The sequence below is a fragment of the Runella sp. R0.1_18 genome (assembly GCF_057652155.1).
The window spans coordinates 287,842-338,325 of record NZ_JBYFCK010000007.1 but is presented as its reverse complement, the minus strand read 5'-3'; the positions used below and the strand labels follow the sequence as shown (position 1 = coordinate 338,325).

The 50,484-nt window shown below is 44.2% G+C and carries 56 protein-coding genes (1 of these 56 only partly in view); 42 read left to right on the top strand and 14 right to left on the bottom strand.

The features are described from left to right. Positions 1 to 145: 145 nt before the first annotated feature. The 10 genes from AC23P2_RS15400 (at position 146) to AC23P2_RS15355 (ending at position 7,534) form a co-directional block, all read left to right on the top strand. Entirely contained in the window at positions 146 to 451 is a 306-nt protein-coding gene (locus AC23P2_RS15400) for a 4Fe-4S dicluster domain-containing protein (protein ID WP_487774032.1), read from the top strand. Positions 452 to 745: 294 nt separating this feature from the next. Then, positions 746 to 1,768, top strand: coding sequence for a serine hydrolase domain-containing protein (locus tag AC23P2_RS15395; protein WP_487774031.1), 1,023 nt, complete (start codon positions 746 to 748; stop codon positions 1,766 to 1,768). A 201-nt stretch (positions 1,769 to 1,969) separates the two neighbouring features. Next, the gene (locus tag AC23P2_RS15390) at positions 1,970 to 2,590 is read left to right on the top strand and encodes a hypothetical protein (RefSeq protein WP_487774030.1); all 621 of its coding nucleotides are present in this window, start codon (positions 1,970 to 1,972) and stop codon (positions 2,588 to 2,590) included. A gap of 14 nt (positions 2,591 to 2,604) precedes the next feature. Next, a complete protein-coding gene (locus tag AC23P2_RS15385) occupies positions 2,605 to 3,519 on the top strand; it encodes an NAD(P)-dependent alcohol dehydrogenase (protein WP_487774029.1) in 915 nt (304 codons plus the stop codon). 106 nt (positions 3,520 to 3,625) lie between these two features. Then, positions 3,626 to 3,985 (top strand): iron chaperone, encoded by a 360-nt coding sequence (locus tag AC23P2_RS15380; RefSeq protein ID WP_487774028.1) that lies wholly within the window; start codon positions 3,626 to 3,628, stop codon positions 3,983 to 3,985. 24 nt (positions 3,986 to 4,009) lie between these two features. After that, positions 4,010 to 4,474, top strand: a complete 465-nt coding sequence (locus tag AC23P2_RS15375; protein ID WP_487774027.1) for a DUF1003 domain-containing protein — start codon at positions 4,010 to 4,012, stop codon at positions 4,472 to 4,474. A 142-nt stretch (positions 4,475 to 4,616) separates the two neighbouring features. Continuing rightward, positions 4,617 to 5,093, top strand: coding sequence for a hypothetical protein (locus AC23P2_RS15370; protein ID WP_487774026.1), 477 nt, complete (start codon positions 4,617 to 4,619; stop codon positions 5,091 to 5,093). Between the two features lie 290 nt (positions 5,094 to 5,383). Continuing rightward, positions 5,384 to 6,172, top strand: a complete 789-nt coding sequence (gene bla / locus AC23P2_RS15365; RefSeq protein ID WP_487774025.1) for a subclass B1 metallo-beta-lactamase — start codon at positions 5,384 to 5,386, stop codon at positions 6,170 to 6,172. A 323-nt stretch (positions 6,173 to 6,495) separates the two neighbouring features. Further along, a complete protein-coding gene (gene arr / locus AC23P2_RS15360) occupies positions 6,496 to 6,936 on the top strand; it encodes an NAD(+)--rifampin ADP-ribosyltransferase (RefSeq protein ID WP_487774036.1) in 441 nt (146 codons plus the stop codon). A 277-nt stretch (positions 6,937 to 7,213) separates the two neighbouring features. Further along, positions 7,214 to 7,534: an ArsR/SmtB family transcription factor gene (locus tag AC23P2_RS15355; RefSeq protein WP_183973548.1), complete on the top strand. Its 321-nt coding sequence runs from the start codon at positions 7,214 to 7,216 to the stop codon at positions 7,532 to 7,534. Positions 7,535 to 7,546: 12 nt separating this feature from the next. On the opposite strand, the gene AC23P2_RS15350 is transcribed toward AC23P2_RS15355, so the two are convergent. After that, on the bottom strand, positions 7,547 to 8,296 hold the full coding sequence (locus AC23P2_RS15350) for a DeoR/GlpR family DNA-binding transcription regulator (protein ID WP_487774024.1): 750 nt from the start codon (positions 8,294 to 8,296) through the stop codon (positions 7,547 to 7,549). 128 nt (positions 8,297 to 8,424) lie between these two features. After that, entirely contained in the window at positions 8,425 to 9,606 is a 1,182-nt protein-coding gene (locus AC23P2_RS15345; RefSeq protein WP_487774023.1) for an MFS transporter, read from the bottom strand. Positions 9,607 to 9,693: 87 nt separating this feature from the next. On the opposite strand from AC23P2_RS15345, the gene AC23P2_RS15340 reads away from it, so the two are divergent. Continuing rightward, on the top strand, positions 9,694 to 10,083 hold the full coding sequence (locus AC23P2_RS15340) for a VOC family protein (RefSeq protein ID WP_487774022.1): 390 nt from the start codon (positions 9,694 to 9,696) through the stop codon (positions 10,081 to 10,083). Positions 10,084 to 10,150: 67 nt separating this feature from the next. Further along, complete coding sequence (locus AC23P2_RS15335; protein WP_487774021.1) at positions 10,151 to 10,360, top strand: putative signal transducing protein; 210 nt, start codon at positions 10,151 to 10,153, stop codon at positions 10,358 to 10,360. Between the two features lie 18 nt (positions 10,361 to 10,378). Here the strand turns inward: AC23P2_RS15335 and AC23P2_RS15330 are convergent, their stop codons facing one another. Continuing rightward, a complete protein-coding gene (locus tag AC23P2_RS15330) occupies positions 10,379 to 10,720 on the bottom strand; it encodes a winged helix-turn-helix transcriptional regulator (protein ID WP_028525304.1) in 342 nt (113 codons plus the stop codon). An 86-nt stretch (positions 10,721 to 10,806) separates the two neighbouring features. Between AC23P2_RS15330 and AC23P2_RS15325 the strand changes: the two genes are divergently transcribed. The 9 genes from AC23P2_RS15325 (at position 10,807) to AC23P2_RS15285 (ending at position 18,129) form a co-directional block, all read left to right on the top strand. Next, positions 10,807 to 11,190, top strand: a complete 384-nt coding sequence (locus tag AC23P2_RS15325; protein ID WP_487774020.1) for a DoxX family protein — start codon at positions 10,807 to 10,809, stop codon at positions 11,188 to 11,190. A gap of 21 nt (positions 11,191 to 11,211) precedes the next feature. Beyond that, a complete protein-coding gene (locus AC23P2_RS15320) occupies positions 11,212 to 12,039 on the top strand; it encodes a pirin family protein (RefSeq protein ID WP_487774019.1) in 828 nt (275 codons plus the stop codon). Further along, a complete protein-coding gene (locus tag AC23P2_RS15315) occupies positions 12,029 to 12,544 on the top strand; it encodes a DUF4269 domain-containing protein (RefSeq protein ID WP_487774018.1) in 516 nt (171 codons plus the stop codon). The genes AC23P2_RS15320 and AC23P2_RS15315 overlap by 11 nt, the downstream gene beginning before the upstream one ends. A 96-nt stretch (positions 12,545 to 12,640) precedes the next feature. Beyond that, on the top strand, positions 12,641 to 14,068 hold the full coding sequence (locus AC23P2_RS15310) for a chloride channel protein (protein WP_487774017.1): 1,428 nt from the start codon (positions 12,641 to 12,643) through the stop codon (positions 14,066 to 14,068). Between the two features lie 12 nt (positions 14,069 to 14,080). Further along, positions 14,081 to 14,641, top strand: a complete 561-nt coding sequence (locus AC23P2_RS15305) for a hypothetical protein (RefSeq protein ID WP_487774016.1) — start codon at positions 14,081 to 14,083, stop codon at positions 14,639 to 14,641. A 171-nt stretch (positions 14,642 to 14,812) separates the two neighbouring features. After that, entirely contained in the window at positions 14,813 to 16,408 is a 1,596-nt protein-coding gene (locus tag AC23P2_RS15300; RefSeq protein WP_487774015.1) for an ABC-F family ATP-binding cassette domain-containing protein, read from the top strand. A 122-nt stretch (positions 16,409 to 16,530) separates the two neighbouring features. Further along, complete coding sequence (locus tag AC23P2_RS15295) at positions 16,531 to 17,091, top strand: DUF1572 family protein (protein ID WP_487774014.1); 561 nt, start codon at positions 16,531 to 16,533, stop codon at positions 17,089 to 17,091. A gap of 28 nt (positions 17,092 to 17,119) precedes the next feature. After that, positions 17,120 to 17,497, top strand: coding sequence for a nuclear transport factor 2 family protein (locus AC23P2_RS15290; protein ID WP_487774013.1), 378 nt, complete (start codon positions 17,120 to 17,122; stop codon positions 17,495 to 17,497). Between the two features lie 83 nt (positions 17,498 to 17,580). Beyond that, complete coding sequence (locus tag AC23P2_RS15285; RefSeq protein WP_487774012.1) at positions 17,581 to 18,129, top strand: C40 family peptidase; 549 nt, start codon at positions 17,581 to 17,583, stop codon at positions 18,127 to 18,129. On the opposite strand, the gene AC23P2_RS15280 is transcribed toward AC23P2_RS15285, so the two are convergent. Continuing rightward, on the bottom strand, positions 18,126 to 19,352 hold the full coding sequence (locus tag AC23P2_RS15280; RefSeq protein ID WP_487774011.1) for a BaiN/RdsA family NAD(P)/FAD-dependent oxidoreductase: 1,227 nt from the start codon (positions 19,350 to 19,352) through the stop codon (positions 18,126 to 18,128). The two genes, AC23P2_RS15285 and AC23P2_RS15280, sit on opposite strands and share 4 nt — an antisense overlap. 129 nt (positions 19,353 to 19,481) lie before the next feature. Here AC23P2_RS15280 and AC23P2_RS15275 point away from each other — a divergent pair, with 129 nt between their 5' ends. Next, positions 19,482 to 20,528 carry a DNA/RNA non-specific endonuclease gene (locus AC23P2_RS15275; protein ID WP_487774010.1) on the top strand — a complete coding sequence of 349 codons (1,047 nt, stop codon included), beginning with the start codon at positions 19,482 to 19,484 and terminating at the stop codon, positions 20,526 to 20,528. On the opposite strand, the gene AC23P2_RS15270 is transcribed toward AC23P2_RS15275, so the two are convergent. From AC23P2_RS15270 to AC23P2_RS15260, 3 genes are read right to left on the bottom strand one after another with little or no spacing between them, the layout of a single operon-like run. Next, entirely contained in the window at positions 20,518 to 21,246 is a 729-nt protein-coding gene (locus tag AC23P2_RS15270) for a carbon-nitrogen hydrolase family protein (RefSeq protein ID WP_487774009.1), read from the bottom strand. The two genes, AC23P2_RS15275 and AC23P2_RS15270, sit on opposite strands and share 11 nt — an antisense overlap. 11 nt (positions 21,247 to 21,257) lie before the next feature. Beyond that, positions 21,258 to 22,052, bottom strand: coding sequence for an N-acetylmuramoyl-L-alanine amidase-like domain-containing protein (locus tag AC23P2_RS15265; RefSeq protein WP_487774008.1), 795 nt, complete (start codon positions 22,050 to 22,052; stop codon positions 21,258 to 21,260). 54 nt (positions 22,053 to 22,106) lie between these two features. Beyond that, positions 22,107 to 22,526 (bottom strand): OsmC family protein, encoded by a 420-nt coding sequence (locus AC23P2_RS15260; RefSeq protein WP_487774007.1) that lies wholly within the window; start codon positions 22,524 to 22,526, stop codon positions 22,107 to 22,109. A gap of 187 nt (positions 22,527 to 22,713) precedes the next feature. Here AC23P2_RS15260 and AC23P2_RS15255 point away from each other — a divergent pair, with 187 nt between their 5' ends. From AC23P2_RS15255 to AC23P2_RS15230, 6 genes are read left to right on the top strand one after another with little or no spacing between them, the layout of a single operon-like run. Further along, positions 22,714 to 23,475, top strand: coding sequence for a hypothetical protein (locus AC23P2_RS15255; protein WP_487774006.1), 762 nt, complete (start codon positions 22,714 to 22,716; stop codon positions 23,473 to 23,475). Further along, complete coding sequence (locus AC23P2_RS15250; RefSeq protein WP_487774005.1) at positions 23,472 to 24,518, top strand: SGNH/GDSL hydrolase family protein; 1,047 nt, start codon at positions 23,472 to 23,474, stop codon at positions 24,516 to 24,518. The genes AC23P2_RS15255 and AC23P2_RS15250 overlap by 4 nt, the downstream gene beginning before the upstream one ends. Then, positions 24,515 to 25,393 (top strand): lipoyl synthase, encoded by an 879-nt coding sequence (gene lipA / locus AC23P2_RS15245; RefSeq protein ID WP_487774004.1) that lies wholly within the window; start codon positions 24,515 to 24,517, stop codon positions 25,391 to 25,393. Before AC23P2_RS15250 ends, lipA begins: the two co-directional genes overlap by 4 nt. 30 nt (positions 25,394 to 25,423) lie before the next feature. Beyond that, positions 25,424 to 25,687 carry a hypothetical protein gene (locus AC23P2_RS15240; RefSeq protein ID WP_487774003.1) on the top strand — a complete coding sequence of 88 codons (264 nt, stop codon included), beginning with the start codon at positions 25,424 to 25,426 and terminating at the stop codon, positions 25,685 to 25,687. Next, on the top strand, positions 25,684 to 25,944 hold the full coding sequence (locus tag AC23P2_RS15235) for a Txe/YoeB family addiction module toxin (protein WP_487774002.1): 261 nt from the start codon (positions 25,684 to 25,686) through the stop codon (positions 25,942 to 25,944). Before AC23P2_RS15240 ends, AC23P2_RS15235 begins: the two co-directional genes overlap by 4 nt. A gap of 6 nt (positions 25,945 to 25,950) precedes the next feature. Continuing rightward, on the top strand, positions 25,951 to 27,108 hold the full coding sequence (locus tag AC23P2_RS15230; RefSeq protein WP_487774001.1) for a lycopene cyclase family protein: 1,158 nt from the start codon (positions 25,951 to 25,953) through the stop codon (positions 27,106 to 27,108). Here the strand turns inward: AC23P2_RS15230 and AC23P2_RS15225 are convergent. The 3 genes from AC23P2_RS15225 to AC23P2_RS15215 all read right to left on the bottom strand — a co-directional run bounded on the left by AC23P2_RS15225 (position 27,105) and on the right by AC23P2_RS15215 (position 29,847). Beyond that, positions 27,105 to 27,818 (bottom strand): glucosamine-6-phosphate deaminase, encoded by a 714-nt coding sequence (locus tag AC23P2_RS15225; RefSeq protein ID WP_487774000.1) that lies wholly within the window; start codon positions 27,816 to 27,818, stop codon positions 27,105 to 27,107. The two genes, AC23P2_RS15230 and AC23P2_RS15225, sit on opposite strands and share 4 nt — an antisense overlap. Then, on the bottom strand, positions 27,799 to 28,527 hold the full coding sequence (locus AC23P2_RS15220) for a hypothetical protein (protein ID WP_487773999.1): 729 nt from the start codon (positions 28,525 to 28,527) through the stop codon (positions 27,799 to 27,801). The genes AC23P2_RS15225 and AC23P2_RS15220 overlap by 20 nt, the downstream gene beginning before the upstream one ends. Positions 28,528 to 28,695: 168 nt before the next feature. Beyond that, complete coding sequence (locus AC23P2_RS15215) at positions 28,696 to 29,847, bottom strand: acyltransferase family protein (protein ID WP_487773998.1); 1,152 nt, start codon at positions 29,845 to 29,847, stop codon at positions 28,696 to 28,698. Positions 29,848 to 30,044: 197 nt separating this feature from the next. On the opposite strand from AC23P2_RS15215, the gene AC23P2_RS15210 reads away from it, so the two are divergent. The 3 genes from AC23P2_RS15210 (at position 30,045) to AC23P2_RS15200 (ending at position 33,311) form a co-directional block, all read left to right on the top strand. Beyond that, a complete protein-coding gene (locus tag AC23P2_RS15210; protein WP_487773997.1) occupies positions 30,045 to 32,534 on the top strand; it encodes a heavy metal translocating P-type ATPase in 2,490 nt (829 codons plus the stop codon). A 163-nt stretch (positions 32,535 to 32,697) separates the two neighbouring features. Then, entirely contained in the window at positions 32,698 to 32,913 is a 216-nt protein-coding gene (locus tag AC23P2_RS15205; protein WP_487773996.1) for a hypothetical protein, read from the top strand. Beyond that, a complete protein-coding gene (locus AC23P2_RS15200) occupies positions 32,910 to 33,311 on the top strand; it encodes a PIN domain-containing protein (protein ID WP_487773995.1) in 402 nt (133 codons plus the stop codon). The genes AC23P2_RS15205 and AC23P2_RS15200 overlap by 4 nt, the downstream gene beginning before the upstream one ends. 20 nt (positions 33,312 to 33,331) lie before the next feature. On the opposite strand, the gene AC23P2_RS15195 is transcribed toward AC23P2_RS15200, so the two are convergent. Then, positions 33,332 to 34,096 (bottom strand): hypothetical protein, encoded by a 765-nt coding sequence (locus AC23P2_RS15195; RefSeq protein ID WP_487773994.1) that lies wholly within the window; start codon positions 34,094 to 34,096, stop codon positions 33,332 to 33,334. A 172-nt stretch (positions 34,097 to 34,268) separates the two neighbouring features. Here AC23P2_RS15195 and ccoS point away from each other — a divergent pair, with 172 nt between their 5' ends. The 6 genes from ccoS (at position 34,269) to AC23P2_RS15165 (ending at position 40,497) form a co-directional block, all read left to right on the top strand. Continuing rightward, the gene (ccoS, locus tag AC23P2_RS15190; protein WP_084332276.1) at positions 34,269 to 34,415 is read left to right on the top strand and encodes a cbb3-type cytochrome oxidase assembly protein CcoS; all 147 of its coding nucleotides are present in this window, start codon (positions 34,269 to 34,271) and stop codon (positions 34,413 to 34,415) included. A gap of 36 nt (positions 34,416 to 34,451) precedes the next feature. Next, on the top strand, positions 34,452 to 36,596 hold the full coding sequence (ccoN, locus tag AC23P2_RS15185; protein ID WP_487773993.1) for a cytochrome-c oxidase, cbb3-type subunit I: 2,145 nt from the start codon (positions 34,452 to 34,454) through the stop codon (positions 36,594 to 36,596). A 5-nt stretch (positions 36,597 to 36,601) separates the two neighbouring features. Beyond that, positions 36,602 to 37,663 (top strand): cbb3-type cytochrome c oxidase N-terminal domain-containing protein, encoded by a 1,062-nt coding sequence (locus AC23P2_RS15180; RefSeq protein WP_487773992.1) that lies wholly within the window; start codon positions 36,602 to 36,604, stop codon positions 37,661 to 37,663. Between the two features lie 148 nt (positions 37,664 to 37,811). Continuing rightward, positions 37,812 to 39,224 carry a cytochrome c oxidase accessory protein CcoG gene (gene ccoG, locus AC23P2_RS15175; protein ID WP_487773991.1) on the top strand — a complete coding sequence of 471 codons (1,413 nt, stop codon included), beginning with the start codon at positions 37,812 to 37,814 and terminating at the stop codon, positions 39,222 to 39,224. An 11-nt stretch (positions 39,225 to 39,235) separates the two neighbouring features. Then, positions 39,236 to 39,670 carry a FixH family protein gene (locus tag AC23P2_RS15170; RefSeq protein WP_487773990.1) on the top strand — a complete coding sequence of 145 codons (435 nt, stop codon included), beginning with the start codon at positions 39,236 to 39,238 and terminating at the stop codon, positions 39,668 to 39,670. A 128-nt stretch (positions 39,671 to 39,798) separates the two neighbouring features. After that, a complete protein-coding gene (locus AC23P2_RS15165) occupies positions 39,799 to 40,497 on the top strand; it encodes a sulfite exporter TauE/SafE family protein (protein WP_487773989.1) in 699 nt (232 codons plus the stop codon). Positions 40,498 to 40,519: 22 nt separating this feature from the next. On the opposite strand, the gene AC23P2_RS15160 is transcribed toward AC23P2_RS15165, so the two are convergent. Both AC23P2_RS15160 and AC23P2_RS15155 read right to left on the bottom strand, forming a co-directional pair. Then, a complete protein-coding gene (locus AC23P2_RS15160) occupies positions 40,520 to 40,891 on the bottom strand; it encodes a helix-turn-helix domain-containing protein (RefSeq protein WP_487773988.1) in 372 nt (123 codons plus the stop codon). Then, positions 40,884 to 41,375 carry a hypothetical protein gene (locus AC23P2_RS15155; protein WP_487773987.1) on the bottom strand — a complete coding sequence of 164 codons (492 nt, stop codon included), beginning with the start codon at positions 41,373 to 41,375 and terminating at the stop codon, positions 40,884 to 40,886. The genes AC23P2_RS15160 and AC23P2_RS15155 overlap by 8 nt, the downstream gene beginning before the upstream one ends. Before the next feature lie 329 nt (positions 41,376 to 41,704). Between AC23P2_RS15155 and hemN the strand changes: the two genes are divergently transcribed. Genes hemN through AC23P2_RS15140 form a run of 3 tightly spaced genes read left to right on the top strand, consistent with a single transcriptional unit; the run spans position 41,705 to position 45,410 of the window. Continuing rightward, a complete protein-coding gene (gene hemN / locus AC23P2_RS15150) occupies positions 41,705 to 43,066 on the top strand; it encodes an oxygen-independent coproporphyrinogen III oxidase (protein ID WP_487773986.1) in 1,362 nt (453 codons plus the stop codon). A gap of 39 nt (positions 43,067 to 43,105) precedes the next feature. After that, entirely contained in the window at positions 43,106 to 44,347 is a 1,242-nt protein-coding gene (locus AC23P2_RS15145) for a PAS domain-containing sensor histidine kinase (protein WP_487773985.1), read from the top strand. Positions 44,348 to 44,351: 4 nt separating this feature from the next. Beyond that, positions 44,352 to 45,410 carry a response regulator gene (locus AC23P2_RS15140; RefSeq protein WP_028525340.1) on the top strand — a complete coding sequence of 353 codons (1,059 nt, stop codon included), beginning with the start codon at positions 44,352 to 44,354 and terminating at the stop codon, positions 45,408 to 45,410. A gap of 108 nt (positions 45,411 to 45,518) precedes the next feature. On the opposite strand, the gene AC23P2_RS15135 is transcribed toward AC23P2_RS15140, so the two are convergent. Then, positions 45,519 to 47,432 (bottom strand): ABC-F family ATP-binding cassette domain-containing protein, encoded by a 1,914-nt coding sequence (locus AC23P2_RS15135; protein ID WP_487773984.1) that lies wholly within the window; start codon positions 47,430 to 47,432, stop codon positions 45,519 to 45,521. A gap of 65 nt (positions 47,433 to 47,497) precedes the next feature. Here AC23P2_RS15135 and AC23P2_RS15130 point away from each other — a divergent pair, with 65 nt between their 5' ends. Further along, positions 47,498 to 49,696 (top strand): PQQ-dependent sugar dehydrogenase, encoded by a 2,199-nt coding sequence (locus AC23P2_RS15130; protein WP_487773983.1) that lies wholly within the window; start codon positions 47,498 to 47,500, stop codon positions 49,694 to 49,696. A 32-nt stretch (positions 49,697 to 49,728) separates the two neighbouring features. After that, positions 49,729 to 50,484: the 5' portion of a GNAT family N-acetyltransferase gene (locus AC23P2_RS15125; protein ID WP_487773982.1), read on the top strand. Its footprint extends 261 nt past the window's final position; 756 of the gene's 1,017 nt are visible here — the first part of the coding sequence; its start codon is at positions 49,729 to 49,731; its stop codon lies off the right edge, out of view.

The following is a 50,484-nucleotide window of genomic DNA, read 5'->3' as shown; positions in this document are numbered from 1 at the left end:
CCTTCAAGTCCGATATTTCTTTAATCAACTCTTCCATAATCTCATCTATGCAAATAGCGTACCTAAACAGTTACAAAAAGAAAATGATAGCTTTTGGTTGAAAGACCCTACGGGAAATTTGATTTGTTTAAAATCTGTATAGAATATGGCAAAAAAAGAACCAAAAGACCATTGTAAAGACGAGTTAGGAAAGGTGTATCCTATTGTAAATTTTAATAACTGTGGTGGCAAAGAAGACTGCGTTGTTGTTTGTCCTTACAATGTTTTTGAAATGCGACCAATAACCGCAGAAGATAAAGCAAAACTGAATTTCAAAGGAAAACTCAAAACCTTTTTCTTCAAACAAAAGGCTTATGTTATCAATCCCGACCAATGTCATTCGTGTGGGCTTTGTGTACAGGTTTGCCCAGAAAAGGCGATTAAATTGTCGAAGTATTTAAAAGCAGACTAACAAAAACTGCCACCAATAACTAAGCATTCGTGGTGCCGTAGCCCAAGCCATGAAGTCCCGAAAGCTTTAGCAATTGAACAATACTCGGACGAACAGCCTTTTTTTCAACAAGGTTTTTACGAAATTGGAGCTGAACATTGATGATTTTAAGTCCTCGCCTTGGGCAACATCTGAACCATTACCTGCTATTTTAAACTAAAATTCAAAATGTTGATATTAAGCTCATTTCGAGGCATGAAGCAAACAGTATTGATATTCTTTCTTTTGTTCCTATCGTACTCAACATATGCACAAATGAAAGCTATTCCAAATATTCCTGCTGTTCGTCCAGAGGAGGCTGGTTTCAACAAAGATTCAATTGCTGCACTTACTGATACCATTGCCAAATTTAAGCAAAGAGATTACCGAGGACTGATTGTGATTAAGGACAATAAAATTGTATTGGAAAATTACTACAATACATTTTGGCGTAATCACATACACGATATTCGGTCTGCGGGTAAAAGTATTACAGCTTTGCTATTGGGGGTAGCCATCAAAGATGGTTTGGTGAAAAATTTAGAGCAAGATGTGTACTCTTTCTTTCCAAAGAAAAAATACCCTTCTATTCACGATGATTATAAAAAAGTTAAACTGATTCATCTTTTGAATATGGCTTCTGGTTTAGATGCCGACTCCGACAATCCTAAAACAATGGGCAGCGAGGGAAAATGGATTGCAAAGGACGAATGGTTAAGCTACCTGTTGAGCGTTCCGCTATCAAGCGAGCCAGGAAAAAAATGGGTCTATGCAGATATCAATGCCGTTTTGATTGGAGCTATCATTGAAGAAAAATCTGGGATGAGCCTAAAAGACTATGCCAAACAAAAAGTTTTTAACCCTTTAGGAATCAAAGAGTTTTACTGGTACACAAATGCTGCTAATCAAACTGGTGCTGCTGGTAATCTTTATATTTCTACACTGGACTTTGCAAAATTGGGTCTATTGGTTGCAAACAAAGGAAAATGGGGAGATAAACAGTTAACCGATACCGATTATATGAATAGGTTATTGGGCGAAAATTCCCCTGCAATAGGCGATTACAATCCTTTGGCTGACGGATATGGGATGCTTTGGTACAGAACAAAAAGAAAATTTGGCAACAGCGAAATAAGCTACCTATGGGCATCAGGAAACGGTGGAAATCATTTAGTGGTTGTTCCTGAAAAAAACATGGTCATTGCTATGACCTCTGGTGCATACGGAAATTGGTATCCCCATACAAGAGCCTATTTTATTCTTGGTAAAATATTTCAAGCGTTGAAGGATGAGCGATAAAAATAACAGGTAATAACCAACATCTGCCACAGCATCAATTAATGCGCTATTTAGGCATCAAACCCCAATCTTTGAACAGGTTAAGGGGAAGAATTGTAGAGAAAAGCAAAAGCTAGGATTCCTTTCTTAACTTAAGTGAACGAGGTCAGCCGTTTCCCCAATCTACCTTTGCAGCATCGTTTAACATTAATGAAAACAGATATGCAAAAGAAGATTTTATGGATTGGACTTACCTTCGTGTTGGCAATCAGTTTACCGATGAGTGCACAAGATGTAAAAAAAGACAGCACTTATAAAAAATGGTGGGTTGGCAGTACTTTGTGGCTATTGGGCAATTTTGATAAAACAAATAACCCTGAGTATATTCAATTGAATGTTGGGTATAGAATAACACCCAAAGATATTATTTCCTTTAGATTTAAACGCTCCATTTATTCCTGGCCAATAGGTATCCCTTTTAATTCATCATCATTTGATGCCCCAGGAGAAAACTACCCTGGACATGCTCGCATACTGGCACCTACCATAGGCTATCAGCGGTTTTGGTGGAAAGGAGCTTATGTATCTGTTCAAGCATTAAATGCTTTTGAAAAATATATGGATAAGAATGGGAAAAAAATTGGAAATGGATACACGTTATATGTGGATTCTTATTTGGGCTACCAGTTTAAGTTTTTTAAAAACCGCTTCTTTTTTGAACCAGCTATCGGAATTAGCTATTGGCCAATACGAACCAATGTTCCAGCATCTTTTAAGGCAGTAGAACAAAAATGGAATAACTACTTTATTCAACCTGGGTTTGATTTTGGTTTTAATTTTTAACGTTAAAAGTACCAATGAAAGCTATAATCTGCCCCCAATATGGCCCTGCTGAGGTTTTGCAACTTGAGGAAGTTGCAAAACCAATACCTAAAAGCAGTCAAATTCTTGTCAAAATAGTCGCTACTACGGTCAACTCTGGTGATGCTAGGGTGAGAAGCCTTCATGTAAAGGGATTTATGAAGGTCATCATGCGACTGGTTCTTGGTGTTTCAAAACCAAGACAGCCTATTTTAGGAACTACTTTTTCGGGCATTGTTGAAACGGTTGGAGACAATGTTTCTAAATTTAAAGTTGGTGATAAAGTATTCGGGATGACAGGGTTTAAATTTGGGACTCATGCAGAATATATAGCCGTTAATCAGCATAGCCATGTGCTTAAAATGCCTAAAAATGCCACCTACGAAGAAGCCGCAGCCATCATTTTTGGTGGACATACAGCCATTTATTTTTTAGAAAAAGCAAAAATTGCCGAAAAGCCAAGCAAAAAAATATTGATTATCGGTGCAACAGGTTCGGTAGGAACAGCAGCCATCCAGATAGCAAAACATTATCATGCTGACATAACAGCCGTTTGCAGTTCCAACGGGCAAAAACTTGTTGACGAACTAGGCGTTACCAGCATCATTTTATACGACAAAGAAGACTTTACTCATCGAGCCGAAAAGTTTGATATAATTTTTGATGCAGTTGGGGCATTCAGTCGAAAAAAATGTGCCGCACTCTTGAACGAAAACGGAATTTATAAAAGTGTAAATGAATATGCTTCAGAAACAATACAACAATTGGAGCTATTAAAAGAGCTATTTGAAAAAGGAGCATTTAAGGCAACAATTGACAAGACTTTTAAAATGAGTGAAATAGTAGAAGCACATAGGTATGTTGACGAAGGACGAAAAAAGGGGAATGTCGTACTAAAAATAGGTGGATGAAAAGTTACTCTGAAAGCAGGTTTTGACCTGCTTTTTTGCTTTTGTAGTTGTTTTGATATAGCTTTCTCACTTCGACGGTACAACCCAGCAAACAATCATACATAAGATGAACGAAATCGAAACATACATTCAGCAGTTTCCTGACCATGTGCAGGAAATCTTGAGAAACATCAGAAAGTTGATAAAGGACAATGCACCCGAAGCAGAGGAATCGTTTGCGTACGGAATGCCTGCTTACAAGACACACAAAAAACCACTGGTTTATTTTGCGGCATTTAAAAACCATATCGGATTTTATGCAACACCATCGGGACACGACGAATTTCAAGCCGAACTTTCAAAATATAAACAAGGAAAAGGTTCGGTGCAATTTCCGCTTGACCAACCCATGCCCTACCAACTAATGGAAAGGATTATAAAATTCAGAGTAAGCGAAAACAGCGCCCGAAACGCTTCAAAAATGTAGTCCGACACTTACCATGATTTGCGCATGAAACATCAAGATATTCAATCCGTTAAGGAAATCAAGAACAACTACCGCCCTATTTACAACGTCAATGCTAGGCATAAAGAAAAACTTTCTACCCTCGACAAAGCTGCTTTGTGGATCACTGACCATGTCGGCAGTATGGGTTTTTTCCTCATAATCTTCTGCTGGACAGCCCTGTGGCTTGGCTGGAACACCCTCGCTCCCAGCCCCTTACGATTCGACCCGTACCCAGCTTTTGTTTTATGGTTGTTTATTTCTAACATGGTTCAAATTTTTCTTATGCCCCTCATTATGGTGGGGCAAAACTTGCAGTCGAAGCATTCTGAACTTAGGGCGGAACAAGATTTTTCCATCAATAAAAAAGCAGAAAGTGAAATTGAGGCGATTCTGAAACATTTGGAAAATCAAAATGACCTTATTCTTCAAATTTTGAACAGGCTTGAGGCATTCGAAACAAAAAAATGATCGCATGAAGAAACACTTGGTTTTGCTGTGCCTTGTCCTCTCGGTAGGCTTCATTTGCATGGGTGCTTATCTTTATCCTGGTGGGTCTCTGCACAACAAAAACTCAGTCGGATTTGACTGGACTCAAAATTTCATCAGCAATTTGTTTCAACCCAAAGCCATCAACGGCCTTAAAAACCCGTCGAGAATTTGGGCGACCATTGGCATGGCTTTCAATTCTTTAGGCTATGGCCTATTTTTTATCAATATGGCCAAAAAGATGTCCAACAAGCACGCCTCTTTGGTTCTAACATTAGTAGGCTTTAGTGATATCCTCTTCAACTTTCTCATTGCCACCCCGTTGCACGACATCATGACAATCCTCTCTAGCACATCATCTTTGCTGGGGCTGTTTTACATAACCGTTTTTACCCTGAAAACAAAACTGCATTTCTTCAAAATCGGCTGCCTGCTTTGCATGGGTATCTTTTATTATACCTTGTTTCTTTACGGATTTGGCGATTGGGGTTTATTAGCAATTATGCAGAAAGTAACCTTAATTTGCTCCATGCTACTCGTTTTGGGGTTTGAGTATTTCACTAACAAAGAGGACTTTAGACCAAATATAGAAATGAAGTAACAGGGCAAAAAAGCATCCAATAAAAAGTTACTATTTATTGCTCCAGAGGAACTCAATCTTAGTACAGTGTTAAGTAAATAGCTTTATTTTTTACCCGCAGAAAGCCGCAGAATTATAAAGGCTGATTTTCGCTGAAAAAGGACTTTATATTGTCATTAATCTGCGTCAATCAGCGGGTAATAGTTAAAGAAACTTAGCTTACAGTGTCCTTAGTAGAAATTTTTAAAATACGTTGAGCCTGATGAACTAGGCATAAAAACTATAAACCACACAAACTGAACACAGCACCAATGAAAAGCCTATTCAAGCCATTGTTATTTTTGCTCTTTGCCTGCTCATTTTTTTACGTCAACGCTCAAAAACGCACTCATTTCAAAGCCAAAGTAGTTTACAAATCTAAAGAGCTCGTCGTCACCCAGATTGCCACTAACTCTTTTGAACATACGTCCTTCAAACAAACCACTGATTTTGGGTACGTTCCTTGCAATGGCCTCCTTGTCCGCGATGGAAACGAAACGATTATTTTTGACACGCCCACCAACGATAAAAGCGCCGAATTACTAATCAAGTGGGTCAAAGAAACGCTTCAGTGCAGCATCAAAGCCATCATTCCAACGCACTTCCACGACGATTGTTTGGGTGGGCTACAGGCTTTTCACGATAACGCCATTCCTTCCTACGCTTATTTCAGGACCATCGAGTTTGCCCAAAAGAACAAGTATGTTGTCCCCCAAAATAGCTTCCGTGACTCCCTAGTTTTGAAAGTGGGCAACGAAACGATTGTCGCCAAATCGTTCGGAGAAGGCCATACCAGAGACAACGTCGTTGGGTATTTTCCCAAAGAAAATATCCTATTTGGAGGGTGTTTGCTCAAAGAAATGGGAGCTAGCAAAGGCTATTTGGGCGACGCCAACGTGGCTGAGTGGTCGAATACCGTCGAAAGAATCAAAAGTCAGTACCCCAACCTGCAAGTGGTAGTGCCTGGACACGGAAAATACGGCGACAAAAAACTGCTTGATTACACCATCGGCCTCTTCAAAACCGAGATGTTTGGTGAGCAGCTTTTTAAGAAAAACTAACCCTTCCCAAAAATCATAAAATGGAATTTTCACCTTTCAACAACATTGTTAAACGCTGCCTTCAAGGAATGGAAATGGAGGCCAAGGGCAGCCCCGAAGAAGCCAACAAACTATTTCGACAAGGGTGGGAAGAAGCCGCCAATGAGTTTGAAAAGTTTCTTGCTGCCTATTACGTAGCTCGACATCAACCTACCGTTTCCGACCACCTACACTGGCTAACCATTGCGTTAGAACATGCCTTAAAGGCCGATAATGAAGCCACTAAAAGCGCACTCCCCACTTTGTATTCTCAAATTGCTGCGTACTATGACGACTTGGGAGATGTGGAAAACGCCAAAAAAAATCACGAGCTAAGTGCTTTATACGGAACAGCTCCTTCCGACAGAGGCCCTTTTTACCATGGTACAAAAGCTGATTTACAACTGGGTGATATGTTGGTCGCAGGTGGGGTTTCAAACTACCAATCTGAACTGGTAATGAATCATATTTATTTCACGGCGCTGGTCAGTGGTGCAGGTCTTGCGGCAGCATTGGCCAAAGGCGATGGCCCCGAACGCGTCTATATCATTGAGCCTACGGGTAGTTTTGAGCATGACCCGAACCTCACTGATAAAAAATTTCCAGGCAATCTAACTCGTTCTTATCGCTCACAAGCACCTTTAAAAATTGTGGGAGAAGTAACCAAATGGGGCAAACAAACGCCGCAGGCGATTCAAACCTTTCGTGAAAAATTGGACAACAACAAAGGTAAAATCATTAATTAAAACGAATAAACTGTAAACAACTGTACTCGATTATTCTTATATCCATAAAAATCGTGTCGAATCAGTGTCATCAGTGTGCTAAAATCGTCGATAATAGAACACTGATTGCACTGATTTAACGGGTTCACACGGATAAAAGATAGATAAAATAGAAACCTTCGGGTACAGTAACTGAAACCCTTAAACAAGAAAACCAAAAAAATTTACAACAAGAGTTTGCGAAGCCAAAAAGTTGCCCACATATTTGCAACCAGTTAGTTTCACAAAAATAACGATTATGAGAAGAGACGTGTTTCAGGCCATTGCTGACCCTACCAGACGGGCGATTATTGCGTTGATTGCGTTGCAGTCGATGACTCCCAATTCGATTGCCGAACATTTTGACACTACACGTCAGGCAGTTTCAAAGCATTTACGCATCCTGACTGAGTGCGAACTGGTGAAGCAAGAACACAAAGGACGCGAGATTTACTATACGCTTGAGCTAGAACGAATGAAAGAAATCGACAAATGGCTTGAACAGTTTAGGGAGATTTGGGAAACGCGTTTCAGCCAGCTTGATACGTTATTACAAACCATACAAAACCAACAAACGTAAGCAGCTTGCTGATTACAAAATCTCAATATCAAATTTTCGGTAGTTATCGAGCACAGGGTCGTTGCTCGGTAAATCAGTGATAAGCGTGTCGATGGTGGAAAGTTCACATACCTTAAAAAAATCGACGGTTTCGAGCTTTTCTTTGTTGCTCAACACAATCGTCTTGCGGGCTGATGCCATCAGGATTTTCTTTACTTCTCCCTCGTCTTGGATAGAGGCGGTGATTCCGATTTGACTGTCTATCGAACACGCTCCCATAAAATACACATCGGCTTGGTACTTTTGGGCTTCGAGGCAAGTTTGAACCCCCACGTTGGTTTGCGTACTTCGGTTATAATTTCCCCCCAACACAATCACCTCTAGCCCATGGTGCGCCGACAACAGCGGAAGTAACGCTATGTTATTGGTTATCAAGCGAAAACTGGCTTCAATCGGAATACTTGAAACAAACGCCAGCATGGTCGTACCTCCGTCTATAAACACGGTTTTGGCACCCAAAAGCTGTTGTTGGGCTTTGAGCGCAATTACTTTTTTAGCGTCGGGAAACATATCCGCGCGGTCTTGAAACGAAAGCGGACTCGCTGAGGGGCTAATGGCTCCGCCTCTTACTTTCACTAGCAATCCACTCTTTGCAAGTACTTCAATATCCCGACGGACGGTATCTTCTGAGACGTTCAAACTCAGCGCTAACGCTTCAAACGAAGCTTTATTGGTCGCTTTTATGACTTTCAAAATATGGTCAAAACGCTCCTCTTTTAACATTTTTTTGAGGTTTTTTATGGTAAAGTAGTGCCAAGGGTTGCTCGCAACCCTTGGCACGAAAAATCGGGTTGTGAGCAACCCTCAGCACAGGAAAAATCGGGTTGTGAGCAACCCTCCACACGGCACGGCTACTTCCTGCCATACGCTACGCCTACTAGCAGCAGCAAAAAGCCCGTAAAGCCGAATGCTATCGACAAGGAAGTTTGTTGGGCGATGAACCCTAGAATGGCTGGGCCTGCCAATTGACCAGCGTAACCCATGCTCGTAATGGCCGCAAGAGCAACCGAACTTGGTACATTTTTGAGTCGCCCTCCTTCGCTGAAAAACACAGGGACGATATTTGCCGCGCCGATTCCTACCAAAACAAAGCCTACAAAAGCACCAATAAGCCAAGGAGTTCCGACAATGAGGGCAAAACCTACAACACCTACAAACGCCCCTCCCGACACCACCGTTTTGGTATCAAGTTTTGAAACTACTTTGTCGCCCACCAAACGCATGACCGCCATGGCAACCGAAAATGCCGCGTAGCCCACCCCCGACAATGCCTCCTCTACCCCTCGGTTGTCGCGGAGAAAAATGGCGCTCCAGTCGAGCATGGCTCCTTCGGCCAAAAACACCGCAAAACACATTGCTCCCAAGAAAAGCACTTGGGCATTGAGCCACGATGCACCTCCCGAACTTTCTTCGCTTTTTTCAGGCGCAAATCGACGGTTTACTTTCACTTCGGTAGCGGCATCCATCAAAAAACGAAACTGCGTAAGCACAATCAACATCATTAATCCTGATACAGAAATGGCCGCCATCAACGGCGTTATACCCAACTTTATCAATAAACCAATGGCCAGCGGCCCTACCAGCCCCCCAACGCTAAAAAAGCCGTGGATGGACGACATGATTGGTTTTTCCGATAAATTCTGAATCTGAACCCCGTGTGCATTCATGGCGACGTCGATGCTACCAAGACCTGCGCCAAACACGAAAAGCATGGCCGCCATGGCCACCGAAGAATCCATAAGCAACAGTAGCGGCAACGCCACCGACATCACGATGGCAGAAGCAATCATCGTCTTTAGGGAGCCTATTTTGGAAATCAGCCAACCCGAAATCGGCATGAGGATAATTGCCCCTGCGCCCAAAAACAACAGCAAAACACCCATCCTGCCGTCGTCGAGGCCAAGTCGGTCTTTGGTATAAGGAACCATCGGCGCCCAACTCGAAATCCCAATACCGCACACCAAAAAAATGGCTTTGAGGGCAAATCGTGCTTTTTTCAAATCTAAGTCGATGGCGTCGTCGCGGAAATTCATACTTGTACGAGATATTTTGGTAGAAAACTTTAATTATTTTGCAATTATAAGCAAATTTGCAAAATATTGCAAAAAAAAACAAACACTATGAAAATCGAACATATTGCCATTTGGGTACAAAACCTCGAACAAATGAGGGCTTTTTACGAAACTTATTTTGGTGCCATTTCTAGCACCAAATACCACAATCCAACCAAAAACTTTCAATCATATTTTTTGTCTTTCGAACAAGGAGCACGCCTCGAATTAATGCACAAACCTGAAATAAACAATATATCCCAAACAGTTGAAAATCAACGATTAGGAATCATACATTTGGCTATTTCGGTCGGAAGTAAAGAGCAAGTGGACAAGTTAACTACAAAGCTACAAAAAAATGAATTTCAGGTAGTTGGAGAACCAAGAATGACTGGAGATGGTTATTATGAAAGCGTGATTTTAGATCCAGAAAACAATCTTATTGAAATTACTGAATAGGGATAAAAAGTAGTTATTCGACATATACCCCTTTAGTACTTTCGTAAGGTTCATCTATCGAAAGGCAATGGAACTCATCGAAATCTACAGCGGAACTTGGATACAATGCCAAATGGCCAAAAAACTTTTGGAAAGCGTCAAAATCAAAGCCATTCTAAAAGATCCCAATATGGGCATGGGCTCAAGTTCCACTTTTTGTCGTCCAAGAGGCAACATTAAACTGTTGGTACTCGATTCGGACTACGAATCGGCTACCAACATTGTCACTAAATTGTAAAAAGCACCCCTTGGCTTTTTAGCGAATCATCTTCCTCCGATGTTCGACGCCCCAATGCTGCATCGAACTCAATACTTCATTTAGGCTTTCGCTATAAGGCGTAAGCGAATACTCCACTGTGATAGGTTTTGTGTTTTGGACAGTACGGTTCACCAACTCGTTCATCTCTAGTTCCTGCAATTCCTTCGACAATATTCTCGGCGAAATCCCCGCTTCCCTCGACAACTCCCTAAACCTCCGCGGCCCCGTCATTAGAATGGTCAGCAGAATGAGTTTCCACTTTCCTCCTACGACATCCAACGTATCTCGAATGGCCAAAATCGACTTTTGACAGGCTTCTTTTGTGTGTATGGTATCCATTTTGTAATCGGTATCCTTTTTGTAACAGGTTACAAATGTATAGCATTTTAAGAGAACTTTGCCCCGAAATCAAAAATGTTAAAACCATGTCATCCAAATCAATTAAAATTACGGGCTGGGCGTTAACCGCTGTTTTAGGGCTATTATTTGCTTTTAGTGCTTTCTTAAAAATTACCCAAAACGAGGCCGCCATCGCCCAAGCAAGCGCCATTGGCATTGATGCCCATACGTACCGTCTCATCGGATTTGTGGAAATTATGTCGTTGGTATTGTTTCTCGTTCCACGAACGGCCATCATCGGCGCTTTCTTTCTCATCGCCTACATGGGTGGCGCCATCGCAACACACCTCCAACACCAGCAACCTATCGGAATGGCCGTCGGTGTGCAAGTCGTTCTCTGGATTACAATTGCCGTGCGCTTCCCCGATTTGCTCCAACGCGTATTTTCGCCTAATTTACCAACACATTAAGTATTTCAATCAACAACAGCTATGAACCAACGTACCATTAAATTTGCATTCACCCCCAAATTCCACCAAGGTTTTTTAGGAAAAGGGCACGCTGCTGCCGCACTCATTGACGGGCAGCATTTTCCCCAAACCGACCCCTTCTTCCTACTCATGGACGACCAGCTCAACTTACCTGGTGGGCCGCCCGTAGGAGGCCCGCACCCACACGCAGGTTTTGAAACCGTCACTTTTGTGATTGATGGGAATGATCAAGAGTGGCAAAAAGGAAGTCTCGAACTTATGACTGCGGGACGGGGCATCGTTCATACAGAAGAGATTACGGCACAAACCACGCTGCGGATTTTGCAGTTGTGGTTGGTTTTACCACCCGAAAAACGTTGGATAGAACCTTCTTGGCAAAAATTAACGCTCGAAAACGTACCTACGCTCCAAAACGAGCAAGGTACGATTCGGGTATATAGTGGCAGTAGCCATGGCCTCACCTCGCCCTTGCGCAACCACACGCCTTTTACCTTGGTCGATTTTCAACTCAACGCCACCTCGGAACTAACCCAACCGATTCCAGCACACTACAACGGATTTGTTTACGTTCTTGAGGGAAGTATAACCGCTGGCGGTCGCCAGCTAGAAAAAGGCCAAGTCGGATGGCTGGATTCATTGAACGACACGGAGAGCGAAATCCTTTTTCAAAGTACCGACCAAGGTGCTCGTTTTGCACTGTACGCAGGGCAACCTCACCAAGCTCCCATCGTTAGCCACGGGCCGTTTATTGGCGATACGCAGGAAGATATTGTGCGGTTGTACCGCGAATACCGTCAAGATAAAATGCCTCATTTGAATGAAATTTGACAGCATAGACTATTTAAAAACGGGAAATGCACGACAACAACGCGCGTACGATGTACTGACCAACCACCGAATTTTGGCTCAGCTTGAGCCATTTTCGCCTGTGTTGGTCGGTACGATTCCTATCAACATCGACATCGAAAGCAGCGACCTCGACGTCATTTGTCAGTGGTTCGACAAAAGTGAATTTGCGACGGCGCTTCATTCGTTGTTTGGCCATTATCCCAATTTTACCTTTTGGGAAAATACCGCTCACCAAGCTGTCGTTGCTCATTTTATCGTCGATGGGTTTGCAATTGAGGTATTTGGGCAAAATATTCCCACCAAAACTCAAAACGCCTACTGCCACATGTTGATTGAAGACAAATTACTCGCAAAGTATGGGGAAGAATTTCGGCAGCAGATTATTGCTTTAAAAAGACAAGGCTACAAAACCGAACCCGCCTTTGCCCTGGCCTTGGGTCTGGAAGGTAATCCGTACAGTGAGCTGCTGAGATTAGAAGTTTAACATCAGACTTTCCAAGTTTAAGTGATATTTTGACAATAAAAGCTAATTTTGAGGTAGAAGCATATCTCCTGAAATTGAAATTGTCAAAAAAAGAGAATGAATATCACCTATAAAAGAAGGCTCATACGAATTAGACAAAACAAGTGGATAATAGCCTTGATTAGCTACATCAAAAGTGTTTATTCTAAGACATTAGAAACAAATTCTCAACTCAAGCAACAGTTCCTTCAGTTCCTTCCCTTTTTACTTGCCTCAATTTTGACAGGAACGATTGCGTTTCTCTACAGCAAAATTTTCAGCTATTCTGAAAAGCTCTCATTTTACATTTACCACCAAAACAAGCTCTACATTTTTGTCAGCACCCCCATTTCTTTTTTAGTATCGTGGTGGCTTGTTAAGTATTTTGCCCCGTATTCCAAAGGAAGCGGTATTCCCCAAGTAATGGCCGCCATCGAACTCACGAAACCTAAAAGCAGCAAATTAATTGTTCATTTTTTGAGCCTAAAAATCGTCCTTATAAAAATTGTTGCGAGTTCAGTCAAGGTCATTGGAGGCGGCATTTCGGGTAGAGAAGGGCCTACGATTCAGATAGCAAGCTCTATTTTTAACCAAGTTTATCAATGGTTACCCAAATGGTGGGCTCCTATCGCTCAAAAAAACGTATTGATTGCTGGCGCCGCGTCGGGATTGGCGGCGGCCTTCAACACGCCACTAGGAGGGATTATTTTTGCCATCGAAGAACTCTCCAAATTCCATTTTAAATACTACAAATCTCCTCTTTTCATTTCTATTATCATTGCAGGCTTAACCGCCCAAGGTTTTTCGGGGCCTTATCTTTATCTCGGCTATCCCAAAACCAATTTTAGTGGTTATTGGGTCTATCTTGGAATCCTGATTGTGGCGATAGTTGCGGGGTATTTTGGAAGTAATATGTGTCGTATTTTATTGCGATTTATGCGCTGGGTCAACGCCCAAAAAAATACCATCAGACAAGCAGGAATTGTTGTCGGTTGTGCTTTATTTATCGCAACTTGTATTTACTACTTCGGTATTGAAGCCATGGGCTCTGGGAAAGAACTTATGGAACGAACCTTGTTTAGCGACAATAAAACCGTTGAATGGTTTTTGCCACTTATTCGAATGAACGGCTTGATTGCCTCCTTTGGTTTTGGTGGGGCAGGTGGTGTATTTGCTCCCTCCTTGAGCGCAGGGGCTAGCTTTGGAGCACTCATCGCTCAACTGCTACAGCTAACCGACAGCAATGCCGATATTTTAATCTTAATCGGAATGACCAGTTTTCTCACGGCGGTTACGCGTGCCCCGTTTACCTCTGCCATTATCATTTTCGAGATGACCGACCGTCATAGTATCATTTTCTTTCTTTTGCTAGGTGCATTTGTGGCCAATATGATTGCCACACTCGTGGATAAACACTCGTTTTATGACATCCTCAAAGAAAATTACATAAATGAAGTTTCTCCTAAGCAATTGAATACTAACACTTTAGCAAAAATATCCAATTAATCAGCACAAACAATGACTTTTTGGTACACCGCCATCGCTCCCTTTACTCCTCAGTACCATGCCGAAGGACATTCATGGAACGACTATACCGCTTGGTACGGCTTGCCCCATTTGGAAGAAATGATTTCCTTAGACTCATTGCTCAACCCCACGGTCGTCGAGCCTGATTTTAACAGTAGTGAGGATTGGGCACATATTATTTGTGATGGCGACTGGATCACAGGATTTTATGATTCTCCCGAATATGTGCTTCGGCGAATCAATTCTCCGTGTTATCATTTGCTTGCGGTCGTAAAAGAACCCGCTGAACCTTGCCATCAAGTGCAACTCGACGGATTTGAATTTATTGGTTATGACCTACTAGATGACGCCTATTCGATCAGTACCCTCACCAACTGCACAGGAATGGCGAGTACGCTCATGCCAACCGATTTTAATAAACGAGGTCTTCTCAGTGATTATAATCGGGCAGTTCTTACCCAAAAAGAATTTATCGAACTCAACCCCAATGAGCAACACGCGCGATGCCACCTAATGGCGGTTTGGCTGCAAAAATTTGAAAAGCCTTCCTAAGTTTCAAAAATCCCTTTACCTTTGTTTTGTCATTCAGACGTCAGATACAATAGCCCCTCTGCGTCCAATTTACTACTTTCATGTGAGATTCACTTTCTTTCCGATTCAATAAATAGCCCCGTCGCAATGCGGCGGCACGTGCTTTTTTATTCACTCCTAAAGAAAGAAATCATGCTGATTCTCCAGAATATTTCCTATCTACACCCCAACAAATCACGGTTGTTTGATGAGCTTCATTTGACCGTAAATACCCACGAAAAAATCGCATTAATTGGCCACAATGGCTCAGGAAAATCGACGTTGTTGAAAATCATTGCGGGCGAACTGCCCCCTTCTACTGGTCAACGGATGGTGCAAGCAACGCCCTATTATATACCACAAGTAGTAGGTCAATTTAACCACCTGACGGTCGCGGAGGCACTTGGAGTAGCCGAAAAACTAACTGCTTTGCAAGAAATATTGGCAGGCAACGTCACGGAAGAAAACCTTCTCGTACTAGATGACGATTGGACGCTAGAGGAACGGATTCAAGAAGCTTTTGCGTATTGGCAGCTCACCGAAATTGACCTTACAGCATCCTTAGCGACTTTGAGTGGTGGGCAAAAAACAAAAGTATTTTTAGCAGGAATCGACATTCACAACCCTGACTTTGTCTTGCTCGATGAACCTAGTAATCACCTAGATACGGCGGCGCGTCAGTTGCTCTATGACCTTGTTGCCTCCACCCAAAAAACGCTCATTATCGTCAGCCACGACCGCACCTTGCTCAATTTGCTTGATACTGTCTGCGAACTTGGGAAGCGAGGGATTACCGTATATGGTGGCAACTATGATTTTTACGCCGAACAAAAAGAAATCCAATCGAATGCCCTCCAACACGACGTTCAAAGCCGCGAAAAAGCGCTTCGAAAAGCCAAAGAGAAGGAACGGGAAACGCTCGAACGCCAACAAAAATTGGACGCGCGCGGAAAACAGAAGCAAGAAAAAGCGGGAGTGGCGCGCATCATGATGAACACCCTGAGAAACAATGCCGAAAACAGCACCTCAAAGCTAAAAAGTGTTCATGGTGAAAAAATTGACGGCCTTGCCCAAGAATTGCGTGACCTACGCTCGTCCCTTCCCGACATCGACAAGATGAAGTTTGGATTTAACAACTCTTTTTTGCACAAAGGAAAAATCTTGTTTACGGCCGACCAACTCAATTTCATATATGGTCACAAGGCGCTTTGGCTGGAAAATTTAAACTTCCAAATCACTAGCGGTGAGCGCATTGCGTTGAAAGGACTGAATGGCTCGGGCAAAACTACCTTGATTAAACTCCTGTTGGGTTCGCTCCAACCATCGGCAGGAATCTTGCATCGAGCGGCGGGGCAAGCGGTATATATCGACCAAGATTATTCGTTGATTGACCCGCGTTTGAGCGTTTTACAACAAGCCCAACAGGCCAACAGCGCGGCACTGCAAGAACACGAAATCAAGATACGCTTGCATCGGTTTTTGTTTGACAAAGAAACCTGGGATAAGCCTTGCGGCGCTTTGAGTGGCGGTGAGCGAATGCGTTTGATGCTATGTTGCCTCACCATCGGAAGCCAAGCTCCTGACCTGATTGTGCTAGACGAGCCCACCAATAACCTTGATATTCAAAACATTGACATTTTAATTGCTGCCATCAATGAGTACCAAGGCACCCTGATTGTGGTGTCGCACGATGCGCACTTTTTAACCCAAATCAACGCCGAACGAACTATTGCTCTGACAAAACCATAACCTTTCTAATTTACATTGGAAAAGCCAAACTGCTCAATCGGCTGCTAAAAAATAGTTAAGACCAAACAGCCATACCTTGGGGATATTAATTAATTTTGATTTGTATCCCTCACTCTACACATATGAATGATTTCATAGAAAGTGCCCGTAAACAATTTGAATATTATAAAATGCTCGGCGATAAAACAATGCAGCAGCTCAGTGATGAACAGCTGTTTTGGAGCTATAATGAAGAAAGTAATAGCATAGCCACCATTGTAAAGCACCTCTGGGGCAACATGCTTTCGCGTTGGAGCGATTTTTTGACTACAGATGGGGAAAAGGAAAGCCGTAACCGCGATGCCGAATTTGTCAATGATGCCACCACCCGTCGAGAAGTACTAGAGCGGTGGGAAGAAGGATGGGCCTGTCTTTTCCAAGCCCTTGATTCTCTAAGTTCTGACGACCTCCCTAAAGTTATTTACATCCGCAACCAAGGCCATACCGTAACGGAAGCCATCAATCGACAATTGGCGCATTATCCCTACCACGTGGGCCAGATGGTTTTTATTGGTAAAATGCTTGCTACACAGTGGGCTTCACTTTCGGTACCGCGCGGCAAATCGAGTGATTTTAACCAAGAAAAATTCTCTCAACCAAAACTTCGTGCTCATTTTACGGACGAAGTTTTGAAAAAAACCTAAAATTGCACTCATTTTACCCCTAATTTCTATGCAAGAACGCGAACAAATCATACAAGCGTACGTCGAAGCCTACAACCGATTTGATGTAGAAGGCATGTTGGCTCACCTCGACGAAAATCTTCAGTTTGAGAACATTGCCAATGGCGAAGTCAATCTCCATTTAGTAGGGAAAGAGGCCATTCGTCAGCAGGCGGAGCAGTCAAAAGGCTATTTTTCAGAACGTTCTCAAACCATTACGTCGTTCAAACACGAAAACGACCTTTGTGAAATTGAGGTGGATTATGAAGCCGTTTTGGCCATTGATTTACCAATGGGACTCAAAAAAGGTGACAAAATTCAACTGGAAGGCCGTTCTATTTTCCAATTTGAAAACAACAAAATCATCGCCCTGACTGATATTAGCTAATGTTTGGTTTTGATTAAATCGCCCATCTCCACGCTATTTTATTTATTCTTGCGTTATTTTTGTAAATTCTAACCCAGTACGGAATGACGCGTTTTGTAGGCATAATTTCTATCGCTTTTCTTGGTCTGTTGGTGAGCGCCTGTGCAGTATTCAAGTCATCGACACCCCCTGCTAGAACTGCCCCTAAAACAACCGCTACCAAACGCCCCCTACTTACCAAACCCAAAGGTGCTTATCAAAATTACGTACGCGACATAGTGCGCAGCGCTCGCGCTTACACAGGCACGCCCTACCGCAGTGGCGGAAACGACCGAGGAGGCATCGATTGCTCAGGATTGATTTGTTCAGTTTATACCGAAGTGGGCCTCAAAGTTCCCCGCATTTCGTGGCAGCAAGCCGAATTTGGCACGGAAGTCGAGGAAGTACACGACATCCGTCCTGGCGACTGGATTTTCTACGTACCCGACGCGGGCAAAGCAGGCTACGTTTCGCACGTGGGCATTGTGACCGAAGTGCGCGGCAAAAACGACATTCTATTCATTCACGCTTCGTCGTCCAAAGGTGTTCGCGAAGACAATCTGTTTTCTAAGTACTTCAAAAATCGTTTTGTGAAGGCCATGCGGCCGTTTTAACTCCCAATACTCCCCCCCGCAATCACCGCCGTAGTCCAAGCAGCTTGGAAATTATAGCCTCCCGTAATACCGTCGATGTCGAGCACTTCGCCCGCAAAAAATAACCCAGGGACGTGGCGACTTTCGAGGGTTTTGGGATGTAGGTTGGCTAAATTGACGCCCCCGCAGGTCACAAATTCGTCTTTGAAGGTGGTTTTTCCCTGTACTTCCAACTGAAAATTGGTCAGTTGCTCTACCAAGCGATGTAGGTTTTTAGCGGGTAAGTCAGCCCAGCGCATCGTGTCGGGGATATTGGCGAGCTCGACCAATTGTTTCCAAAGGCGCTGAGGTATTCCAAAAGGGGCCTGGGTCGGCACAAACTTCCCTTTCCACTGCACGTCGCGCTGCATGGAAGTCAGTTGTTCTTGCACTTCGTTGGGTTTCTGGTTGGTAAAATTAATCAAAGACATAAATTGGTAATTTTTGGAGGCCAACTCCCGTGCGCCCCAAGCCGATAAACGTAGTACCGCAGGCCCACTTACGCCCCAATGCGTAAACAACATCGGCCCTGCTTCGGTCAATTTACTGCCTGCCAATTTTACACCTACTTTGCCTACCGACACCCCCATCAGGTCTTTCAGCGGCAATTTGGGTGCATTGAAGGTAAACAGAGAAGGTACGGGCGTTTCAATGTCGAGCCCCAGCGTAGCTAACCAATCGTAGCCCGACAACTGTGGGTGCCCACCCGACGTCACCAAAACTCTATTTACACTCAGTTCTTCTCCCGATTGGAGCCTCAGCAGGAACTGCCCTCCATCAGCCACAATGGCATTGACACCCGTACTCGTACGCACCTCCACGCCCGCGCGCTGCGCCGCCTGTTGCAAACAGTCTATAATCGTTTCGGAACTGTCGGTCGTAGGAAACATGCGTCCGTCGGGTTCGGTTTTGAGGGCTACGCCTCGGCTTTCAAACCACTCAATTGTGTGTTGATTATTGAAAATTTCAAACAGTGGTCGTAAAAACTTTGCGCCGCGCGGGTAACCTTTCACCAGTTCGGGGAGCGTAGGCGCGGCATTGGTAACATTACACCGCCCGCCACCCGAAATCTTTACTTTGCTCAGGACGTTGCGGCTTTTTTCAAAAATAGTCACCTTGGCGGTGGGAAAAGTTTCGGCAGCCGTGATGGCGCCCATAAATCCAGCGGCCCCGCCGCCAATAACTGCGATGTGTAGTGATTGCACGTTTTGTTGGTCTAATATCGGCTCGAAAGTGCGGAAACTTTTGGGAAGTTCAAAAAAAACGTTGTGTTGTTCGACCTTCTGTACCGTTCTTTGCGTTTTATACCAAAAAACAGAGAACAAAAGTTGGGCATGTATTATCGTAAAGGTTTGCGCTGGGGAAACACCCTTTTATTATTATTTACATTCATCGTAATCGGTTTGGTGCTTCATTACCGTGGCCGTACCAAACCACTTGTTACGTTTTGGAATGACATCAAAAGCGTATTTATCTATCAAGAGCGCTCTTCGGACAGAAATAACCCCTACAAAAACCCCGAACCTACCAGCACGGCCTCCGACGACCGAACATCCTCCTACGACGATGTTGCCTCAGATGACCGTAGTTTGTTAGAAAAAGAAGGACTCAAAAGCAATGCTGAAGGTACTTCGGACGAGGAAGAACCAGAAAACACTAGCAGTAACAATGCTGATTTTTCTAAGGCTAAGGACTTTGGTTTACCCGCTATCGGCGCCAACGACCAAATTATCCGCCACCACCGCATCACGCTTCGGTACCGCGAACAATACGAGCAAGCCGATTGGGTTGCCTACAAATTGTTAGGTGACGAAGCCCGTGCGTACCTTTCCCGCGATGGGAATAAATTTGTTCCCGACCCACTCGTCAAAACAGGTTCGGCTACGCACGCTGATTATACCCGCTCGGGCTACGACCGTGGCCACTTAGCGCCTGCGGGAGATTTTAATATTTCACCCGACGATAAGCAAGAAACGTTTTATATGAGCAACATCAGCCCGCAAGTGGGCGATTTTAACCGTGGGATTTGGAACGATTTGGAGCAAAAATTTCGTCAATGGGCACAGCGCGACGAAGAATTGTACATTGTCACTGGCCCTGTTTTAAAGCCTGGTTTACCTACCATTGGTAAAAACAATGAAATTGCCGTTCCCGAAATGTATTATAAAATTGCGCTTTGCCTCACCGACCGCCAACCGCGCATGATTGGGTTTTTGATGAAAAATGAGTTTTCGAGCGAAAACCTCAAAACATTTGTGGTAAGTGTGGATGAAATTGAACGCCTCACGGGCATTGATTTTTTCCCTAAACTTCCTGACGCGCTGGAGAAAAAATTGGAAAGCTCCACAACGACCCAAGGGTGGTTTTCGGCTAGGAATTAATCCCCACGTCGAACTTATGGGTTTTGGTATCGACCACCAAAACCCCTTCCGTTTCATCGTCAAGCTGCTTTAGTAACCCTTCGGGCGACCAAGCCGCACTTTTTCCAATCCCCACAAAATCCTCACACGGCCCCACACAATTGGCAATGAGTACTGTCATTGAATGTTCTTTGGCCAATTTGGAAAGAATTTCTGCCGATTTTTCCATGCCAGCTTCGGTTTTGGCTACGCTGGCTACGTAAACTTTTGCCCCGCTATTGATGGCGCATTCGGTATGTTCTACTACTGATAATTCGTAACAAATTGCCAACGCTACGGCTTCATCTTTTACCTCAACCGTGGTAAAATTTTCGCCACTGACAAAAAACGGTTCTTCGTCGGCATGAAGGTATTTTTTGGAATAAACCAAGCGCGTTTGGTGCGGGCAAAACAACACCAAACTGATATGTAGCCCAACCGCACTTCGGGTGGGCATCCCCACGCCAATCGTCATGCGATGTAGGTTACTCAGCTCCTGAAATTCATCCAACAACGCATCGTCACTCTCCACTGCTAGACTTTCGGCCAAAAGCGGCTCGTAATTGGTCAACGACAATTCAGGAAAGACCAAAAAATCTGCTTGTTTCTCCGCCGCAAGCGCCACAAAACGCAGGTGTTTTTCTTTGTTTTGGGCAATATCTCCCCTGACCGACTGTAATTGAGCAATGCCTATTTTCATAAAAACTAAGCTTATTTGATGCGTAAAACCACAATACCGCTGTGCTTTTTGACCCGTTGGAGGTAATCCGACAAGGTTTCGGCCGCCACAATCACCTTTTTGGCTTCGAGCGAAGCGTGCAACAAATACGCTCGGCCATTGCGTTTCACGACAAAACCTTCGTGGTTAAAATCCAACCCCTCAATGCCCGACGTAATGCCAATGATGTCACCGTCTTGCAATTTTGGCTCAATGCCTTCTACCTCTTTTTTGGGGAGATAATGCCACGATTTACTCGACAGTTTCGCCTCCACTTCTTGGGTCGTTAGGAAGTCTTTTTCCTCAACTAAACCCGCATAGGCCGCGCGGTGCGACGTCATAAAATTGATGGAAGGCTGGATTTTTGTCCCTCCTAATTCTTCGGTCACATCGTCAAAAAGCCCTTTGACTTCCCCCTGAAATTTCCATTCCAAAAAATAATGCAAACGCGAACCGTAGCCATCAATAACGCCGTTTCGGTAACGCATTTGAACCAATTGGTTTTGGAACTGCATATAGGATTTTTGTTGATGACGAGCATGAGTAATTGCCAACACCGACTCCACAAAGGTATAGCAGTCAAACTCGCGAAGATTACACACCAAGTTTTCGGGCGAACGTTCCAGCGTATGGGCTACGTAAGGTGTCCCCACAAAACTTTTGGCAACTGCCAAGGAAGTAGCGGCTTTGGTAGGTCCTTTCTCAATTTGAATTTTCTCCGCAAAAATGGATTGATTCAAATCAATAACGACCCACATTCCCACAAATAAACTCAGTAGTGTCTTCATGTTTTGTTTTTTGTTCTGTTTGTGTGGAGGGTTGTGAGCAACCCTCCACACAATTTATCCCACCTTCCACTCAAAAGTGATGGCTTGCTCAACATCTGGGTGTAGGCTCAGCGCTACGGGGCAAGTGTGCGCCGCTCTTTCCAATTTGGCTTTTTCGGCTTCGCTTAGCTCCGTGCCTGTCAGCATCGAAAGCTTCACTTCTACTTTCGCAATTTTACGCGGAGGCTCCGCCGACATCCCTTTGGTTATTTCCATTTGTGAACCTTTCAAGTCGATTTCATCACGACGGGCTACAATCCCCATGATGGTCATCATACAGCTTCCCAAAGCAGCCGCAACAAGGTCGGTGGGAGAAAACGCTTCTCCTTTTCCATTATTGTCGGTGGGAGCGTCAGTTATAATAGTAGTACCCGACTGTAAATGAACAGCTTCGGTGCGCAATTCTCCGAGGTAGGTGGTTTGTACGGTAGGCATTGTTGTCTAGTTATAAGGTGTATTGATGTGCAATTTACGGTTTATGAAAAAATTCTGAACCACTCGTACCCGAAAATAGTTTATCTTACGCACTCACTAACGCAACTTTTTTGTACCTTTTCACGTAAATTAACTTGACTATAACAGGTATTTTTGGTAGGTTTAAGTAAAATTTTTGCTAAGTCAGATGAAAGCTGTTTCGACCATAACCCTTGCTTTGATGTTGCTTGTACAAGCGGCTTGGAGCCAACAACGTCGTACTAAAACCAATGCCGAAGACGACGGCGAAGAAGAATATAGTTCCATTACTACCTATGGAGTGACCACCAATACCAATTCTGGTTTGCTGGGTGGTTTTGTATTTCGTCATTCTTCTCAAATCGATAAAGAACTCTTTGGTCGCAACCAATACCGTTATTTGGGTCTTGAGCTTGTAAATGTTCGTCACCCCAAAGAATTGTCGCAATCGAGCAACACAGGCGCGCGTTTTACCCCTGGCAAGCAGAACTATCTTTTTGTACTACGCCCTCAGTATGGCCGCGAAATTATCTTATCGAATCGCAACAACGACGAAGGGATTTCCATCAACGGCATCCTAGCAGCGGGGGTATCACTTGGTATTTTGAAACCTTATTATATTCAGTACCAAGTCCGTCCAGGCGTTGTTCGGACTGAAGCGTATGACCCCCTCAAACATACTGACTTAGGCAACATTCTTGGTTCTGGTAATATTCTCCAAGGCTTAGGCAACTCAAAAATTATTCCTGGTATCAACGCTAAAATGGCTTTTAGTTTTGAGTTGAGTGCGTTTCGTAGCAACCTCACAGGCGTAGAAATTGGCTTCTTAACTGAGCTTTTTGGCAAAGCTCCCGTCATTATTCCCTTTGCCGAAAATCGTAGCTTATTTACTTCTGGCTACGTGACGTTGTTTTTTGGAAATAAAAAATGAAGTCACTGTTTCAGAACGTTTTACTCTTTTTTTTCTCTTGTCTTTTTACGTTAGGAATTATCGAAATTGGGATGAGGCTCTTTTCTAAAAAGGGCCTCAGTTATCTCCAATCAGACCCTTATTTGGGCTGGATTACCCAACGAAACGTTCGCTATGAGCTGCCTAAAGTCGATGGATGTGGTCAGCCTTATTCGCTTTCATATACCACCAATCAAGACGGTTTTCGTCGCTTCGGCGATACAACCTCACTCCGCCCCAAAGTCCTTTTTATCGGCGACTCTTTCACCCAAGCCATTGATGCTTCCGATGACAGCACCTATTTTTCGCTGCTTGGCCAACAACTGCCCATCGAGGTTTTTGCCAACGGCACGGGCGGCCACAGTACGATTCAGGAAGCTATGCAACTCGAACAAGTCATTGACAAAATCAAACCCGACGTGGTGGTTCTTCAATTTTGCGAAAACGACTTTATCAACAATAGTTTTGATTTAGAAAAAGCAAGCATTTACCACAACAACCAACAGCGACGGCCTTACCTTAACCTTCGAGGGGAAATTTATTACGCCAATCCTGTTCAAAACTCACTTGCACGTTTTCTACTTAATCATTCCAAACTTCTTTCGTTTTTAGTCCCCAAAATAAAGATTTTACTCGAAGGGTCTCTTTCAAAAAAAGCCGCTCATCAGGCTCAACATGAGGCATTTAACCCCAAAGATTATCAGAAAGCAGAAAAAATAACTGACTTAGGCATTAAAAAAATTAAGTTAATTTGTAACAAAAACAATGCGACCCTCGTAAGTTTTCCTGTGGACACACCCATAATTCCGTTCGCCCAAATGAAAACACCGTATGAACTGCTGATGCAACGAAATGGTATAGAAATATTGGGAAACGTTCCATCGGCGATTGAGAAACTAGAACGCACTGGGATTTGTTGTCGAGCAAAGGATGAGGCGCATTGGAACCACCTCGGGCACCGAGTATGTGCCCAAACCTTAATGAACCGTTTACAATTCGTGATAAATCACGCAATAAAGCAATGATAGAACTCCCTGTTATCGCATCTGAGCGCAAAAAACGCCCCGATTGGCTAAGAGTTAAACTTCCGACTGGGCCAGAATACCGTAAAGTTCGGACGATTGTTGATACCAATAAACTCCATACCATTTGTGAAAGTGGCAACTGCCCCAACATGGGCGAATGCTGGGGTGAGGGTACGGCCACGTTTATGATTCTGGGGAATGTCTGTACGCGCAGCTGCTCGTTTTGTGCCGTAGCCACGGGCCGCCCCAACGAATACGATGCCGACGAACCACGCCGCGTGGCCGAAGCCATCAAAACAATGGGCGTAAAACACGCCGTTATTACGTCGGTCAACCGTGATGAATTAAAAGACCGTGGCGCCGAAATTTGGCACCAAACCGTCGTTTTAACCAAAGAATTGAGCCCTGCTACTACCATTGAAACGCTCATTCCTGATACCAAAGGAAACTGGGAAGCACTGGAGCGTATGATTTCGGCAGGACAAGAGGTGGTTTCTCACAACGTAGAAACAGTAGCGCGTCTTTACCGTGCGGTACGCCCACAAGCCAAATACGAGCGTAGTTTGGAACAAATCAAGCGTACTAAAGCCTACGGAAAGCGTACCAAATCAGGTATTATGCTTGGTTTGGGTGAAACCCAAGAAGAAATGTTTAAGGCCATGGACGACTTAGTAGCGCACGGCTTGGACGTTCTTACGTTGGGTCAGTATTTGCAGCCAACCAAAATGCACCACGAAGTGATTGAGTGGATTCACCCTGACACCTTTGCTATGTACCGCGAAGAAGGGCTCAAACGGGGCTTAAAATACGTAGAGTCGGGACCACTCGTTCGTTCGAGCTACCACTCTGAGCGCCACGTCAACGTACCGATTTAAGCAAGTTTTCACTTTAATAGTTATACACCCATGACCGTCACTTACGAAATAGACGCAGATGAACTAAACGAAAATTTCCTGGAGTCGCTCCGAAGTTTGTTTAAAGGCCGTCGGCTTAAGTTGACGGTGGAGGAGCCTTCAGACTTGAGTGAAATAACAAAAACTAAAGTTCAAAATGCACTTCAAAGCAAAGAAGTTCTTTCCTTTTCTATTCAAGAATTTGAATCGGTATCAGCAAGAATGAATGCGAATGAAGACATTGATATTGAGAAATTTAAAACTTTTCATCCATGAGAAAAGTTGAATTCGATTTAGACGCATTTGAACAACTTTCTGAATGGGCGAGTACCAATAAAAAAGTGCATTCTCGAATTTGCCGAATCATCGTCGAAACTGCAAGAAATCCTTTTGAAGGAATAGGAAAACCCGAACCACTTAAAGGCAATTTTGCTGGTTGCTGGTCTCGCAGAATCACCGATGAGCATCGCATGGTGTATAAAGTCTATGACAATTCTGTTCGTATTCTAGCACTCGAAGGCCACTATGAATAATAGTACATGCAAAACTACGACTTCATCATCGCAGGAGGAGGATTAGCAGGACTTAGTTTGGCTTATTACATGAACCAAACGGTACTGCGCGAAAAAACCATTCTCATTATTGACCAAGACACCAAGTCCAAAAACGATCGGACTTGGTGTTATTGGGAAAAAGACCGTCAAAGCCCTTTTGATTCGATTGTACACCGCCAATGGAATCAAGTGTTTTTTCATGGCGCTAATTTTTCGTCGGCACTTGAGCTAGGGGCTTATTCCTACAAATGGCTTCGGGGCATTGATTTTTATACTTTTATCAAAACCGATTTAGCCAAAAATCCCAATATCACGTTTGCTCAAGAACGCATTGAGCGAATCAAAGACACGCCCAACGGTGGTTTTATCATCACCGAAAACAATCAATACCTTGGTGGCTATGTCTTTGATAGCACCCATTCGCTGAAACTCAACCTACCCGATTCCCACAACCTACTTCAGCATTTCAAAGGTTGGGAAATCGAAACTGACGTGCCTGTTTTTGACCCCAACTGCCCCGTTATGATGGACTATCGGGTAGAACAACGCGGCCTTGGTGTACGTTTTATGTACGTTTTGCCCGAAAGCCCTACGCGGGCGATGGTTGAATACACCATTTTTTCGGACAAACTACTACCCTCCGCCGAATACGACGCCGAGCTTCATGCTTACATCAAAAACTTCCTGAAAATCAGCGACTTTCGCATTGAACATGAAGAATTTGGTGTTATTCCAATGACCGACGAACCTACGCCCTCTCTGGAAGGAGAGCATGTTTTTCGCATTGGTACGGGAGGGGGCTACGTCAAAGCCTCGACGGGCTATGCGTTTCAGCGTACACAGCGATTTACGCGCGAGTTGGTCAAAAATTTGGTCACCATTGGAAAGCCACTTCCCCCAAAACGTTCCCTCAAAAAACGTTTTAAAGCCCTACTTGACAGTACGTTGTTAAACGTTCTCCTCAAAAGTCGCGCTTCGGGGAAAGAAGTTTTTACCGCGCTTTATCAGAAAAATCCCACACCGCGTTTGTTTGCTTTTCTGGACGAAGACACTACGCTTCTTGACGATTTAAGAATCATGTCAACCGTTCCACTTAGTGCCTTTACCAAAGGCATCTTTGACGTTCTACGCAAAAAAATCTAAGCGGGATTAGCCGCCGCATCTACCCACAAATGGCTATTGGGGTGAAGTTTTAAGGCCGAAGCTGGTAGGTTTTCACCTACGGGTTCGTTGAGCACACGCTCAATAATCGCTTTTTTCTTAGCACCGTTGGCGATGACAATGGCTACTTTGGCCTCCAACACATGACGAAGGCCGACCGTAATTCCTTGCGTTAGTGGGGTGTTTGACTCAAAATATTTTTGCCCCACCGAAGCTGTTACTTCTTCTAAATCAGACACGTGCGCATAGGTATCAAACGACGTCCCAGGCTCGTTTAAGCCCAAATGCCCGTTCATACCAATTCCCACCATAATCACATCCAAGCCGCCACGGCTTGCGATAAATTCGTTGACACGTTCGCACTCGGCGGCCAAATCGTCGGTAAGGCTGTCAAAAAACGAAACACGTTCGGCAGGAATGCCAAGAGGTTTAATCAACGGCCCGTCGATGTATGAGCGGCAACTTCCAGGATTGTCGGGCGAGATGCCCACCCATTCGTCCAAGCCCACAAACGTCGCTTGGTCAAAATCACCAGGCTGGGCTTTGGCTACAATTTTTTGGAAGGTCAACAACGGTGTTTCGCCCGAGGCTACACAAATCGTCGCCGTTGGTTTTTGTCGAACGTAATTCAAAATAAACTCAGAGGCGTGTTCTGAAAGGGCTTCGTAATCGTCAAATACGTGGTAATTCATGCGTTCTTTTTTCTAATTCAGTGATGAGTTGTTGGATGTGTTGAGACGAAAATAGCTTTATTTTTCCTTTGTTTTGTTCGCTTCGAGGCAAATCAAAAAGCATAACCACTTCTTGTTCCGACGTTGCGGCATGGCGACTGTATTTTTGCTCTTTGAACTGCCTTGCCCGTTCGGAATTGAGCATAACCGCCACCCGAAACGTTTTATTTTGGTACGTTACAGTCAAGTCCACACCATTGAAATAGTCGTCACGCAAGGAATATTTCACTTCTTGAAACCGCCCCGATTCTTGGCAAAGTACAAAAAAATGGAAGTCTCGAATCAGCGACGGAAAACTGCGTAACAACCTTGCTTTCACCGCATCGGCATTGTAAACACGCCACGTCCCTTTCCGAAAAAATTGAATCCGAGTTTCGTCTAGCACCCCATAATGCGCGATTAAGTACTGCGCCCATAGTTCTTGCTCAGTAGGGATTTGTCCTTTAAAAAACAAAAACTTATAAAACGCTAACGCAAAAGGCGGCAACTTTGCCTTTTCTACCTCTGCATCTCGCAAAAGGTTTTCGCCTGAGTATGCCAAAGAGGCCACTTGATGTTCAATCAACGTCGATGTCCACGTAATTTTCCGCTCGTAGAGCACACTTTCTCTTTCCAATCGAATTTCAACCGTGGTACCGTCGGCAAAGGTCTCGGGAAACGGGTATTGCATAGAACTTGCAGGTTTAGCATCAAAAATGATTCCTACGAACGCTTGCATTTATCGCGTCGGAGACGCGAACCCGTGCCCGCCCCGACATGATGTCGGGGCGAGAGCGGTTCCCAAACTTCGCTTTGGGAACCTTGTGGTATTGCGTCTCTGACGCAAACTGCGAAACTATTATTTCAATCCAAAGAAGATACGAAGAATTTTTATTCGCTTGATAATCAACCAATAAAGTCCTATACTAATAAGTAAAGACAAAGTACTTACCAAAAGAAAACCAGGCCAAACGCCGATATTCCATTTTAGTACATAAAAGCCAATGGCGACAATGACAGTTTGGTGTAGAATGTAAAATGGATAGACGGCTTCATTGAGTTGGCTGAGCGCAGGATGCGGGCGGTTTAAGTATTGATAGCCGTAGGCCACAGTCGCAACGACCGAAAACCACGTCAAACAAAAAGCATTAATGTCCCAAACGACGTCGTACCAAGTCATCTCGTCCCACTCGGGATAGACAAATCTGCGTAAATAGTACAAGGAATATAAAACAACCGTCAAAAATAGCGTAGCACCACCATAAATACGACGTTGACGCGCCATTTCCTCCCACAGCACCCGCCGACTCACCAACAAATACCCACCCCAAAACAACAATAAATTGAAGGTAAAATAGGCCCAATCGTCCATCAACGCGTGGGTTTCTTCGGGGAAGTAAGGTTTTAGCACCACTTGACTCACAATCAAAATCAGGGCGTAGGCAAGCGCTCCGCCTTTGTAAGAAACCCATTTTTCGATTGTTTGGCCGAAACGTTCGCCTTGGGGAGTTTTTAACCAATAAAATAAAGGAATGCTACCAAGAGAATACAGAAACAAATAGGCAACAAACCATAAGTGATGCCAGCTAAAGCTTCCTTTGGGATAGGCAACAAAGTCAAAGACGGTTCGATAAAAATCGGCGTAAGAAGCAAAGTGAGTTCCGTTAAAAATCCGTTCGTAGTAAATTTGAGGAGGAACAATGACGAACATCCCAAAAACGAGCGGTACAAACAACCGCTTTACGCGCTCAGACGCATATCCACCCAGCGTACGAGTACGAAGGGCAAAGTAAGTGCCCGCGCCCGAAATAAAAAACAGCAGAGGCATCCGCCAATAATGCAACCAAATCATCACCCAACGCATGACTTCGCTTTTTTCGGTGCTTTTGATGTGCCAGTCCCAAGGTACGTAAATCATTCCAACGTGGTAATAAAGTAAAATAATGATACAAATAATCCGCAGCCAATCGAGGTCGTAGCGGCGGAGTGATACAGACGAAGGTGTTTCCATGAATGTTTGTTTTTGAAGCAAAACAACCTCTTTCCACCCATATACCCCCTATTTGCCGTTAAAATCGAAGTTCGTTCTTATCGGGAAGCGCTAAAACCCACAAATCCTGACCAATATTAGCCCCAAAAACTGACTTTGGTCATATACTTCCGCTGGGTTGAGTTGCATTTTTGACTCACTACAAAAATGTCCATTCTATGTCGCAATCCATTTCACCTACCGTAGAAGTTCAATGTTACCACTGCGGCGCCGACTGCGAAGACCACGTCATCGTGCATGACGATAAGCCGTTTTGCTGCGAAGGTTGCAAAACCGTTTATGAACTTCTCCAAGAGAATCAACTCTGCAACTACTACGACCTGACGCAAAACCCAGGCGTATCGCCCGATAAAAATTACTACGCAGGCAAATACGCGTACTTAGACCTGCCCGAAGTTCACAATAAAATCATTGAATTTACCGACGGTCGCCAAACGCACGTCAACTGGTTTTTCCCTCAAATGCACTGTAGTTCGTGCGTGTATTTGTTGGAAAACCTACACCGCTTGCACGAAGGCGTGATTTCGTCGTTGGTAAATTTCCCCGAAAAGAAAGCCCGCGTCGTAATCGACGAACAAAAAATTAGCCTAAGCAAACTTGCCGAGCTCCTTACCTACATCGGCTACGAGCCTTACATTAGTTTGCAAGACATCGAAGCGCAGAAAACACCCAAAACCAACCGTACGCGTTTGTACAAAATTGGGATTGCGGGTTTTGCCTTTGGCAACGTCATGATGATGAGTTTCCCCGATTATTTTGGATTGGGAGATACACAGCTCGACCATCGTTTGCAAACAATGTTCAGTATTTTTAGTGTGGTACTGGCCTTGCCCGTATTTTTTTACAGCGCTTCCGATTTCTTTGTATCTGCGTGGAAATCCATCCGCGAACGCTTCCTCAATATTGACGCCCCTATCGCCTTAGCCATTTTGGTCACTTTCGTTCGGAGTTTGTACGAAATTGGCACCCAAACGGGTGTTGGCTACCTCGACTCGATGACAGGCATTGTGTTCTTTATGCTACTAGGGAGGTATTTTCAAGACAAAACCTACTCGGCTATTTCGTTTGACCGCGACTATAAATCCTATTTTCCTGTAGCGGTGACGTTGTTGGGCAGAGGGAAAGACGCTGTCATACCGACAAAGGAGGTATCTGACACCAGTCTCCAGTCCCCAATCACCAATCACCAATTACTCGTAACCGACTTAGAGCCTGGCGACCTGATTTTGATTCGTAACAAAGAATTGATTCCTGCCGATGTACGCCTAGTGAGCGAACGGGCAATGATTGATTATAGTTTTGTTTCGGGAGAATCGGTGCCAATTGAAAAAACGCGCAATGAACTGATTTATGCAGGTGGCCGTCAAGTAGGAGGCGCTATCGAAGTCGAAGTAACCAAACGCGTATCTCAGAGTTATTTAACTCAGCTTTGGAACAACGACTCGGCCACGCAACAGCAGCAAAATGCCCAACAGACGATGGTAGGTAAAATCAATTATTACTTTTCGTGGGCACTACTAGCGCTAGGTTTTGGGGCGTTAGGTTACTGGATGCTTATGGGAGACTTACCGCGTGGCATCAACGCCATTACGACGATTTTGATTGTAGCCTGCCCTTGTGCGCTGCTGCTCTCTGATACCTTTACCAATGGGAATATGTTAGGAATGTTTGGTAAACACAAGCTTTACCTTAAAAACGCCCAAATCATTGAAAATTTATCAAAAATCGACACGGTAGTTTTTGACAAAACAGGGACACTAACCCTCCCCGACGCCGCCCAAGTGCAGTTTATCGGCAAACCCCTTACCCACATTCAGCAGCGCATTGTTCGTACCCTTTGTGAGCAATCGTCACATCCGCTGAGCCGATTGATTGCAAAATCGCTTCAGCACGTTCCCAAAGAACAACTGATGAGTGATTTTAATGAGTTAGAAGGCAAAGGAATCGAAGGAAAACTCGGAGAAGAGGTAACCGTACGATTAGGTTCAGCAGCCTTTACGACTTCTGACGCCTCACAAATAGCTCCTGTTATAGACAGCAATAGTAGCCACGTTTACTTCGCTTTTGCAGGTAAAGTTTTAGGCTATTTCGACATCCAAAGCCAATACCGTGATAACTTGGCCGAGACACTCAGCAACCTAAAACAAAGGCATTACGAAACCTATTTATTGTCGGGAGACAAACCTACCGACGTCGAAATGCTAAGTGAATTGTTTGGTTCGCTCAAGCAACTCAATTTTAATCAAAAGCCTGACGATAAACTTCGATTTATTGAAAATTTACAACGACAAGGCCACAAAGTCTTGATGGTAGGCGATGGCTTGAACGATGCTGGGGCACTCATCAAAAGTGACGTAGGTATAGCCGTATCTGACAATATCAACAATTTTTCACCCGCTTGCGATGGGATTTTAGAAGGAAACCAGCTTTCAATACTCCCTCACTTTGTGCGGCTTGCACAGTCGGGACGAAGTATTGTCATTCAAAGTTTTATTATTTCCATCATTTACAACATTATTGGACTGAGTTTTGCCCTTACGGGAAATCTTTCACCCGTGATTGCGGCGATTTTGATGCCAGCCAGTTCTATTTCAATTGTTTTGTTTACCACGATTTCAAGCCGCATTGCGGCTGCGCGTCGGTTGTGAGGGGGAAATGTTCATCGACACATTTCACAAATTTGTACTCCATATCCTGAACTATTGAAGAAGCCTGTGCGGTTTTTGTATGTGAATGACTAATAGATTTCACAGATATATTCTATTTTTGTTAACAAATAAGAACAGTATGGCAATTCAAACTCACAAAATAATGGAGACGCCTGACGCTTTTATAGTGAATGGGGTTAGAGTGCCTAAGATGAAGAAAGGGCAAAGCAATGTTTACGATCCTGCCATCATTAAAGCCGTTGGCACGGAACTTTTTTTTGATTTAGTAGCCTCTAAGCAGCCTCTACCTATGCCCGATTTAGGGTTCTCTGAAGCCGAATGGAAAGACATGGAAAAAATGCTTGATAACGACCAATGATTTTTGACACAAATCTGGTTATCAGGCATATACGCCTCAACAAAATCCTGCCTACTCGTGCGGTCATCCCAATTGTTGTTGTAGGCGAATTAGAAGCCTTTGCCCTCAAAGCGGATTGGGGCTATCAAAAAGTTAAATTCCTCGAACACCTCCTTGATAATTACCCTATTGCTGACCTCAATCGAGAAATTACTCGTATTTATGCAGAAGTAGATGCCTATAGTCAGGATAAATTACAAAATCAGCGCTTGCCAAAAGGGCTGTCAGCTCGCAATATGGGCAAAAATGACTTATGGATAGCAGCCATCGCTATTTATCTGGATATGGAACTACATACAACCGATGGCGATTTTGACCATTTAGTGGAGTTTGGTCTAAAATTAGTAAAACCAACGTAGCAAAATCTCTCTTTCCCTAACTACCCCCACATACGGCTCGAAACTAGATTAATCACAGCATTAACCACCAGTGCTATCAAAAACGCTACCACAACCGAAAACTCGTGGAGCAAAAACGCCTGCAAAAACAAGAACGTCGTAAAGCCCACGAGGCCAATCATAATCCCTCGCAAGACCGTTATAGCCGCCGTACTACCTTGTAAATAATGATTAAAAATGGCCAAAATCGAGGTCAAGATCGGAAAAGGCGTCAAAACCCCGCTCCAGCTTGGACCAAGAACCGCTGCCAGTCCTGTGATCGTCAGGACAAAAAGGGTCGCCACCAACATCCGAAATAATAAATCATACTTCGGAGGCTTGGCTCGGGAAGGAGCCGCTTGTCCCACTGAGGGGCGTGGAAAATAATACAAGGCAATCGTAATCACGACCAAAGCCAAGCCGTAAATTCCCCAAATTGTCAGCGGAATTGCATCCAACACGAGCGCCGTGAGGGCAAAAGCCACGTACGAAATCAGCAGCGTTGGTAGCCACTTCAACCGTTTGGAAAATAACGCATAGCAGTAACAAAAACTCACCAGCGCGATGATTCCCATCAAAATGCCTGGAATAGCGCGTATGCCAAAGTCTTTACCCTGCTCCAAAATAAAAAACACCAAGATAGGCCCCGCTACCCAAGGCATACTCCCAACCACTCCCCCTACCCGATTCCCCCACTTACGGCTAATCAGCGTAATCAGTCCAATGACCAACGGAATAATGGTCAGTTTAAAAAATAAGATATTCATTAATCCACGAAGATAGTTCGGCAAAGGTACACAGATCTGCCAAAACTGACCAAAGTCAGTTTTGGGGACTGACTTCCCTCATCTTAATCCCGCCCCTCCAAACCTACTTTTGGGAGGTCGTCAGTTCTAACAAGCTGATCCAGTTTCAACATTCTCAAACATAAATACGTCTATGAGTGCTCTCATCATCCTGCTCTGCATCAGTCTGTTTGTCGCAGGCGGCTTTTTAATCGCCTTTGTATGGTCGGTACGCCAAGGACAATACGACGACGATTACACTCCTTCGATTCGGATTTTGTTCGACGACAACGAAAAATAGTTCATCTTTTTTAATCATAAACTCCTCAAATTCAACATGGAACCAATTTCCAAAACAACCTCAACCGTTGACATGGAAGAGTTTCAGTATGATAACACCATCGTACGGAATTTCGCCATTGCTTCTATCGTGTTTGGGATTGTCGGAATGCTGGTGGGCGTCCTTATCGCGTTTCAGTTAGCATTTCCCGCACTCAACCTCGATATTCCTTACACTACGTTCGGTAGGTTACGTCCCCTCCACACCAACGCCGTTATTTTTGCTTTTGTCGGTAACGGTTTCTTTATGGGGCTTTATTATTCGGCACCACGGGTACTCCGCACGCCGATGTACAGTAAGTTGTTATCAAACATCAACTTCTGGGGCTGGCAACTCATCATCGTAGCCGCGGCCATTACGCTACCATTAGGACTTACCACAGGAAAAGAGTACGCCGAACTCGAATGGCCGATTGACATTGCCATTGCGGTAGTGTGGGTAGCCGCGCTTCTCAACCTCGTCATGACCATGATTAACCGCCGTGTGCAGCACATTTATGCTGCGGTTTGGTTTTACTTGGCTTCGTTTGTCACAGTGGCGATGTTGCACGTTGTCAATAGTGTTGAACTTCCGATTTCTCTTACCAAAAGTTATTCTTGGTACGCTGGAGTACAAGACGCGCTCGTTCAGTGGTGGTATGGTCACAATGCCGTAGCTTTCTTCTTAACGACACCTTATTTGGGCTTGATGTATTATTTCTTGCCAAAAGCCGCTAACCGTCCTATCTATTCGTACCGTTTGTCAATTGTTCACTTTTGGTCGTTGATATTCTTATACATCTGGGCAGGTCCTCACCACTTGCTTTATACGTCTTTGCCCGACTGGGCTCAATCTTTGGGTACGGTGTTCTCTATCATGTTGATTGCTCCATCATGGGGTGGGATGATCAACGGTCTGTTTACCCTTCGTGGTGCTTGGGATAAAGTTCGTGAAGATGTGGTGTTGAAATTCATGGTAGTAGGGGTAACCGCCTACGGTATGGCGACATTCGAAGGGCCAATGCTTTCTTTGAAAAACGTAAACGCCATTGCTCACTATACCGACTGGATTGTAGCACACGTTCACGTAGGGGCTTTAGGATGGAATGGTTTTATGACGTTTGCCATCATGTATTGGTTGTTCCCACGTTTGTACGGACGTCCGTTGTTCTCTCAAAAATTGGCCAATTTCCACTTCTGGATTGGAACCTTGGGTATCATCTTCTACGCCGTGCCGATGTACTGGGCAGGTTGGACTCAATCGTCGATGTGGAAAGAATTTACCGAAGAAGGTTTCTTAAAATACCCTAACTTCCTCGAAACAGTTACACAGCTTGTTCCTTTCTATATCTTACGTGGTGTGGGTGGTACTTTGTTCTTGGTTGGTTTCTTGGTCGGTACGTACAACTTGGCCATGACGGCCCTTAGCGGCAAACTTATCGCCAACGAAACAGCACGTGCGGCTTCCCTCAAATCTATCTGGAACCCGCCCGCCAACGAATTTTGGCACAGCCGTATTTTTGAACGTAAACCTGTATTCTTTACCGTTATTTCATTGGTAGCCGTTATCATCGGGGGTGTCATTGAACTTGTGCCAACCTTCATGGTAGAATCCAACGTACCAACCATCGAAAGCGTGAAACCTTACACCGCCCTCGAACTTCAAGGCCGTGACATTTACGTCCGCGAAGGCTGCTATACGTGTCACTCTCAAATGATTCGTCCGTTCCGCTCAGAAACCGAACGTTATGGCGAATACTCAAAAGCAGGTGAATTTGTTTATGACCACCCATTCCAGTGGGGTTCAAAACGTACAGGACCCGATTTGCACCGAGTGGGGGCAAAATATCCAGACTCATGGCACTACAACCACATGGAAGACCCAACGAGCATGTCGCCTGGCTCTATCATGCCTAAGTACCCTTGGTTGCTTGAGGATGCGCTTGATTTGAGTACAACTCCTGCCAAAATCAGTGCCATGCGTACCCTCGGCGTCCCTTACGAAGACGGATTTGAAGAACAAGCCATTGCCGACGCTCAAAAACAAGCCGATGGCATCGTGGCAAGTCTCAAAAAAGACGGTATCAAAGCCAAAGCTGACAAAGAAATCATTGCGCTCATTGCCTACTTGCAACGCTTAGGTACTGACATCAAAAAACAATAAAAATCATGAAATTCAGAAACTATCTCCAGACGATTGACGGAGTGGCGATATATCCGCTCATCGGACTACTGATTTTTGCGGCCGTTTTTGTAGGATTGGTATGGTACCTTGTAAAACTTGACAAGAAAACCGTCCAAAAAATAAGCCAACTACCCCTCGAAGACGGCACCGTTCGCCGTGGGCTTGCAACTCTTGCTTTACTTTTCGTTTCGTCAATGGTATTTGCCCAAACCGCCGAAGCCCCCAAAGCAGGCAACAAAGAGTTGGTCAACTACCTCATTATCATGCTACTCGTCGTGGTCATTTTGGCTGTGCTCGTGCTCTTGGTACAAGTGATGATGCTTCTCCGTAAAATCTCTGCTCCTCAAGGCAATGCAGAAGTAAAAGAAGATTTACGCGGCGAATCTGCACCAATTTTCAGTGATCGCTGGTGGCAACGTTGGACGGGCTTTGGCGTAAAACTCGCCGACGAACAACGCATCCTCATCAAAGGCCACGACTACGATGGCATTCACGAGCTCGACAACCGTATGCCACCTTGGTTGGCGTTCTTGTTCCAAGGTACGATTCTATTTGCTGTGATTTACCTCATTATCTATCACATGGCAGGTTGGGGAGATTTACCGATGGCCGAATTGGAAAAAGAAAGCCAAGTAGTAGAAGCGAAGAAAACCGCGTTCCTTGAAAAAGCGGCGGCCAAAATCAACGAAAATACCGTTGCGTTGGCCACTGATACCAAAGCAATTGAGGAAGGAAAGGCCGTTTTCACGGCCAACTGCGCCGCTTGTCACGCTACCGATGGAGGCGGAACTGTAGGCCCAAATCTTACCGACGAGTACTGGCTCCACGGAGGTGGTATCAAAAATGTCTTCAAAACCATCAAATATGGTGTACCTGAAAAAGGGATGATTGCGTGGGAAAAACAATTGAACCCACTCAAAATGCAACAAGTTGCTAGTTACATCATCTCCATCAAAGGCTCTAAGCCTGCGAACCCGAAAGCTCCTCAAGGAGAAATTTATACCGAAACTACCGCTGCACCAGATAGCACTGTAGCAGCAAAATAAATGTCGAATGCAGAATGCAGAGTTTCGAATGGAGGATTTTATTCGACACTCTGCATTCGAAACTCGACACTAGAACTGGACATTCTGCACTCGACGCTCGACACTAAAACTGGACATTCTGCACTCGACATTTTTTTTCATTCTCCTTATGCAACCCCTCGATACACACCCCGACTTCGACGAATCGTTCCGCGATAGTTTTGCGGCGGTCGATGATACTACTGGGAAAAGAAATTGGTTTTATCCCCAAAAACCAACTGGAAAATGGCACAACCGCCGCGTTTGGTTTACCATCTTTCAGCTAACCGTTATGTTTACCTTGCCGTTTATCAAAGTAAACGGTCAACCTCTCTTCTTGTTCAACATCCTAGAGCGTAAGTTTATCGTGTTTGGTATCTTCATTGGCCCGCAAGACTATTGGTTGTTTGGCCTAATGATGATTTCGTTTTTTGTGTTTATCGTACTCTTCACCACCGTTTTCGGGCGGGTTTGGTGCGGCTGGACGTGTCCGCAGACGGTATTCATGGAAATGGTTTTCCGTAAAATCGAATACGTTATTGAAGGTGACTGGAAAGCCCAACGTGCCCTTGCCAAAGCCCCTTGGAACAACGAAAAAATCATCAAACGAACCCTTAAAGCGGTTATTTTCATGGCATTGTCATTTGCCATTGCTAACCTACTATTAAGCTACTTTGTAGGGATTGACCGTCTCGAACGCATCATCTTAGAGCCAATATCGGAGCACTTGACTCTGTTTTTGGGTATCTGCGCTTTTACCCTGGTTTTCTTTTGGAATTTTGCTTGGCTTCGTGACCAAGCCTGTACGGTAGTCTGTCCGTATGGCCGTTTACAGGGAGTATTACTTGATAAAAACTCGGTGGTGATTGCCTATGACTACAAGCGTGGCGAACCTCGTGAAAAACTCCGTAAAGGTGCCGAACGTACCGCTGGCGATTGTATCAACTGTTTTCAGTGTGTCAACGTGTGCCCAACGGGTATCGACATCCGCAACGGTACCCAAATGGAGTGTGTCAACTGCACGGCCTGTATCGACGCTTGCGACAACATCATGGAGAAAGTCAACCTTCCCAAAGGACTAATTCGCTTTGACTCTGAAAACAATATTTCAAGCGGAAAAAGTAAGCTTATCACTACCCGTACTATTGCCTATGCGGTAGTGCTATCGGCCCTTTGGATTGGACTTGGCTACGCCATTTTGACCCGTAACGACACCGAAACCACGCTATTACGTGCGCCAGGTTCACGCTTTATCGAAAATCCTGACGGCACCATTAGCAATCTCTATACCTTCAAATTGTTCAACAAAACCAACCATCCCATCCAGCCTGAGATGCAGTTGTTGTTCCCCAAAGGCACGTTAAAATTTGCGGGAATTCCCAACCTCAACCTCGAAGCCGCTGGAATGGTCGAAGGTTCGGTCTTTATTACCATTCCCAAATCAGAACTATCGAAACGCCGCACCGACGTAAAATTGGGAATCTATGCCAACGGGCAACAATTAGAAGAATTTAAAACAACCTTTATTGCACCAGAAGAATAAATTTTACCACTATGAAACTATCTTGGGGAACTGGCATCTGGGCTTTTTATGGCTTATTTGTCCTAATGATACTCGCCATGGTCGGAATGAGTATTGTCCAAAAAATAGACCTTGTTACGGATAATTATTATGAAGAGGAAGTTAAATTCCAAGGCAAAATTGACAAAATCAATCGGGCCAAAGACCTAGCTACACCTCTTACGTGGGAAGTGCTAGAAAATGGCATCCGCATTCACTACCCAACAAACATGAAAGGCGTTTCTGGAAAAATTAACTTCTACTGTCCAGCCGACAATCGTAAGGATTTTTCAACACCAATTCAGGTCGGAGCCGACGGTACACAGTTTATTCCGAGCCAAAAAATTCAGGTGGGACGTTACCAATTGCAAATCGACTGGCAAGCCAACGGCATTGGTTACTGGAACGAAGGAATTCTCAATATTTAAGTGTCATTCCCAAATATCGAGTGCAGAGGGTAGAATGTCGAATGCTTCCCGTGCGTCGGGTTTCTCAAAACCCGACGCACACCCACCCAAATTCGACATTCTGCATTCGACACTCGAAATTCAAAACTATGTTTTACCTAGCTTTTTCCCTCGGACTCATGAGTAGCCTGCACTGCGTAGGAATGTGTGGGCCTATTGCTTTGGCACTTCCCGTACATCAACGTTCAAAATGGGGAAAATTGGGCGGAATAGTACTGTATAACCTCGGTCGAGCTACTACTTATGCCCTCCTCGGCTTTTTGCTAGGTTTTGTGGGTAATGCACTCAATTTGGCAGGACTCCAACGTAGTCTTTCTATTGGTACGGGAGTATTTATGCTCGGTGCGGTTGCTTATTCTTCGCATTGGCTCGACCAACTTTCTCCACCTTCTTTTTTGCAAAAAGGAGTGCAATGGATAAAAAAACAACTAGGCACACTTTTGCACCAACGTAGTTTTAGCTCACTGTTCGTTCTTGGAACGCTCAACGGGCTTTTACCCTGTGGGCTAGTTTACATGGCGCTGATTAGCTCCATAGCTGCGGGAGGGCCTACCGACGGGGCGCTTTTTATGGCTACTTTTGGCCTTGGAACACTCCCCGCCATGAGCGCTGTTGGCTTTGTCAAAAATCTCTTTTCTACTTCTTTTCGCAACCGCGCTCGCAGTTTTATGCCCGCCTTAGTGGCAGTAGTAGCCGTAGTGCTTATTCTTCGTGGTTTGGAAGTCACAGGCTGGCCCATTTTGGGTTTAGAAAATCGTGAGATTCCTATTTGCCATGGGGGGCGATGAAGGCAAACAAATGAATTATATTCTATTGATTCACAATCATTTGCAACTGAAACTTCTCAAATGCTTTTCGTATTTCCTCAACAATAAATGTTTGTAAAACGTCAGGGGTAGAAGAGGTCGCCCCAACTACCAGTTGGATTCCCAATACGCGTTCTATTTCCCAGAGGGTTTCTGTAGTAAAATTATGTGTTCCGCTCAACCAGCGACTAATTTCGGCAGGTTTTTTACCCATTAAAAAAGCAAACTCTTGGTTTGTAAGCCCTTTCGCTTGCATCCCTTCATAAATTCTAGCCGCTAATCCCATCCTTTTTAGGGTACTGGCACGATGTTCTGGAGTAATTTTTCTTTGAATTTTCTCCAGCTTTTCAATATAAATTTCTTCTGAGTTATTCATCTGTTTCTAATGTTAGATCACCGCCTAATTCTAAATCACTTATCCAAAACAAGTCACCTTCTTTTATTTTTTTATACAGAAGCCTTGAAATCAAGCGCATAAGGCTATTTTCTTGGCTAAGTTTATCATCTTCTTGTAGTGCTCTAATGGTTTTAGGCTTATGACCTCCGCCTCCCAAAATAATTACTGCATTCCCTAATCGGATACAATAAAGCCGTAGGTTCGCTTTAGGGGAGTCATACAAAGCACAGACTAAATCACCTAATCGTCCTTCGTTTTCCTTAAAAAAAGTCCTTATCGCTCCTACATGATTGGCCATAACCCCCAATCGGTCAACAATGTCTATTAACTCATGTGAAAAATCTTGTTCATTCTCATCCAAAAATCGCTCAAAAAGAGTCTTCTTTTCCCCTTCCAGTGCCACTGTATAGAATGTGGCTTTTTTCCCCGATAGCTGTTTGAGTTTAACAATTTGATATTTCATAAAACAATAAATTCAATACAAAGTTAACAATAAAGTTTATTAAACAACTTTATTGTTAACTTCTCCAATAATCTAAACACGTAAAAAGATACCTTAGCGAAGCCAAATCTTAATTGGCGTACCTATGATGTTCTTTGACAATTAGACAACCTTTATACTACAAATGTTGCGCCTCTCCGAGGCGAAATTTCAATCGTTTATGTAAACGAAAACAGCTCTTTACCTCCCTTTTATTCATGCTGAATGCTTGATATTTTTCCAAACAGCCTGACCAATGTCATATTTTACTTTTCCAATTGCTTGCATTTTTGGTAAAACACCTATTTACCATGAACACGCAACTACTTCAGAAATACAACGTGCCTGGGCCTCGCTATACCAGTTACCCAACAGTGCCTTATTGGGATAAAACCCCACTTACCGAGCCTCGTTGGAAAGATTTGGTGAAAGACATCTTTGAAGTCAGCAATACTTCCGAAGGAATTAGCCTATATATTCACTTGCCGTACTGCGAAAGTTTGTGCACCTACTGTGGCTGTAATACCCGTATCACGGTCAACCATAAAGTAGAACAGCCATACATAGCAGCCGTTCTGAAAGAATGGCAACTTTACCTCGATTTTCTACCCAGTCGTCCCCAAATCCGTGAGTTGCACTTGGGCGGAGGAACGCCCACGTTTTTTAGCCCCGAAAATCTCCGAACCTTGATTTCGGGCTTATTTGAAAAAGCCGACATCCATCCTGAGCACGAGTTTGGGTTTGAAGCGCACCCCGCTAGTACCGCCGATGCGCACCTTCAAACGTTGTTTGAACTAGGTTTTCGTCGGATTAGCATTGGTGTGCAAGACTTTAATCCCGTTATTCTTGACCTCATCAATCGCCCTCAAACCTATGAGCAAGTAAAGCACGTCACTGAGAAAGCGCGCGAAATTGGATACACGTCTGTCAACTACGATTTGGTTTATGGCTTGCCCCAACAACAGGTGGAGGGAATGACCCAAACCATCGGAGATGTGATTCGGCTTCGCCCCGACCGCATTGCGCTTTACAGCTATGCTCACGTACCTTGGGTAAAACCAGGCCAACGCAAATTTACCGAAGCTGACTTACCAGATGCGGCAAAAAAATTAATGATTTATGAAACTTGCCGAGAAGCCTTGGAATTAGCAGGGTATCACGACATTGGCATGGATCACTTTTCGCTCACAACCGATACGCTTTATCAGGCCCTTGAGCACAAAAAACTCCATCGAAATTTTATGGGCTACACCACTACTCAAACGCGTTTGCTCGTTGGCTTGGGAGTGTCGGCAATTGGCGATTGCTGGTGGGGCTACGGCCAAAACGAAAAAACAGTCGAAAAATATTACGAACGCCTCAATGCGAACGAGTTACCTATATTCAGAGGCCACGTCCTGACCCGTGAAGACTTGATTCTAAGACGCCATATTTTACAACTAATGTGTCATTTTGAAACCACTTGGTTTGATGCCAAAGACCAGTGCCAAGCACTTTACGAAGCCCTTGCGCGACTAGAAGAACCCGAAAAAGATGGCCTTGTCAGCATCGAACCCTATCATCTAAAAGTGACACCCGAAGGCCGCTCTTTTATTCGTAATATTAGTATGGCCTTTGATGCGCGTTTGTGGGGAGATATACCACAAACAGCCATTTTTAGCCAAACATTTTAAAATTCTTTTGGAAAAATCACAACAACCTCCGTATTTGGTATGTTAGAAGTATTCATTCAGCAAACCCAAGCGATGAGAAGACACGTCGAAATGTTAGATGCACTCTTTAAAAGTGCAACGGAGGGAATTATTGTCGTGGATTCGTGGGGAGCTATACAGTTGGTCAACCCCAAAGCCGAAGAGTTATTTGGCTACGATGAAGACGAGTTGATTGGTAAGAAAATAGAAATCCTTATTCCTCAACGATATGCCCGCAATCACGTAGATCACCGCATGAATTACTCCCAGCATCCCAAGGCAAGGAACATGGGGAGCAACTTAGACCTCAATGCCAAGCGTAAAGATAATTCGGAGTTTCCTGTCGAAATCAGTTTAAGTCCGTTTGCCACCAGCGACGGCGAATACATTGTAAGTTTTATTATCGACATTTCTCTGCGCAAAAAACAAGAAGAGGCGCTGCTAGAAGCACACCGCCAAATCCAAAGCCTCAACGCCGACTTAGAAGAGCGTGTGCAGCAACGAACCCGTGAACTGGCACATGCGCTAGAGGAAATTGAGCAATCGAAACAAGAAGTAATGCGGGCGCTGGAGAAAGAACGTCAACTTAATGACATGAAAACGAAATTTGTGACGATTGCCTCGCACGAATTCCGTACGCCGTTGGCGACCATCCTGTCATCTGCGTCGTTGATTGGACGTTATACGCACACCGAAGAAGACGAAAAACGCCAGAAACACGTTCAACGAATCAAATCGACCGTTACGAATCTCACTGAAATTCTAAACGACTTTTTGTCGCTTGGCAAACTAGAAGAAGGCCAAATCCGCAATGTGCCGATTGTATTTCCTGTGACCGATTTTTGCAAAGAACTCGTGGATGAGCTCAAGTCGGTTTGTAAAGACAATCAGCAAATTATCTATACCCACGAAGGTGATTCTGAGGTGTGCATTGACCGTCATTTGCTCAAAAATATACTCATCAATTTGCTTTCAAACGCCTCCAAATACTCGGACGCAGGCAAGCAAATTTTCTTACGTTCATCTAAAAAAGGAAAAACCGTTCACTTTGAAGTACAAGACCAAGGCATTGGAATTCCCGAACAAGACCAAGCGTATGTGTTTGACCGCTTTTTCCGCGCGCACAACTCTGGGACAATACAAGGAACTGGCCTTGGGCTAAACATTGTAAAAAAATACATTCAATTGATGCAAGGCGAAATTCGGCTTACGAGTCAACTGAATCAAGGAACGACGGTGTCTCTCGACCTTCCGAATTGTTAGCCACATGAAGACCATTCTACTGATAGAAGACAATCCCGACATGCGGGAAAATACGACCGAAATTTTGGAGTTAGCACACTACAATGTACTGACAGCTGAAAACGGTAAGAAAGGCATCAAAATCGCTCAAGAACAGCAGCCTGACCTGATTATTTGTGACATCATGATGCCCGAACTCGACGGCTACGGCGTGTTGCATTTGCTCAGTAAAGAAGCTGAAACCGCGAGTATTCCTTTTATTTTCTTAACGGCCAAAGCTGAAAAAGCCGATTACCGCAAAGGAATGACCCTTGGGGCAGATGATTATCTGACCAAACCTTATGATGACGTAGAACTCCTGAGTGCAGTCGAAACGCGCTTGCGCAAAAACGATTTGCTCAAAACAGAGTATTCACGAACGGAAGAAGGACTGACCCAGTTTTTGAACGAAGTAAAATCGTTTGAATCGCTCAAAAAACTGTCGGAAAATAAAAAAACGAAGCTCTATAAAAAGCGCGAAACGGTGTATTCGGAGGGAAGCTATCCTAATGCCGTTTATTTCTTAAAAAGTGGGAAAATCAAAAACTCAAAGACCAATGAGTTTGGGAAAGAATACATTGTGGAGCTTCACAAGCCTGGCGATTTTTTTGGATATTTAGACTTGTTGGAAAACACTCCCTACCAAGAATCGGCCGTGTCGTTGCAAGACAGTGAGGTGGTTATCATTCCCAAAGATGAGTTTAATAGCCTTCTCTACAACAACCGCGATGTAGCCACAAAGTTCATCAAAATGCTTTCTAACGAAGTACGAGAGCGGGAAGAGCGACTACTAAAACTTGCCTACAACTCCGTACGAAAACGCGTAGCCGAAGCCCTGATTATGTTGGCCAATCGCTACCAAGAAGATAAAACAAAGCCTTTTGCCATTGCCATCACCCGTGAAGATTTAGCGAGCATCGTGGGCACCGCCACCGAAACGGTCATCCGTACGCTCTCCGATTTTAAGGATGAACATCTTCTCGAAATGAAGGGAAGTCTGATTACCGTACTCGATTATGAGAAACTATCTCGAATGAAGAACTAATCGAACCCGTGCAGAGGGTAAACCGTGCAGAGGGTTGCTCTCAACCCGACCATGCGCCGAATAAGAGACCTTCCAAGTTTTTGAAACTTGGAAGGTCTTTGTTTTTTACTACCCCAACTCCTCCATTTCCATCATAGCATTTTCCCACGCGTCGGTGGTAGCCGCAATTTTTTGCTGGATTTCGGTGTATTTTTTGTTCACTTCGGCCAATTTCGCCGCATCACTGTAAATAGCAATGTCAGCCAAGTGAGCTTCCGCTTCTTTCTTACGTTTTTCCAACTCGTCGATTTCTTGTTCGAGTTGAGTGATTTTTTTCTGAAGGGTCTTTTGCTGGTGCGACGAGCCCGAAGATGTATTCTTCGCTGGGGCAGGTGTCGAGCGTTGCGGCACTACCACCGTCTCCACAGAGGCTGCTACCACTTCTTCTTCACGTTCTTCTTGCCACCACTCGTACTCTTGGTAAGTACCAGGGTATTCTTTCACTTCTTTATCTTCGATGTACCAAATTTTCTCCGCAATGGCTTCCACAAAGAAACGGTCGTGAGAAACCACTACAAACGACCCCTCATACTGACGAAGCGCCTGAATGAGGATATTCACCGACTGCATATCTAAGTGGTTGGTAGGCTCATCGAGCAACAAGAAATTGGCTTGAGACACCAATACTTTTGCCAACGCAACCCGCGATTTCTCCCCTCCCGATAACACCTTGATTTTCTTGAAAACATCGTCACCCGTAAATAGAAAACACCCCAAAATTGTCCGACATTCGGTTTCGGTCTTGGTCGGATTGGCGTATTTTAATTCTTCTAAAATCGTATGTTCTATATTAAGCGACTCCAACTGGTGCTGGGCGTAAAAGGTAAAAAGCACATTATGCCCCAGTCGTCGCTCGCCTTCGACAGGCTCGGTGCCTGCAATGACCCTCAACAACGTTGATTTCCCTTTACCATTGGCCCCGATAAGCGCGATTTTGTCGCCGCGCTCCATCGTGATATTGGTATGTTTCAGGATTTCTTTTTCACCGTAAGCCTTCGACACATCTTCCAGCTGAAGCACATGGCGGCCTGGCTGAGTGGTAAATTGAAAACGAAAATGTACTTTAGCATTTTCATCCACCACGGCCTCCACTCGGTCCATTCGGTCGAGCATTTTTGCGCGGCTTTGGGCTTGCTTTGCTTTGGTTGCTTTGGCCTTAAAACGCTCAATAAAGCGCTCCGTTTGGCGGATTTTCGCTTGTTGATTTTCGTAAGCCCCTTTTTGAATCTCATTACGAAGGGCTTTCTCTTCAAGATAAAACGAATAATTTCCGCCGTAATAATTGAGCTTTTGGTTGCTTACTTCCACCATCGTATCGCAGACGTTGTCCAAAAACTCACGGTCGTGCGACACCACAATCACCGCATTTTCGTAGCTCTGAACATACTTTTCCACCCACTGAATCGAAGGCAAGTCCAAGTGGTTGGTAGGCTCATCGAGCATGAGCAAAGAAGGTTTTTGTAACAACAACTTGGCCAACATCACGCGCATACGCCAACCTCCCGAAAACTGCCGCAGTGGTTTTTGTAAATCAGCTGTCGAAAAACCAAGCCCTTCCAAAATTTCTTCGGCTTTCGACTGGATAGTATAGCCGTCCAATGCCTCGAACTCTTCTTGCAAACGCGCAAGTCGGTCCACCAGCTTATCCTCATAATTGATTTCCATCTGATGAAGTACTTCATCAATTTGGCGTTGAAGCACCAACTGTCGCTCAAAAGCTTGCAAGGCTACCGTCAAAATAGGCTCATCACTTTGGTAAGAGAGCAAATCTTGGTTCAAAAACCCAATGGTACAACCACCTGCTTTTGAGATATTTCCTGCATCGGGCTGGTAGTTACCCACAATCAAATGCAGCAGGGTGGATTTCCCTGTTCCGTTCAAACCAATAAGGCCAATTTTATCTTTGGGCTTGATATGAAGCGAGGCGTTTTCGTACAAAGCACGGTCGCCGAGATAATACGAGAGGTTGGTAATCGAAATCATGCTACAAAGTTAGCGGTTTTCAAGCTAGGTCTTTATATTTGAATGCGCTCAAACTTTTCTTAGTCATGAAAAACGTATTGTTGTATCTATTTTTATCACCGTTTGCCTCATTTATTTTAAAGGCCCAAAACCAAGTACCTCAAATTCAATTAACCGAATTTGCAACTGGATTTAACCAGCCAAGTGATATTGAAACTGCGGGCGATAATCGACTGTTCGTCTCTGAACTAACAGGAAAGATCAAAATTATTCAAAATGGAATCAGTCTTCCAACGCCATTTCTAGACTTAAGTACCACTGGCGCTTCTATCTATAGCTTCTGTTTCTCCCCCAATTATCCATCTAATCGGACTTTTTTTGTGTACTACCGCAAACCTGATGGGTTGGGGCAAATTGTGATGTTCAAACGCGACCCATCTAATCCCAATCTTGCACTTATTGAATCTGAATCCAAAATTCTAACCCTACCCTACATAGTTCCAGGAGGACACACGGGAGGGGAGATTGCCTTTGGACCAGATGGATACTTATACATCACAACTGGAGATGACGGTTTGGGTACACGTAGGACGATGGGGGATTTGCCAGGTAATGCCCAAAATCTCAAAACTTTATTGGGGAAAGTTCTACGAATTGATGTCAGTTCTGCCCCTAGCTATAAAATCCCAGCTAACAACCCTTACCAAGCCCTCGGAGATAGCATTCCTGATGAAATTTGGGCACGGGGTTTACGTAACCCTTGGCGTATGAGTTTTGACAAACAAACAGGAGATTTATGGATTGGAGACAACGGAGCTGATCATTGGGATGAAGTCAATTTTTTAGCCCACCCTAGTTCAGGCGGCGCCAATTTTGGTTGGCGATGTTATGAAGGTAGTCGCCCTTATTCCTCAAATGGGTGCAGTGATACTACTCTTCTTATCTATCCAATTCAAGAATATCAAGGCTGGGTATCTGATACGACAAGTGGTGCTTCGGTTATGGGTGGATATGTATATCGGGGAAACCTATATCCCGCATTACGAGGCCATTATTTATATGCAGATTGGGTCATGGGTAAGTTTTGGACACTTTACCGTTCTCCAAGTGGCCCGCGCATCAATACATTTCAAGGTATTCTCGCCTCCTCCCCTGTCACTTTTGGCCAAGACACCAACGGGGAATTGTACGTTGCAAGCTTAAATGAAGGAAAGATTTATCAAATTGGGCTTAAATCTACCCTTTCAACCCCTATTATTAGTGTTGCTACTGTACCTGCAAGTTGCGGACTAAAAGGCCAAAGTGTTAATAATGACGCTAAGCTAACAATCCAAGGTAATGCTGTCACAGGTAAATATGATTTCACATTTGGCATCAATTATACAGGAACAGCTAGTTTTACAGTGGGCTCAAAAACCATTCCTTCAAACGGGGTTTTAGTCGCAGACCTACCTAATCCAATTTCACCGCAAACCATTACAGTACGTATTTTCAGTACAACAAATTCTCACATAGATATTACTACTACACTTGCACCTACAACTTGCATACCATGCCAATTCCCTGCTCCACAACCGCAATCCATTGACACAATCGCTTGTGCAGGCACTATTCTCAATATCTCAGTAAAAGGTTGTAATGGACTATACACTTTAAAAATTTTCAGCGACTCTCTATTAACTCAATCATCAAGCCTTAATGTGAATAACAATTTTATAACTACACCCACGCTCACTAGCCCATTAAAATTATATACTGCTTGTGTACATACGACATATCCTGAGTGTAAAAGTAACTACGCTCTATTGTCAGTAAGCACTTACAGTGCCCCCGTTGCCTTAAATGCTCTCAACATTACAAATACATCCTTTGAAATTCGATGGCAGGCTTCTAAAAACGAAAGTTATCTGCTCAAATACCGTGTAAAAAACGCTATTTCCGATTGGATAACTCTCCCAGTACTTACAGCAGATTCTACAGAAATATTTTCCACAATACTATCTTCGCTTAGTCAAGCAACAATTTACGAATGGGCCGTATCTAATGTTCATTGTAATAACTTTATGGTTCAAGAAACACGAACTCTTTCTTGTCCTCCGACAATCACTCAGCTAGTTGGATCAGTTGCCCCCTCAACCTATCAAGCCCACGAAGTCATTCAAAGTAAAGGAACGCTACTGAGTGGAAGTACGTCATTTTATGCAGGAAAAGCCATTATCCTCGCCCCTGGGTTTCAAAGCGCCTTTAATAGTACTTTTAGTGCTCAGATTAAAGGTTGTGATTAAGTTCTTATCTTTGCCCGACAACACACGAACGAATGACACACCTTCTTCCAAAAAATAAGGTTCAGACCACTATTCAGCGGGCTTTTTCTTCGTTGGTGTTCGACAATGACCCCGCTGCGCTTACTCGTTTTCGGTGTCGTTGGTCGCCTTGGCTCTTCAACACGCCCCTGCACGTGATTCACCAGCAAGCCGAGCAAGTCTATACTTTTGTGCTCACCGATGCCGAAACGCAGCAAGAACTCCACGGTTTTTTTCATCTCTTTGTTCAATACCAGCAAGGAGTCAGCCCACTACGGGCATCGTTTGGGTCGTTTGAAGTAGCCGAAGTCGTTAGCCATACGGAGTTTAGCACTTGGCTAACTTTTATCGAATCCTTTGCCGAATCGCATGGCATCACGTCGTTGTCCATTCGCCATTATCCCAGCTGTTATCATCCTGCCCGTAGTTCATTTATCAAGCGGGGATTGGTACGGCACGGTTTTCAGATAAGCCAGTTCTCTATCAACCACTACATTTCGGTAACATCGCAGCCGTTTGAGACAGGGCTTCACGCCTCCGAACGGCGACGATTACGCAAGTGCCTGCAAGCAGGTTTTCGGTTTGAAGAATGGTTACTTCCTGATGCCGAAGAAGTGTATCAATTTATTGCCCATAACCGCCAACGACTCGGCTACTCACTTTCTTTTCGTGAAGAACAGTTGCGGCTTTGGTTAACCGTTTTTCCTGAAATTTTTCGGGTATTTTGTGTCAAAAATGGCGAAGAAATTGCCTCATTAGGGCTAACTGTC

Coding starts and splice junctions, on each gene's coding strand:
- AC23P2_RS15375 (WP_487774027.1), top strand. CDS start 4,010: ATGAAACATCAAGATATTCAATCCGTTAAGGAAATCAAGAACAACTAC.
- AC23P2_RS15200 (WP_487773995.1), top strand. CDS start 32,910: ATGATTTTTGACACAAATCTGGTTATCAGGCATATACGCCTCAACAAA.
- AC23P2_RS15290 (WP_487774013.1), top strand. CDS start 17,120: ATGCAAGAACGCGAACAAATCATACAAGCGTACGTCGAAGCCTACAAC.
- ccoG (WP_487773991.1), top strand. CDS start 37,812: ATGCAACCCCTCGATACACACCCCGACTTCGACGAATCGTTCCGCGAT.
- AC23P2_RS15270 (WP_487774009.1), bottom strand. CDS start 21,246: ATGAAAATAGGCATTGCTCAATTACAGTCGGTCAGGGGAGATATTGCC.
- AC23P2_RS15330 (WP_028525304.1), bottom strand. CDS start 10,720: ATGGATACCATACACACAAAAGAAGCCTGTCAAAAGTCGATTTTGGCC.
- AC23P2_RS15130 (WP_487773983.1), top strand. CDS start 47,498: ATGAAAAACGTATTGTTGTATCTATTTTTATCACCGTTTGCCTCATTT.
- AC23P2_RS15395 (WP_487774031.1), top strand. CDS start 746: ATGAAAGCTATTCCAAATATTCCTGCTGTTCGTCCAGAGGAGGCTGGT.
- AC23P2_RS15160 (WP_487773988.1), bottom strand. CDS start 40,891: ATGAATAACTCAGAAGAAATTTATATTGAAAAGCTGGAGAAAATTCAA.
- AC23P2_RS15155 (WP_487773987.1), bottom strand. CDS start 41,375: ATGAAATATCAAATTGTTAAACTCAAACAGCTATCGGGGAAAAAAGCC.
- AC23P2_RS15275 (WP_487774010.1), top strand. CDS start 19,482: ATGTATTATCGTAAAGGTTTGCGCTGGGGAAACACCCTTTTATTATTA.
- AC23P2_RS15340 (WP_487774022.1), top strand. CDS start 9,694: ATGAAAATCGAACATATTGCCATTTGGGTACAAAACCTCGAACAAATG.
- hemN (WP_487773986.1), top strand. CDS start 41,705: ATGAACACGCAACTACTTCAGAAATACAACGTGCCTGGGCCTCGCTAT.
- AC23P2_RS15305 (WP_487774016.1), top strand. CDS start 14,081: ATGACTTTTTGGTACACCGCCATCGCTCCCTTTACTCCTCAGTACCAT.
- AC23P2_RS15205 (WP_487773996.1), top strand. CDS start 32,698: ATGGAGACGCCTGACGCTTTTATAGTGAATGGGGTTAGAGTGCCTAAG.
- AC23P2_RS15320 (WP_487774019.1), top strand. CDS start 11,212: ATGAACCAACGTACCATTAAATTTGCATTCACCCCCAAATTCCACCAA.
- AC23P2_RS15380 (WP_487774028.1), top strand. CDS start 3,626: ATGAACGAAATCGAAACATACATTCAGCAGTTTCCTGACCATGTGCAG.
- AC23P2_RS15165 (WP_487773989.1), top strand. CDS start 39,799: ATGTTTTACCTAGCTTTTTCCCTCGGACTCATGAGTAGCCTGCACTGC.
- AC23P2_RS15260 (WP_487774007.1), bottom strand. CDS start 22,526: ATGCCTACCGTACAAACCACCTACCTCGGAGAATTGCGCACCGAAGCT.
- AC23P2_RS15325 (WP_487774020.1), top strand. CDS start 10,807: ATGTCATCCAAATCAATTAAAATTACGGGCTGGGCGTTAACCGCTGTT.
- ccoN (WP_487773993.1), top strand. CDS start 34,452: ATGGAACCAATTTCCAAAACAACCTCAACCGTTGACATGGAAGAGTTT.
- AC23P2_RS15240 (WP_487774003.1), top strand. CDS start 25,424: ATGACCGTCACTTACGAAATAGACGCAGATGAACTAAACGAAAATTTC.
- AC23P2_RS15400 (WP_487774032.1), top strand. CDS start 146: ATGGCAAAAAAAGAACCAAAAGACCATTGTAAAGACGAGTTAGGAAAG.
- AC23P2_RS15225 (WP_487774000.1), bottom strand. CDS start 27,818: ATGAATTACCACGTATTTGACGATTACGAAGCCCTTTCAGAACACGCC.
- AC23P2_RS15230 (WP_487774001.1), top strand. CDS start 25,951: ATGCAAAACTACGACTTCATCATCGCAGGAGGAGGATTAGCAGGACTT.
- AC23P2_RS15235 (WP_487774002.1), top strand. CDS start 25,684: ATGAGAAAAGTTGAATTCGATTTAGACGCATTTGAACAACTTTCTGAA.
- AC23P2_RS15255 (WP_487774006.1), top strand. CDS start 22,714: ATGAAAGCTGTTTCGACCATAACCCTTGCTTTGATGTTGCTTGTACAA.
- bla (WP_487774025.1), top strand. CDS start 5,384: ATGAAAAGCCTATTCAAGCCATTGTTATTTTTGCTCTTTGCCTGCTCA.
- AC23P2_RS15265 (WP_487774008.1), bottom strand. CDS start 22,052: ATGAAGACACTACTGAGTTTATTTGTGGGAATGTGGGTCGTTATTGAT.
- AC23P2_RS15210 (WP_487773997.1), top strand. CDS start 30,045: ATGTCGCAATCCATTTCACCTACCGTAGAAGTTCAATGTTACCACTGC.
- AC23P2_RS15145 (WP_487773985.1), top strand. CDS start 43,106: ATGTTAGAAGTATTCATTCAGCAAACCCAAGCGATGAGAAGACACGTC.
- AC23P2_RS15385 (WP_487774029.1), top strand. CDS start 2,605: ATGAAAGCTATAATCTGCCCCCAATATGGCCCTGCTGAGGTTTTGCAA.
- AC23P2_RS15170 (WP_487773990.1), top strand. CDS start 39,236: ATGAAACTATCTTGGGGAACTGGCATCTGGGCTTTTTATGGCTTATTT.
- AC23P2_RS15285 (WP_487774012.1), top strand. CDS start 17,581: ATGACGCGTTTTGTAGGCATAATTTCTATCGCTTTTCTTGGTCTGTTG.
- ccoS (WP_084332276.1), top strand. CDS start 34,269: ATGAGTGCTCTCATCATCCTGCTCTGCATCAGTCTGTTTGTCGCAGGC.
- AC23P2_RS15335 (WP_487774021.1), top strand. CDS start 10,151: ATGGAACTCATCGAAATCTACAGCGGAACTTGGATACAATGCCAAATG.
- AC23P2_RS15300 (WP_487774015.1), top strand. CDS start 14,813: ATGCTGATTCTCCAGAATATTTCCTATCTACACCCCAACAAATCACGG.
- lipA (WP_487774004.1), top strand. CDS start 24,515: ATGATAGAACTCCCTGTTATCGCATCTGAGCGCAAAAAACGCCCCGAT.
- AC23P2_RS15315 (WP_487774018.1), top strand. CDS start 12,029: ATGAAATTTGACAGCATAGACTATTTAAAAACGGGAAATGCACGACAA.
- AC23P2_RS15295 (WP_487774014.1), top strand. CDS start 16,531: ATGAATGATTTCATAGAAAGTGCCCGTAAACAATTTGAATATTATAAA.
- AC23P2_RS15220 (WP_487773999.1), bottom strand. CDS start 28,527: ATGCAATACCCGTTTCCCGAGACCTTTGCCGACGGTACCACGGTTGAA.
- AC23P2_RS15310 (WP_487774017.1), top strand. CDS start 12,641: ATGAATATCACCTATAAAAGAAGGCTCATACGAATTAGACAAAACAAG.
- AC23P2_RS15215 (WP_487773998.1), bottom strand. CDS start 29,847: ATGGAAACACCTTCGTCTGTATCACTCCGCCGCTACGACCTCGATTGG.
- AC23P2_RS15180 (WP_487773992.1), top strand. CDS start 36,602: ATGAAATTCAGAAACTATCTCCAGACGATTGACGGAGTGGCGATATAT.
- AC23P2_RS15140 (WP_028525340.1), top strand. CDS start 44,352: ATGAAGACCATTCTACTGATAGAAGACAATCCCGACATGCGGGAAAAT.
- AC23P2_RS15250 (WP_487774005.1), top strand. CDS start 23,472: ATGAAGTCACTGTTTCAGAACGTTTTACTCTTTTTTTTCTCTTGTCTT.
- AC23P2_RS15345 (WP_487774023.1), bottom strand. CDS start 9,606: ATGAATTTCCGCGACGACGCCATCGACTTAGATTTGAAAAAAGCACGA.
- AC23P2_RS15135 (WP_487773984.1), bottom strand. CDS start 47,432: ATGATTTCGATTACCAACCTCTCGTATTATCTCGGCGACCGTGCTTTG.
- AC23P2_RS15390 (WP_487774030.1), top strand. CDS start 1,970: ATGCAAAAGAAGATTTTATGGATTGGACTTACCTTCGTGTTGGCAATC.
- AC23P2_RS15350 (WP_487774024.1), bottom strand. CDS start 8,296: ATGTTAAAAGAGGAGCGTTTTGACCATATTTTGAAAGTCATAAAAGCG.
- AC23P2_RS15355 (WP_183973548.1), top strand. CDS start 7,214: ATGAGAAGAGACGTGTTTCAGGCCATTGCTGACCCTACCAGACGGGCG.
- AC23P2_RS15195 (WP_487773994.1), bottom strand. CDS start 34,096: ATGAATATCTTATTTTTTAAACTGACCATTATTCCGTTGGTCATTGGA.